Genomic DNA, 57,671 nt, shown 5'->3' on the forward strand with positions numbered 1-57,671 from the left:
GGCTGTTCCATGCCCAACTCGGACTGGGCCGCAAAAAAACCCCGCCAAGGCGGGGTTTGTCGTTTGCTGCCGCGGATCAAGACTTGGCCGGTGTTTCCCAGCCGCCGCCCAGTGCCTTGTACAGGCCCACCACCGCGTTGAGTTGGTCCAGCTTGGCGCTGACCAGGCCCAGTTCCGCCTGGAAGCTGTTGCGTTGCGCGTCCAGCACGTCCAGATAGCTGGCGTAGCCGTTGTCGTAACGCAGGTTCGCCAGACGCAGCGATTTGTTCAAGGCCTGGAACTGCGTGGTCTGCGCCGCCTGGATGTCCCGCGCCGCGCTGTAGCCGGACAAGGCGTCCAGCGCGTCCTTGAACGCGCTCTGCACCGTCTTTTGGTACTGCGCCAGCGCCTGCTTCTGCCGCGCATTGGCCGCGTCCACCGCGTAGCCGGTCTGGCCAAAGTTGAACACCGGCGCCGCCAGGTTGCCGACGAAGCTCCAGGTCCGCGTCGGGCCGGTGAACAGCGTGTCCAGCGACAGGCTTTGCGAACCCAGCGCCCCGCTCAGGCTGATGCTGGGGAAGTAAGCCGCGCGCGCCACGCCGATGCGGGCGTTGGCGGCGATCAGCTGCTGCTCGCTGGCGGCGATGTCCGGCCGACGCTCCAGCAAGCTGGAGGACAGGCCCGCCGGCACTTCCGGCGGCGCGGACAGCGCATCCAGGCTTTGGCCGCGCTGGATGCCGCCGGCCACCAGCTGCTTGGGCGAGTAGCCGAGCAGCACGCCCAGCGCGCTTTCGGTCTGCGCCAGCGCGCTGGCGATCTGCGGCACCTTGGCGCGGGCGGAAGCCGCTTCGGCCTCGGCCTGCTGCTGGTCCAGCTCGGAGATCAAACCGCCCTTGAAACGCTTGGTTTGCAGCTTCAGCGATTCCTCGCGGCTTTGCAGCGTGCGCTTGGCGATGTCCAGCTGGGCGTCGTAGGCGCGCAGTTGGAAATAGGTCTGCGCGGTTTGCGCGGCGATCGCCAGCTTCGAACTGTCGCGGGCGAAGCGGCTGGCGGCGAAGTCCGCGCGCGCCGCCTCGTTGCCGCGGCGCAGCTTGCCCCACAGGTCCAGTTCCCAGGACGCGGTGAGGTTGGCGTTGCGCACGTCGCTGACCAGCGGCGCGCCCGGCGTGGTTGTCGCCGTGGAGGTGCGGCCGCGCTGATAGCCGGCGTTGGCGTTCAACGCCGGCAGCAACTGGGCGCGGGCGATGCCGGCCTGGGCCGCGGCTTCGTCGACGCGGGCGGCGGCGGCGGCCAGGTCCTGGTTGTGTTTCAGGGCCTCTGCGATCAGCTGGTCCAGCACCGGATCATTGAACTGTTTCCACCAGTCCATGGCGATGGCCGGACTCTGGGCCTGGGCGCTGTCCGGCAGCTCCAGTTTGGGGCGGCTATAGTCGGGGCCGACCGCGCAAGCGGTCAGCATCAGCGCCACCAATGAGGGAATCAGGGCGCGTTTAAACATGGTCGGCCTCCTCCGCCGCAACCGGCTTTTTGCGCCGCTCGGACGCCTGCATGATCAGCCGGAAGAACATCGGCACAAAGAATGTGGCGATGAAAGTAGCGGCCAGCATGCCGCCCACCACCGGGGTGCCCAACGCGCGACGGCTGGCGGAACCGGCTCCGCTGGATATCACCAACGGCACGCAGCCCAGGATGAAAGCCATCGAAGTCATCACGATGGGGCGGAAACGCAGCCGCGCCGCTTCCAGCGCGGCATCCATCAACGGCAAGCCCTGCTGACGCTGCTGCACGGCGAACTCCACGATCAAGATAGCGTTCTTGGCCGCCAGGCCCACCAGCGTGACCACGCCGATCTGGAAGTAGACGTTGTTGTCCTGATGGCCGATGACGGCGGCGAGCAAAGCGCCGAACAGCGCGAAGGGCACCGAGGTCACCACCGCCAGCGGCAGGCTCCAGCGTTCATACTGCGCCGCCAGGATCAGGAACACCATCAGGATGCCGAACAGGAAAGCCGTGGCGGCGGTGCCGCCGGCCAGTTTTTCCTGATAGGCGCTGCCGCTCCAGGCCAGCGCATAGTCGTTGCCCAACACTTGCCGGGTCACCTCTTCCAGCGCCTGGATGGCCTGGCCGGAACTGACGCCGGGCGCCGGCTGGGCCAGTATCTTGGCGGCATTGAAAATGTTGAAGCGGTCCACCAGCTCCGGCCCGTAGCTGGATTTGACTTCCACCAGGCTGGACAGCGGCACCATCACCCCCTCGGTGGAACGCACATAGATATTGGCGATGTCCTCCGGCCGCGCGCGGAAATCCGCCTCGGACTGCAACTGCACCTTGTAGGTGCGGCCGAACTTGTTGAAGTCGTTGACGTAAAGCTGGCCGAAGGTGGCTTGCAGGGTGTCGAACACCTGGTTGATGTCCACACCCAGCGCCTTGGTTTTTTCACGGTCCAGATCCAGGTATTTCTGCGGCACGTTGGCGCGGAAGGTGGTGGTCACGCTGGCGAACTCCGGCCGCTGCCGCGCGGCGGCCAGCAGTTTCTCCGCGGCCTGGCTGAGCTTTTGCGCGCCATGGTCGCCGCGGTCCTGCAGATAAGCCTCCAGGCCGCCGGTAGTGGACATGCCGATGATGGGCGCAGGGTTGAAAGCGCTCATCACGCCGGTCTGCACGGTGCGGCCCAGGCGATTGAACTCGGCGGACACGGAGAAAGAGTCCTCGCCCTTGGCCTTGCGCTGGTCCCAATCTTTGAGGGTAACAAAGCTGGTGCCGCGGTTGGTCTGCTTGGAACCGGACAGGATGTCGAAACCGGTGAAGGTGGTGACGCTTTCCACATTGGGGTTGGCCATCATCAGCCGGTCGAATTCCGCCGTGGCCTTGGCGGTGCGAGTCAACGCGGCCGCGTCCGGCAGCGCGGTGCTGGCGAACAAGGTGCCCATATCCTCATTGGGCACCAACGAACCCGGCACTTTCTGGTACAAACCGACCGTGGCCGCCAGAATAACGGCAATCAGGCCGAAAGCGACGCCGACGCGGCGGTTGAGAAACAGCACGCCCAACACATAGCGGCCGGTCAAGCGTTCAAAAGCGCGGTTGAACCATTGGAAAAAACGCGGCGGCTGATGATGGCCGGGCTTGAGCAACAAAGCGCACAATGCCGGGGTCAGCGTCAGCGCGACAATGCCGGAGATGATCACCGACATGGCGATGGTGACGGCGAACTGCTTGTACATCACGCCGGTCATGCCGCCCATGAAGGCCACCGGCAGGAAGACCGCGCACAAGACCAGCACGATGGCCACCAAGGCGCCGGACACCTCCCCCATCGCCAGCACCGCGGCCTCCTTGGCGCTGCAGCGCCGCTCGCTCATGATGCGTTCGACGTTTTCCAGCACCACGATGGCGTCATCCACCACAATGCCGATGGCCAGCACCATGCCGAACAGGGTCAACAGATTGATGGAAAAGCCCAACAGCAGCATGCCGGCGAAGGTGCCGATCAGCGACACCGGCACCGCGATGCAGGGAATCAGCGTGGCGCGGAAATTCTGCAGGAACAAATAAACCACTAGGAACACCAGCACCGTGGCTTCCAGCAGGGTTTCCACCACGCCGTGGATGGAGACCTTGACGAACTTGGTGGTGTCGAAGGGAATGGTGTAGTCCACCCCGGCCGGGAAGCGGGCCTTGAGCTCCTCCATCTTGGCGGCGATGGCGGCGGATACCTTGAGCGCGTTGGCGCTGGGTTGCAGATAAGTGGTGATGCCGACGCTGGGCTTGCCGTTGCGGGTGCCGAGCACATCGTAGTCGTTGCCGCCCATTTCCACCCGCGCCACATCCTTGACGCGGATCTTGGAGCCGTCCGGCATCGAGCGCACGATGATGTTCTCAAATTCCTTGGGTTCGCTGAGCCGGCCCTTGGCGTTGACCGTATAAGTAAAGCTGATGGGCGCGCTGGTGGGCTGAGCGCCGATCTTGCCGGCGGCGAACTGAGCGTTCTGCTCTCGCACCGCCTTGGCCACGTCGGACGGGGTCAGGCCCAGCTGGGCCATGCGGTCCGGCCGCAGCCACAGCCGCATCGCGTAATCCGTGCCGCCCATCATCGCCACATCGCCCACGCCGGGAATGCGCTTGAGCTCATCCATTACGTTGAGCAGAGCGAAATTGGACAGGTAGTTGCGGTCGTACTGGCCCGTGGGCGAGCCGATGGAGATCACGCTGAGCACCGAGGTGGACTTCTTGCGCACCGTGACACCCTGGCGCTGCACCTCGTCCGGCAGCTGCTTCATCGCCGCCTGCACCCGGTTATTGACGTCGATGGTGGCCTGGTCCGGATCGGTACCCACGGCAAAATAGACATTGAGGCTGAGCTGGCCGTTGGAAGCGGCGCTGGATTGCATGTAGAGCATGTTTTCCACGCCGTTGAGCTGCTGCTCCAGCGGCGCGGCCACGGTTTGGGCGATGGTTTCCGGCGTGGCGCCCGGGTAATTGGCCGACACCGACACCACGGCCGGAACGATCTGCGGATACTGCTCCACCGGCAGCGCGCGCATCGCAGCCAGGCCGGCCAGCACGACGACGATGGACAACACGCTGGCGAAGATGGGGCGATTGATGAAGAAACGCGAGAACATAAGCCTCTCCTTACGCCTTGGCCGGCGCGGCGGTCACCGGCTTGACCACCGTGCCGGGACGGGCTTGCATCAGGCCATCGACAATCACCCGCTCGCCGGCCTTGAGGCCGGATTCGATCACCACCCGGCCGCCCACCTGAGCGCCCAGCTTGACCATCCTGGCCTGCACTTTGTTGTCCGCGCCCACCACCATCAGTTGATTGTCCGCTTGAGCCTGAACCACAGCCTGCTCCGGCACGGTCAGCACATTCTTGCGCACGCCCAGATCCAGCAGCACGCGCACGAACTGGCCCGGCAGCAAACGCTCGTCCTCATTGGGAAATTGCGCCCGAGCGCTGATGGTGCCGGTTTTGGGATCCACGCGGTTGTCGCGGAAATCCAGCTTGCCGCTTTGCGCGTAGACCCGGCCGTCCGCCAGGCGGATGCGAACCGGGTGGAGGGTGCCGTCATCCGCGCTCACTTTGCCGGTGGACAGGCTGTGCTCGTAATTGAGGCTGTCCTGCTCGGAAATGGAGAAATTGACGTAGATGGGATTGAGCTGAGAAATGGTGGTCAGCGGCTCGGCGGCGTCCACGCGGATCAGGCTGCCTTCGGATTGCACCTGCTTGCTAGTCAAGCCGGGAATCGGCGCGGCGACGCGGGTGTAGTCCAGGTTGAGCTGGGCTTCCTTGACCTTGGCGTCAGCGGATTGTTTAGCCGCCTTGGCTGAGTTCAGAGCCGCCACCGCGTTGTCGTAGTCCATTTTGGAAACCGCCTGTTCTTGGTACAGCGGACGGATGCGCTCCAGATCGGCTTCGGCTTTTTGCAGCGCGGCCAACTGCACCGCCTGCGCGCCCTTCGCCTGTCCCAGCTGCGCTTGGTAAGGCGCGGGATCGATCTGGAACAGCGTCTGGCCCTGCTTCACCGGCTGGCCTTCCACATAGGTGCGCTTGAGCAAAATGCCGCCCACGCGGGCGCGCACCTCGATATCACGGTAACCGGCGGTTTCGCCCACCAGTTCCATGGTCATGGGCACGTCGCCGGGCACAGCGGTTTCCACGGTGACTTGCGGTACGGCGGCAGCCTGTTGCTGCGGCGAGCCGCAGGCGGCAAGCCAAACGGGCGAGGACAATAGCAGGGCAAACGACAATAGCTGTCGCGGCGAATAGCGCATTATTATTTCTCCATATGAGCGGGTATTCAGGATGGGCGGGCCAACCCAGGCGCAAGCGGAAACCTTGTAGGGTCAAGCGGACTGCTCTGAACCAGAGGCGCGGCAGTCCTGTTTGGAAGCGGCTGAAGACCCGCTAACCCCTCACGTTGAGCCTGCTTGCACTGCCTGCGTCGGCGTGCTTTGGCTCAGGTTCTCTACGAGGGCTTGTTAGCGGCTCTAAACCGCCTCCCATTAGAACAGCCTGTTATGAAGTGTTTTTTTTGAAAACAGCCGTTTTTGTAAATTGCGGGTAAATTCACGGGAAAACGGTGTAAAAAGTTGTGAATGCGAATCAAATCTATAATGACGATCGCGACGCGCTGTTTTTGCGGTTTCAAGCCGCGCCGCCAACTGTCACCATCGCTAAGAGCCTGTTCTAAAGTCTCGCGAGCCAGGGCGAGACAAGGCAAAACGAGCGAAAAAGCGGAGTTTACGAGGGGCACGTGAGCATTTTGAGCTTGTACTCACCGTGCGACGCTTCACGAAGCGCTGCAGACTTTGAACAAGCTCTATGGCAGAGGCTGAAAGGCTTTCAATAGACGCTCATAGCTGCCGTCCCGACGCATTGCGCTCAGGCCGGCCTCGAATTTCGCCGCGTTCTCACGGCCCTTGGGCCGCGCCTTGGAGAAAGCTAGCCAAAAGCCATCCTGGCTGATGCTCCCCACCTTGCGAATGCGGCCCGCCGCGGCGGGGTTGCCGCGGATGCGCAACTGGCCGGGACGCGTGTTCATCAAGACATAATCCACGCGGCGGGCCAAAAGCATGCGAATCAGGTCGTCATCCGAATGCGCCACGGATTTTATGATTTTGGAATCTCTCATGAAAGCGCTGGGATAGGTGTAGTCCTGAGTAATGCCCACTCTTCGTCCGGCCAAGTCCCGCAGACTCAGCCCGGCATCAGCGGCTGCAAGCGAAAAGATGGCCAGCTCCTCGGTGAACATCGGCGTTGGATGCCACCAGAACTGTCCGCGATTATCGTCGGTAATGGTGGCGCTGAGACACCCGGCAACGCGGCCAACCCGCGCCAACATCAAACAACGCGCAAACGGCACCAGTACGAAGCTGACCAAAACGCCCTGGCGGCGGAAGGCCTCCCGCGCCAGTTGCGGCGCCAGCCCCTGCGGCGCGCCATCGGCGCCGCGCTCCGAATACGGCGGCCAGTCATCCTCCATGGCGATAAGCAGAGACGGAGGCGATGCGTCCGCTTGCGCCGCCACGGCGAGCAGGACCGCACACAAGATTCGTCGAAACCACGCTTGCATCTGTATCCCCTTCTCCCCCGCAACGACACGGCCCGACAATGGACAAGCGCCGCTCGCCAACAATCGCCCACTGCCAACGTGCAGTTCCCTAGCCACGCTTAATATCGACAGCTTTTCCAGTCAAGACGCCCTCATCAGCACCGCGGCCTCTCCTTTCCGCGAAACCACGTATGAAAATCGCGAGTCCGCCGATCGAATCGCCCTGGAACCTTATGTGCTGCTGGATGCCGTCCATCTTCTATCTCACAGGGAACAACGGCCTTCCTGCGCCGCCGCCTAAGCTGAAGCAGGCGACGGTAAAGCGCTTGACCCCCGCGCGCGGGCAATGCCAAGATCATGAATCGCCCCGCCTTCATGCTAACCGCTGCCGCTTGAGGAGATTGGTTTGGAACCGTTTTGCCATCCGCTGGAAGTGCGCTGGTCCGACTGCGACGCCAACCAGCACGTCCGCCATACCGCCTACGCCGATTTCTGCACTCATGCCCGCATCGAATGGCTGCGCGGCCAGGGCTTCGGCTTTGAACAATTTCAGGCGCTGGGCTTTGGCCCGGTCATTTTCAAGGAGTGGACCGAGTATTTCAAGGAACTGCGGCTGAGCGAGCGCATTCATGTGCGCCTGGCCATCGCCGGCCTCAGCCAGAATGGCAAACGCTTTTGCATCCGCCACGAAATCTACAAAGAGGACGGCCGGCTGGCCGCGCGTCACGAAGTCAGCGGTTCATGGATAGACCTGACCCTGCGCAAGCTGACCACGCCGCCGCCGGAACTGAGCGCCATCTTCGCCTGGGCGGAGCGCACCGAGGATTTTCAGGCGCTGGATTGAGAAACGCCGAACGCAAAAAAGCCCTGACTGAAACAGTCAGGGCTTTTTGCTTGCTTTGGCGGAGAGGGGGGGATTCGAACCCCCGTTAGGGTATTACCCTAAACACGCTTTCCAGGCGTGCGACTTAAACCACTCATCCACCTCTCCGGAGGTGTCTTGCTTGTCTGCGCCGGCTGGACCGGAGCAATAAAAAAACCGCCAGGGCAGTTTTTATTGATTCTGGCGGAGAGGGGGGGATTCGAACCCCCGTTAGGGTATTACCCTAAACACGCTTTCCAGGCGTGCGACTTAAACCACTCATCCACCTCTCCAGAATCTCTGCGAAACAAGGCGCTTGGCGTTTCGTTCACAGAGGCTGCGCAGTATATAAGCCCTATCCATCCGGCGCAAGTGTTTTGTAAGCGGAATGAGAAAAAAGCGCGTCGACATACTCGCCCACCCCTTCTCGTTCGCGCCGCAGCCAGCCGGCGATCGCCGCGCGGAAACGCGGGTCGGCGATGTAATGGGAGGACCATGTCCGCTCCGGTTCAAAACCGCGCGCCAGTTTGTGCTCGCCCTGGGCGCCTCCTTCGAAGCACTGCAGGCCGGCGCGGATCGCGTATTCCAGGCCTTGGTAGTAGCACAGTTCGAAATGCAGGCAAGGAATATCGACCAACGCGCCCCAGTAGCGTCCGTACAGTACGCCGTCCTGCTCCAGACACAGGCTGGCCGCCAGCGGCGCGCCGTCCCGCTCGGCGACGAACATCAGGCAATGCGAACCCAGCCGCTCCGCCAGCAGCGCGAAGAAAGCCGGGTTCAAATAGGGCGCGGAGCGATGCTCCAGATAAGTCTGGCGGTAGCAGCGGTAGAAAAACGCCCAATCCTCGGCATGGATGGCCTCGCCGCGCAGGGCCCGCACATTGACGCCCGCCTCCGCCACCTTGCGCCGCTCCTGGCGGATTTTCTTGCGCTTGTCCCGGCTCAACGTGGCCAGGAAGGCGTCGAAGTCGGCGTAGCCGCGGTTTCGCCAATGGAACTGCACGCCCTCGCGCAACAGCCAGCCGGCCTCGCCCAGCGCTTGCGCCTCCTCCCGCGTGGGAAACAGCACATGGGCCGACGACAAGCCGTGCTCGTCCACAACCTGCTCCAGGCCGGCGATCAATTGCGGCCAGGCCTCCGGAGCGCCCAGCAACCGGCGGCCGCTCACCGGGCTGAACGGCGACGCCACCACCAGCTTGGGATAGTATTGCAGCCCGGCGCGCGCATAGGCTTCGGCCCAGGCCCAGTCAAACACGTATTCGCCGCGCGAATGGCGCTTCAAATAAGCCGGCGCCAGCGCCTGCAAGCGGCCCTCCCGCTCCACTGCCAGCGGCAAGGGCTGCCAGCCGCTGGCCTCGCCCACGCAAGCGGCCCTCTCTAGCGCTTCCAACCATGGGCGGCCCATGAACAGGTTGCCGCTCTCCCCCAGCCCGGCCCATTGTTCCACGCTCCAGGCGCCCACTCTCTCATGCAATTGCAGCGACACCATGATTCCTCTCGGGCGTTTGCGCCGTCTATCAGGTAAAATTCCATCTATCTCGAAACATTCGGTTCCCTATCAAGATGCGTATCGCGCTCGCCCAGTTCAACCCCGTTGTCGGCGATATCGCCGGCAACACCCGCAAAATCCTCGACCTCGCCCACGCCGCCATCGCCCAGGGCTCGGACGTGCTGGTCACGCCGGAGCTGGCCTTGACCGGCTACAGCCCGGAAGATCTGCTGCTGCGCGACAGCTTCTACCGCGCCTGCAGCCAGGCGCTGGACGAGTTGCTGGAGCTGGACGGCATCACTCTGGTGGTGGGACACCCTGCCCGGATGGGCGCGGAGCGCTTCAACGCCGCCACCGTGCTGCGCGACGGCAACCGCCTGGGCCAGTATCACAAAATGCTGCTGCCCAACGACGAAGTGTTCGACGAATGCCGCTACTTCACCCCCGGCGCGGCGCCTCTGGTGTTCCAACAGGGCGACGCCAAGGTGGGCGTGCTGATCTGCGAGGACGTGTGGTCCGTCGACCCGGCCGCCGAAGCCGCGGACGCGGGCGCGGACGTGGTGGTGGTGCTCAACGCCTCCCCCTTCCATCGCAACAAGATTGAAACCCGCCACGACGTGCTGCGCTTCCGCGCCGAGGAAACCGGCCTGCCCTTCGCCTACGTCAACCTCACCGGCGGCCAGGACGAACTGGTGTTCGACGGCGCCTCCTTCGCAGTCAACCGCGCCGGCGAGGTGGTGGCCCAGGCCGCCGCCTACGACGACGAGCTGCTGATCGTCGACTTCGACAACGGCGACCTGCTGCCCGGCGCCAAAGCGGCACTGCCCGGCCCGCTGGAAAGCGTCTACCGGACGCTGGTGACCGGCGTGCGCGACTACATCGGCAAAAACGGCTTCCCCGGCGCGCTGCTGGGCCTGTCCGGCGGCATAGACTCCGCGCTGACGCTGGCGGTGGCGGTGGACGCGCTGGGCGCGGACAAGGTGCACGCGGTGATGATGCCCTCGCGCTACACCGCGGACATCTCGGTGACCGACTCCCGCGACATGGTGAACCGCCTGGGCGTGAAGTACGACGAAATCGAAATCTGGCCGATGTACGAAAGCTTCGTTCAGGCGCTGGCGCCCAGCTTCGCCGGCCTGGCCGAGGACACCACCGAGGAAAACCTGCAGGCGCGCATCCGCGGCACCCTGCTGATGGCGCTGTCCAACAAGAGCGGCAAGCTGGTGCTCACCACCGGCAACAAATCGGAAATGACCACCGGCTACTGCACCCTGTACGGCGATATGGCCGGCGGTTTCGCCGTGCTCAAGGACGTGGCCAAGACCCTGGTGTTCGAACTGTGCCGCTGGCGCAACCTGCAAGGCGAGATCATCCCGGAGCGCATCATCACCCGCCCGCCGTCGGCGGAATTGCGCCCGGACCAGACCGACCAGGACAGCCTGCCGCCCTATGAGGTGCTGGACGCCATCATGGCGCGCTACGTGGAGGAAAACCTGTCCGCCGACGCCATCATCGCCGAAGGCTACGCCGAAGCCGATGTGCGCCGCGTGGTGCGGCTGCTGAAGATCAACGAGTACAAACGCCGCCAGGCGCCAGTGGGCCCGCGCGTCACCCACCGCGGCTTCGGCAAGGACTGGCGCTACCCGATCACCAATAAATTCAGCTGACGCACGCGGCCGGGGCCGCCGCGCCCCGGCGCCGCATGACATAGGCGATGCCGGATGCGTTAAAATGTCCGGCTCGCGCCGGATCGTCCCCGCCCGCCCCGCGCCGAATCTCGCTCAAGGAAACTCATGCGTCTGAAGAAATCGGGACTATGCGCCGCGCTGTGCGGCATCGCCCTGCTGACTGGCTGTGTCTCGCCCCTCGCCAACAAGAGCGCCGACCAGGCCGTCCGCAAGATCATGCTGCAAAACTGGAACAGCAAGGGCTACAACATCGACGCCGACATCGGCTTCGACGAACTGAAGGTCGCCGACGTCGACAAGGCCAAGGAAGACGGCGGCCAGCTGGAGCAGGCGGCCGCCTCCGCCGCCGATCAAATCGCCCGCAGCATGCGCCTCAACGTCAAGGCCGCCCTGGACGTGCCCGGCGGCAAGCTGGAACTGATTCCGGCGCTGCGCCTAGAACGCCGCAACTTGCTGACCAGCGTGCAATTGCCGCTGCAATTCCACGCCAAGGACCTGTCCTTGCTGGTGGACCCATCCGCCGCCTACCTGTTTGTACCGGAGATGCAAGCCTACGAGGGCAAGTTCCTGCGCGTGCGGCTGCCGCAGCGCGTGGCCGACAACTTCCCGCTCCAGGCCATGTACCAGGCCATGCCCAAACTGCTGGACGAAGCCTACGCCAAAGTGGACAAACAGGCGTTCAGCTTCCAGCCGCTGGACCCGCACGCGGCGGAACTGGGCGCGCGTTACAGGCTACGCATCGCCATGAGCCGCGCCCAGGAAAACCAGCTGGCTTCCCAGATTATCGCCGGCCTGATCCAGGTGGCGCGCCAGGAAGCCGCGCGCAAGCCGCAGATCAAGCCCGGCCCGCTGGGCAGCGAAAGCTTGCTGCAACTGATTGATAGCCTGATCAAAGCCTCCGACGCCAACCCGCTGAACAGCAATACCGTCAGCGATCTGTACGTCAGCCGGGGCGGCGACCTGCTGTCCATCCGCCAGACCATACGCTTCGACAGCCCGCGCGTCCGCGGCCAGGCCCATGCCGACATCCGCTACAGCCATCTGGGCAAGCCCGTGTTCGCCTTCCAGCCCGCCGAAGCGGACATCCTGGACTTGGAGCGCCTGGACAAGCCGGAATGGCTGAAATCGCTGGGTCTGGCCTTGCACGCGCTCAACCAGCCGCCGGCGGCCGGCGACGAAGCCGCGGCAGTGGAAAACGCCGCCCCGCAATAATCGCTAACAAACCAGCAACGCCGCCGGCGCGCTCGAAGAAACCCCGCGCCGCGCCGGCGGTCCCATCTTGGTCACGCGGCCCGGGCCGCCCACCGCAAGGATTTCCCCGCATGCAGATGAAACCGATCTCAGCCACACTCATCCTCGCCGCCCTGACGCTGCCAGCGGCCGTCAACGCCGCCGCCATCGCTCAGCTCAAGGCCTTCGTCGCCGGCAACAAAACCCTGAGCGCCGACTTCAAACAAGTGGTCAGCAACAAGAACAAGCGCGAGGAAGCCAGCGGCCGGCTGGAAATCGCCCGTCCCGGCAAATTCCGCTGGGAGTACAACAAGCCCTACGAACAATTGATCGTCGGCGACGGCAAGACGCTGTGGGTCTACGACAAAGACCTGGCGCAAGTCACTCGCAAGGCGCAGGGCGCGGCCCTGGGCTCCAGTCCTGCGGCGCTGCTGGCCGGCAACAACGCCATCGAACAGAACTATCAACTGAAGGAAGCCGGCAAAACCGGCGAGGTGGAGTGGCTGTCCGCCAGCCCCAAGCAGGCCGACAACAGCTTCAGCGCCATCCGCATGGGCTTCAAGGCCAATATGCTGGTGGAAATGGAGTTGACCGACAGCTTCGGCAACCACACCAAGGTCAGCTTCAGCGCGCCGCGGCAGAACCCGCCGCTGACCGCCTCCCGCTTCGCCTTCGTTCCGCCCAAGGGCGTGGACGTGGTCAGCGGCGATTAAAGCCCGCCAACAAAACCCCCGATCCTGCGTTACGCCTCCTTGTCGCGCCACTTTACTGCCTGCGTCGGCGCGCCTTGGCTCAGATTCTCTACGTGGTTTTGTTAGCGACGCTAAACCGCCCCTCTTTAATAGCCGCCTCTGGGCGGCTTTTCTTTGTAAACCGCCCCTGCCTTGCGCCAAAAACACCACAATCCAACACCGTTCCCGCAGCGTGAACTTGACTTTTATATATCTAAAAACATATCTTAAGATATATTTTCCATAGGAGAGCCGCCATGCCTCACCGCCTCGACACCCTTCTCCGCCACTTTGGCGGACGCCTTGCGCGTCATCGCCCCCACGCGACGGCCAGACACGGCCACGGCGGCTTCGGCGGCGGTGACGACGAAAGCATGACCCGCGGCCGCAAATTCAGCTCCGACGAACTGCAACTGCTCTTGCTGGCGATGCTGGAAGAACGGCCCAGCCACGGCTACGAACTGATCAAGGCGCTGCAAAGCCGCAGCAACGGCTTTTACAGCCCCAGCCCAGGCATGGTCTACCCGGCGCTGACTTATCTGGAAGAATTGGGCCACGTCACCGTGAGCCAGGAAGGCAACCGCAAATGTTATGCGCTGGCGGAGGCCGGCCGCGTGTCCCTGGAACAGAACCGCGAGCAAGTGGAATGGATGATGGCGCGGCTGCAGCACATCGCCCGCAAGATGAACTCCATCCGCCGCGCGCTGACCGGAGAAATGCCGCCGCCGGACGACGCCGCCGGAAGCTGGATTCCGGAGCTGACCCGCGCCCGCGGCGAATTGAAGCAAGCGCTGATGCGAACCGCCAACGTAGACGAGGATGAACAGCGCCGCATCGCCGCTATTCTGCGGCAGGCCTGTGAGCAAATTGTGGGCGACACCGGCTAAGACCCGCCAACAAAACCCCTGATCCTGCGTTGCGCCTCCTTGTCGTACCACTTGTACTGCCTGCGTCGGCGCGCCTTGACTCAGGTACGCTGCGCGGTTTTGTTAGCGGCTCTAACCCCACGCGCCCAGCCACGACATCAAGACAGGACACCCGATGACCACACCCAATCTGACCGTGCAACGCCTGCGCCACCCGCTGCGCTTCCGCCTGCTGCAAGTGCGCGCCACCCGCCAGCTCGGACCTAAACTACTCCGCGTCACCCTGGGCGGCGAAGACCTGGCCGGTTTTACCACCGCCTCCTTCGACGACCACCTTAAAGTGTTCTTTCCAGAACACCCGGACGGCAAGCCCGCGCTGCCGACGCTGGTGGACGAAACCCTGATTTACCCCGAGGGCCAGCCCCGCCCGACCGCGCGCGACTACACCCCCTGCCGCTTCGATCCTGAGCGGCAGGAGCTGGACCTGGAGTTCGTGCTGCATGAAGCCGGCCCGGCCACCAGCTGGGCGGCTCAGGCCAAGCCCGGCCAATATCTGGGCATCGGCGGCCCGCGCGGCTCCTTCGTCATCCCGGCGGACTTCGACTGGCACCTGTTGATCGGCGACGAATCCGCGCTGCCGGCTATCCGCCGCCGCCTGGCCGAACTGCCGCCCACGGCCAAGGTTATGGCTCTGCTGCAAACCAGCGAGGCGGACGAGCGCTGCGAACTGCCGCCCCACCCCAACGCCGACATCCGCTGGGTACATCAGGACGTCGCCGACTCGGAACCGGCTCTGCTCTCCGCGCTCAAGCAACTGGCGCTGCCGGCGGGCGAAGGCTTTGTCTGGGCCGCCGGCGAATACCACGCCATCCGCGCGGTGCGCCTGCACCTGCGCGAGGAGCGCGGCATCGACAAGAGCCGCATCCGCGCCGCCAGCTACTGGCGCGAGGGCAAGGCCGCCAGCCACGAAACCCTGGAAGACTGAGCCGCGGCTCAAACGACAAAGCCCCCGAACGGGGGCTTTGCTCAACTGGAGGCAAGAGACCAAGCAAGCCCCGCCTCTCCGGCAAGGCTTGCCCAAACGGGCTCAGTTGCGCGTCACCGCGTCGCCGGGCGCGTAAGCCGCGGCGTCGATGGGCGAATGCGCGGCGATGTACTCGCGCAGCATCTCGGCGTCGACGAAGCCGGTGTTGACGTAACCCGGATGCTTGTTCATCAGCGGGTAGCCGTCGCCGCCCGCGGCGATGAAGCTGTTGATCGCCATCCGGTAAGTCTTGGCCGGATTGATGGGCTGACCGCCGATCAGCGCCTGCTGCAGCTGGCCGCCGACGATGCGCAGCTTGACGCCGGCAAACTGGCCGAAGGCGCCCGCGCCGGGCGTCATGCTCGCGGCGGCTTTCAAGTAGTCCAGCACCTCCTGGCCGTTCAGGTCCACATAGGCCAGGGTGCTGCCGAAGGGGAACACCTTCAACACGTCGCGGTAGTTGATCGCGCCGGCCGGCAACGAATCACGGATGCCGCCGGAATTGGATACGGCGAAGTCCGCCTTGACCTTGTCCATCATCACCTTGCCGACGAACACACCCAGATTGGTGGGCTGACTGCGCACCACGCCGCGGTCGCCGTCCAGCTTGGCGCTGGTCCGGCCCACCGGCACATCCAGCGCCGCCTGACCTTTGTTCTGATAGTTTTGCAGGAAGTTGCGCAACTTGCCGTCTTCCTCGATCAACTGGGTATACGGCACCTTCCGTTCCTTGCCGTCCTCGCCCTTGACGGTTTTTTTCAGATTCACCGGCATCAACTGATATTTGGAGAGCTTGAGCTTGCCGTTCCGGAACTCGAAATCGGCGCGGCCCACGTATTTACCCCACTCGTGCGCCTGCACAATCCAGGCGCCATTCTGGCGATCCGGCGCGCAGGGAGCGCCCGGCACGTAGGCGTCGTCGCGCTGATTCTCCGCCTTCATGCACACCGGGTTCTGGCTGTGGCCGCCCACGATCAGGTCCAGCCCCTTCACCGCGCGCGCCATTTCCACATCGCCCGGCGCGTTCACGCCGTGCTGGCCATCGGTGTAATGGCCCATATGGGTGGCGGCAATGACGATGTCGGCCTTCTGGCGCAGTTCAGGCACCAGTTTACCGGCCTCGGCGATCGGGCTGCGGAACTCGATGCCCTTGACCTGCTCCGGGTTCACCATCTTGGCGGTATCGTCGGTGGTCAGGCCCAGCACCGCCACTTTCACCCCGCCCAGATTGAACATCGCGTAGGGATCGAACATGCGCTTGCCATCCTGGTAGATATTGGCGGACAGCATGGGGAAGTTGATCCACTGGCGCTGCTTCATCAGCACCGGCACCGGCTTGTCGAACTCGTGGTTGCCCACCGCCATCGCGTCGTAGCCGATGCGGCTCATGCCGCGGAAGTCCGGCTCCGCGTCCTGCAGATCGGATTCCGGCACCCCGGTGTTGATGTCGCCGCCGGACAGCAGCAGCATGTAGCCGCCGTCGGCCTTGACCTCGGCGCGCACCTGATCCACCAGCGTCTTTTGCGCGGCCAGCCCGTATTCGCCGTCGCTATTGGGCCAGAAACGACCGTGGTGGTCGTTGGTGTGCAGAATTGTGATTTTGTAAGTCTTGTCTTCGACGTAATTGCCTTTGCCCGGCGTGGCGGCGCAGGCGGAGAGCAGGCCGGCGGCCAACAGGGACAGGGCAATCGGTTTCACGGATAGCTTCATCGTTAATCCTCGTTCTTATGCAGGCGGCGGCTTGCGCAAGCCGCAAAAATGGCGGACCCGCGGGCCCGCCATTGCTGGAAGTGATTCACCAGCCGGACGCGCAAAACATCCAGCCAGGCGCCGGCGCTTACTTGCTCCAGCTATCCTTCAGGCCCACGGTGCGGTTGAACACCGCCTTGCTGCCGGCCTGGTGGTCGTGGCGGTCGGTGACGAAGTAGCCCAGGCGTTCGAACTGGAAGCGGGACTCCGGTTCGGCCTTCAACACGGCGTCTTCGACATAGGCGGTGACGGTGCTCAGCGATTCGCCGTTCAGGAACTGGCGGAAATCGACATACTCGCCGTCTTCGCCGCGCACCGCGTCCGGGCGCGGCTCGGTGAACAGACGCTCATACCAGCGCACTTCGGCCTGGATCGCGTGTTCGGCGGACACCCAGTGAATCACGCCCTTGACCTTGCGGCCTTCCGGGTTCTTGCCCAGGGTGTCGTGGTCAATGCTGCACTTGAGTTCCACCACATTGCCGGCCGCGTCCTTGACCACTTCCTCGCACTTGATCACGTAGGAATAGCGCAGGCGCACTTCGCCGCCGGCGGTCAGGCGCTGCCACTTGGGCGGCGGCACTTCGGCAAAATCGTCCTGTTCAATCCAGATCTCGCGGGCAATCGGCACTTCGCGCTCGCCAAACTCCGGATGATGCGGATGGAAGGGCGCGCTGCGGCTGGCGGTAACGGCGGCGTCGTAGTTGGTCAACGTCACTTTCAATGGTTTCACCACCGCCATCACGCGCGGAGAGTCGTTTTCCAGCGTCTCCCGCACCGCGCCTTCCAGCACGCTCATGTCAATGATGTTCTCGCCCTTGGACACGCCGATGCGCTGAGCGAACAGGCGGATGCCGGCCGGGCTGAAACCGCGGCGGCGCATGCCTTCCACCGTGGGCATGCGCGGGTCGTCCCAGCCGCTCACCAGGCCGTCGTTGACCAGCGCCTGCAGCTTGCGCTTGGAAGTCAGCGCGTACAGCAGCTCCAGCCGCGAGAACTCGTACTGGCGCGGGTGGCAGCCGATGCTGATATTGTCCAGCACCCAGTCGTACAACGGGCGGTGGTCTTCAAACTCCAGCGTGCACAAGGAGTGGGTAATGCCCTCGATGGCGTCGGAAATGCAGTGGGTGTAGTCGTACATCGGATAGATGCACCACGCGTCGCCGGTGCGGTGATGATGCGCGCGGCGGATGCGGTAGATCACCGGGTCGCGCAGATTCACATTGCCGGAAGACATGTCTATTTTCAGACGCAGCGTCTTGCTGCCGTCCGGGAACTCGCCGGCCCGCATGCGGGCGAACAGGTCCAGGTTTTCTTCCACGCTGCGATCGCGGAACGGGCTGTTCTTGCCCGGCTCCGTCAGGCTGCCGCGGTACTGGCGCATTTCTTCGGCGTTCAGATCGCAGACGAAGGCCTTGCCGTTCTGGATCAGCTCCACCGCGTAACCGTAAAGCTGCTCGAAATAATCAGAAGCGAAACGGACGTTGCCGTCCCAGTGGAAACCCAGCCACTCCACGCTGTCCTTGATCGACTGCACGAACTCGTCGGACTCTTTCTCCGGATTGGTGTCGTCCATGCGCAGATTGCACTTGCCCTTGTAATCATCGGCCAGGCCGAAGTTCAGGCAAATGGATTTGGCGTGACCGATGTGCAGGTAGCCGTTGGGCTCCGGCGGGAAGCGAGTGACGATGCCGCTGTGCTTGCCGGAAGCCAGGTCCTCGTCAATGATGTTGCGGATGAAATTGCTGACAACCGGCGCGTTGTTTTCCGTGCTCATTGTTTTGTGCAGTGCGATTATGACTAATCGAAGATTGTAACCGATTTCGCCCCGACTGGGAGCGGACCGGCCACGCCCGCCTCCCGTTTGATCGCCTTACACCAAGACCTTGCCCGTCAACTGTTCCAACAGCGCCAGCGGCGACTGTTGCGGCTGCGCCATCTCCGCCGCCGGCAGCCAGAAAGTCTGCTCCAGCATGAACTGGCCGGACATCACCGCGTGAGACGCGTGATCGGAGAAACAGACCCAAGCGCAGCCGGGCGGAAACGGCATGGTTTCCTGCGGGCATTGGCGCTGGTAATCCAAATCCGCCTTCATCGCGTCGTGCAGATGCAACATGATGTGGTCGTAAGCGCTGCGCTTGCGCTTGGTGATTTTCAAGGCCGCCAGCAAGGCCGCCGAACCCGGCCATTGCCGCGGCACCCGCGGCAACATGCGCCGCGCCATGTCGACGAAGGGCTCGCCCACCCGCCACACTCTGGGCTCGCCATGCGGGTTGATATTGCAGAACACTCGCAAAATGCGTTCGCCGTAATTGGGGCGGGACGGAAACGCGTCCACGTGCAGCCGGCTGTCGTCCTTGCGCCAGGAAGTCCGGCGCTCCTCTACCCGCATCAGCCGCAGGCTGGTGGGCGCGGCGCGCAGCTTGCCTTGGTACTCCGGCAGCAGCCTCGAGGCCAGATCGGCGGCGGCCCGCTGGTAACGCGAGATCAAGCCGCGCGCCTCCGCCTCCCGCTCCGCTCCGCCCACCACGCCGTGCAAGGCGCCGTTGCCCGGCTCCAGGCTGATGTTCTTGCGCTTGGGGTCGGCGATGGCCGGGTCCAGCAAGCGCCCCTCCTCGGCCAGCAGCTGGAAGTCGAAACGGGGCAGATACAAAACCTTGCCCCGCTCCAATTCATCCACATAGCGGCCTTGCGCCGCTTCATCCACCAATACGATCTGGCTCGTCATATTGAGCTCCTGCCTAAAACAATCATTTCCTTCACGGAGGGAATGGCGGAAACAACGGAGCTGACGCCGAGGCCTGCCCGGTTTTACCCGCCCCCTCCTCCTCCGGCCGCGCCATGGCGGCTGCTCGGCAAGCCGTTTCCGGTCTGGCGAATGGGCCGCTAGGATACGCCCGCGGCAGGAGAATGTCATGCCGAAACCGTCGCCTCCCGTTCCTGCGGCCAGGACGCGCAGCGCCTTGATTTTGATGAGCAAAACCGCCCCTTCGGCAAAACCCTACTGCAACCAAGGCAATTCCCAATAAAAAACAAGCGCTTATTCCACAAGCAAGGCGCAACTATGGCATAATGTCGGGTTGCTCGAACTTCAGTCCATTGCCAGCATGACGACCGCACACGCCGCCAAACCGATCACCTCTTACCGCAAGTACTGGGCCAGCCGCTTCGGCCCCGCCCCGTTCCTGCCGATGACCCGCGCCGAGATGGACCAGCTGGGCTGGGATTCCTGCGACATCATCCTGGTCACCGGCGACGGTTATATCGATCACCCCAGCTTCGGCATGGCGCTGGTGGGCCGGCTGCTGGAAGACCAAGGCTTCCGCGTGGGCATCATCTCCCAGCCGGATTGGCACTCCGCGGACGCTTTCCGCGAGCTGGGCAAGCCCAATCTGTTCTTCGGCGTCACCGCCGGCAATATGGATTCGATGATCAACCGCTACACCGCGGACCGCCGTCCGCGCTCGGACGACGCCTACACCCCGCACGCCGCGGCCAACAAGCGCCCGGACCGCGCCGTCACCGTCTACGCTCAACGCTGCCGCGAGGCCTACCCCGGCGTGGGCGTGATGGTGGGCAGCATTGAGGCCAGCCTGCGCCGCATCGCCCACTACGACTACTGGAGCGAGAAAGTGCGCCCGTCGGTGCTGATCAACTCCAAGGCCGACCTGCTGCTGTACGGCAACGCCGAGCGCGCGTTGGTGGAAGTGGCGCATCGCGCCGCCAGGGGCGAAAAGCTCAGCGAGATCCGCGACGTGCGCGGCACCGCCTTCATCGTGCCGCACGGCTGGCGTCCGGACGAAGAATGGCAGGAGATGGATTCCAGCGTGGTGGATCTGCCGGGCAAGGTGGACGCCCACCTCAACCCTTACCAGGAAATCCCGGAACAGGCGGCCGAAGCCACCAAGGACCAGGACCCGTCCAAACCGCAAGTCATCCGCATCGAATCGCGCGAAGAGCGCCTGGCCAAGCGCCGCGCCGAACGCGCCAAGACCGTGATCCGCATTCCGGCCTACGAGGCCGTGGCCCACGACCCGGTGCTGTACGCCCACGCCAGCCGCACCCTGCACCTGGAATCCAACCCCGGCAACGCCCGCGCTCTGGTGCAGATGCACGGCGAGCGCGACGTGTGGCTGACGCCGCCGCCCATTCCGCTCACCACCGAGGAAATGGACCACGTCTACGGCCTGCCCTACGCCCGCAATCCGCACCCCAGCTACGGCGACGCCAACATTCCGGCCTGGGAAATGATCAAGTACTCGGTCAACATCATGCGCGGCTGTTTCGGCGGCTGTACCTTCTGTTCCATCACCGAGCACGAAGGCCGCATCATCCAGAGCCGTTCCGAGGAATCCATCCTCAAGGAAATCGAGGAAATCCGGGACAAAACCCCGGGCTTCACCGGCCACATCTCGGACCTGGGCGGCCCCACGGCCAATATGTACCGCCTCTCCTGCAAGGACCCGAAGATCGAGCGCTCCTGTAGGAAGCTGTCCTGCGTGTTCCCGGACATCTGCGAAAACCTGAACACCGACCACAGCCACCTGATCCAGCTCTACCGCAAGGCGCGCGCGCTGCCGGGGGTGAAGAAGATCAATATCCAGTCCGGCTTGCGCTACGACCTGGCCGTGCGCTCACCCGAATACATCAAGGAACTGGTGCAGCACCATGTGGGCGGCTATCTGAAGATCGCCCCAGAGCACACCGAGGACGGCCCGCTGTCCATGATGATGAAACCGGGCATGGGCGCTTACGACAAGTTCAAGGAACTGTTCGAGCGCTTCAGCCGTCAGGCTGGCAAGGAGCAATATCTGATCCCCTACTTCATCGCCGCCCACCCCGGCACCAGCGACGAAGACATGATGAACCTGGCGCTATGGCTGAAGAAGAACAACTTCCGCCTGGATCAGGTGCAAACCTTCACCCCCACGCCGATGGCGATGGCCACCACCATGTGGCATACCCGCCGCAACCCGCTCAAACGCTTGAGCCGCAGCTCGGAAAAAGTGGATGTGGTGCGCGACGGCTACCGCCGCAAGCTGCACAAGGCCTTCTTGCGCTATCACCATCCGGACAACTGGCAGATCCTCCACGACGCGCTGATCCAGATGGGCCGCGCGGACCTGATCGGCCACAGCAAGCACTGTCTGATTCCGCCAACGCCGCCGGGCGACAAGGCCGCCGCCGTGCGCCACCGCATGGGCGCGCCGCTGTCGCGCAACAAGGCGCCCGGCCAGCGCGCCGCGGCTCCCGCCGGACACGGTCAGCGCGGCAAACCCGCGCAGACCAAAACCGCGGCCAAGCCCCACGCCGGCCAAACGCCGGCCGGACGCGGCAAGCCCACGAAACCGGGCAGCAAACCGGCAGCCGCAGGCAAGGGCCGCAGCCGTTGAATCCAGCCGCCCACGGGCGGCTTTTTGCCGACCGGCGGCCGGGCACTTTACCCCGCCGCCGACGTCTCAGAACCTAATATACGATCTCGCGAGCCAAGGCGAAAACAAGCGGAAAAGCGGCATGCACAAGGGTACATGAGCATTGTGAGCTTGTTTTTAACGCCGCATCGCCGACACGTAGCAGATCGTAAATAGCTTCTCAACCCCATACCACGCCCAGCGAGCCCGCCATGATCCACATCGACTTCGACCACAGCTACGCCCGCGACCTGCCCGACGCCTGCATGCCGGTCAAGCCCGACGCCCCGCCCGCGCCGGCTCTGCTGTACTGGAACGCCGCGCTGGCGGAGGAACTGGGCCTGGACAGCAGCCAGGCCGACACCGCGAAGCTGGCCGCCGCCTTCTCCGGCGCCGCGCTGCCGGCCGGGGCCAGGCCGGTGGCCCAAGCCTATGCCGGCCACCAGTTCGGCGGACTGTCCCCCTCGCTGGGCGACGGCCGCGCGCTGCTGCTGGGCGAAGTCATGGACCGCAACGGCCAGCGCCGCGACATCGCCTTCAAAGGCAGCGGCCGCACCCCGTTCTCGCGCCGCGGCGACGGTAAAGCCGCGGTGGGGCCAATGCTGCGCGAACTGATCATAGGCGAAGCCATGCACGCTCTCGCCATCCCCAGCACCCGCGCGCTGGCCGTCACCGCCACCGGCGAAACCGTCTACCGCGAACAGGCGCTGCCCGGCGCGGTACTGACCCGCGTCGCCGCCAGCCACCTGCGCGTCGGCACCTTCCAGTTCTTCGCTCTCCGCGGCGAACGGGACATGCTGCGCCGGCTGGCCGACTACACCCTGGCGCGCCACTACCCCCAACTGGCCGGCGCCGAGCAGCCCTATCTGGCGCTGCTGCAAGCGGTGGCGGAACGCCAGGCGGAGCTGATCGCCCGCTGGATGCACGCCGGCTTCATCCACGGCGTGATGAACACCGACAATATGGCGCTCAGCGGCGAAACCATAGACTACGGCCCCTGCGCCTTCATGGACGTCCACCACCCGTCCACCGTGTTCAGCTCCATAGACAGCGGCGGCCGCTACGCCTACGGCAACCAGCCGGCCATCGCCCAATGGAACCTGGCCCGGCTGGCGGAAACCCTGCTGCCGCTGCTGGACCCGGACGAACCCAAGAACGCGGTGCCGACGGCCACCGCCGTCATCGAAGACTTCGCCGAGCGCTACCAGGCCCACTGGCTGCAACAGGCGCGCCGCAAGCTGGGCCTGAGCCAGGCCCAGGACATCGACCAGGAGCTGGCAGAAGACTGGCTGGCGCTGCTGGCGCGCCAGGACGCCGACCACACCCTGGCCTGGCGCCGGCTGGCCGACGCCGCCGAAGGCCGCGACCAGGCGCTGACCCAGCTCTTCAACGACCCCGCCGCCGCCGAACCGTGGCTGGCCCGCTGGCGCCAACGGCTGGACGCCGAGCCGCAAGCCGCCGCCGAGCGCGCTGCCGCGCTGCGCCAGGCCAACCCCCTCTATATCCCGCGCAACCACTTGGTGGAAGAAGCGCTGGCCGCCGCCAGCGATCATGGCGATATGGGGCCGACACTGACGCTGCTGGACGTATTGCGACAGCCCTTCACCGAACGCGCCGGCCTGGAGCGCTACACGCTGCCGGCCGCGCCGGAAGTGGCGCAGGGGTATCGGACCTTCTGCGGCACCTGACACGCATCAACAAGCCACACACGGCCAACCAAGCAAAAAGCGCAAGGCTCCCCGCCTTGCGCTTTCTTCATGGCGCGGCTCCCCACGCCTCAAACCAGCCGCTTCTCCATCACATAATCGTCCATCACAAAGCCGTTGCCGATATCAAACACCGCCTCCTCACGCACCAGGAAGCCGCGGCGCTGATACACCGCGATCGAACCGGCATTGTGTTTGTTCACCGTCAGCACCAGGGTATGGCAACCGCGCTGCCGCGCCGCCCGTTCCACCGCATCCAACATATAAGCGCCTAGGCCGCGACCGCGCATTTCCGCCAATAAATACAGCTGCTCCAGCTTCATCTCCCCCGGCGTCGCCGTCAGCGCGTAACTGCAATAGCCCACCGCCCGGCCATCCAGCTTCAGCAGGCAGAACCAGCGGTCCGGCGCGTCCAGATAGGCCGACAGCTTCTCCGGAACATAACGGCTGGCCAGCATGTATTCGATCTGCTCGCGGCTGATCATGCTGATGAAATGCTGATGCCAGATCTCGCCGGCCAGCGTGGCCAAGACGGGGAAATCGGCGGAGGTCAACGGCTCCAGACAAACGCTTTGGCTCATGCGCGGCACTCTCCAAGTGAACGGTCATACACGGGAAATGTGGGCGACACCTCTCGCTGACAAGTCCAAGGGCATTCGATTTAACCCGGCGGCTTCACCCGAACGGGCAAGACAGTTAGAATACAAACATCATAAAACGGCGCTAAAAACCAGCCGTCGCCACCTTCCCGCAGCGAGACCCCATGCACTTCATTTTCGATATCGACGGCACCATTTGCTTCAACGGTAGAACCATCAGTCCAACCATTCAGGGCGCGCTGGACGGCTTGCGCCGACACGGCCACCAGCTAGGCTTCGCTTCCGCCCGCCCCTACCGCGACATCCTGCCGCTGCTGGATGCCCGCTTCCACGACGCGCTGATCATCGGCGCCAACGGCGCAATGAGCCATCAGCAAGGCGAGCTGCGGCGGCTGACCCCTATCCCGGACCCGGTGTTCGCTGACATCACCCAACTGGCGCAACGCTTTGCCGCGTCCTATCTGGTGGACCTCAGCTGGGACTACCATTACAGCGGCGACGCCGGCCATCCCTTCCTGGCCAAAGTGGACCCAGGCAAGCTGGCCAGCCATGTCGGCGCGGAAGACATCCGCCAGCCGGCCAAGCTGCTGATCACCGCCTGCGCCGATGTCCCCGGCCTGCGCCGGGAGTTGGACGCTCACGCCGGCGTGGAACTGCACCACCATTCCGACGAACAGATCTTCGACATCACCGCCGCCGGCGTCAGCAAGATGGCCGCCCTGCGCCAATGCGGCATCGACGCCGATGAGCTGATCTGCTTCGGCAACGACAGCAACGACGTCAGCATGTTTCTGGAGGCCGGTCACTCGGTGCAGGTGGGCGCCCACCCGCGGCTGGCGGAACTGGCCAGCGAACGGCTGCCGCTGGATCAGGACATTGAAGCGCGGCTGGTGGACACCATCGCGCGGCTGAGCCGCGCCTCCTCGCCCGCGCGGCGGGATTGAAAAAGCAGGCTTCGCCAAGGATAAATAAGGTAGCGCCGCTCACAAAGAGGCTGCGTTGCGCCGGCTTGCCATACTCAATGAACCGCCTGCGTCAACCCGCCTTGCTCCAGATTATCTGCGAGCGGCTCCGCCATAACCCCTCCCGCTCGCCTCAACCCCATGGAGCGCTCATGCCCGCCACCCTGAAGCTGTCCGAACTGATCAGCTCGCTAAGCTATGCGCTGGACATCACCGAAGGCCAGCCGGAAGGCCATTGCATCCGCAGTTGCTGGATTGGCATGCATATCGGCCAAAGCATAGGCCTAGCCCCGCAGCCGCTATGGGATTTGTACTACGCCATCCTGCTCAAGGACCTGGGCTGCAGCAGCAATGCGGCGCGCATCAGCGAGTTGTACCAAACCGACGACCGCAGCTTCAAACAGGACTTCAAGCAAGTGGGGGCCAGCCTGCCGCAAATGCTGGGTTTTGTGTTCAAGAACACCGGCACCCACAGCGCGGGCTGGGCGCGGCGCGCGGCCTCCATCCTCAACGTGCTGCGCCACGGCAAAGCAATGGCGGACGAGTTGATCAACACCCGCTGCCACCGCGGCGCCGACATCGCCCGCCAACTGCGCTTCAATGAAAACGTGGCGCGCGGCATCCAATCGCTGGACGAACACTGGGACGGCTCCGGCAGGCCGCTGGGCCTGCGCGGCGACGCCATCCCGCTGAACTCCCGCATCGCCCTGCTGGCTCAGGTGATAGATGTGTTCCACATCACCCATGGCCGCCAAGCCGCGCTGGACCAAGCGCTGCGCCGCGCCGGCGGATGGTTCGACCCGGAACTGGTGGCCGCCTTTCGCCGGGTCAGCGCCAGGCCGGATTTCTGGCGGCAGCTGGAGGCCGACGACATCGATCAGGCGGTGCTGAGGCTGGAGCCGGCCCAATGCACGGTGCCGCTGGACGAGGATTATCTGGATGAAATCGCCGAAGGCTTCGGCCAGGTGGTGGACTCCAAAAGCCCCTTCACCGCCGGCCACAGCCAGCGAGTGGGCCATTACGCCGACCAGATCGCCGCGGAGCTGGAACTGGGCCAGGCGCGGCGGCGCTGGCTGAAACGCGGCGCGCTCTTGCACGACGTGGGCAAACTGGGCGTCAGCAACACCATACTGGACAAGCCCGGCAAGCTGGAGGCGGACGAATGGGAGGCGGTCAAACGCCACGCCGGCTACACCGAGGCCATTCTGGGCCGCATCGAACACTTCGCCGAACTGGCCTGGGTGGCCGGCGCCCATCACGAGCGCCCGGACGGCGGCGGCTACCCGCGCGGCCTGTCCGGCGACGCCATCGCGCTGGAAACCCGCATCATCACCGCCGCGGACATCTTCGACGCCATCAACGCGGAACGCCCCTACCACCCGGCTACCCCGGCGCCGCAAACGCTGGACATCATGCGCCGGCACCTGGGCAGCGCCATCGACCCGGCCTGTTTCGCCGCGCTGGAACAGGTGCTGCGCCAGGAAGGCGCCTTGTCTTGAGCGCATAAAAAACCGCCGGCGCAAAGCCGGCGGTTTTAATGGCGATCAGCGGTTTTCACTCCAGCTGTTCGTTCAGTTTGAGCTTGCCCACCAGCCAGGTGTGATCATAGCTGACGATCTCGAACGGGTTGCCGAAGGGGTCGACGAAGGACAGCGAGCAGAAAAAGCGATGGTCGCGCACGGAATCCCGAGCGATGGTCTGGCCGTCGCGATTAGTGACGCGTTCGCCGGCCAGCTGGTCTATCCACTCCAGAAAATCCTGGCCGCTCACCACAAAGGCGATATCGCCCTGATGGTTGGCCGCCCCGCTCTTGTCCTCGCTCATCGCCAGGCGCACCGCCCCGTTGGCGTTGGCCAGCATTACCGCTCCGTGCGGGCCTTCGCGCATATGCTTGTAGCGCGGGTCCGGGGCCATGGCCAGCACGCGCTGATACCATTTCAGGGCCTTGGGCACGTCAGTCACACGAATGTGGATGTGATCGATCTTGCCTAAAGTCAGCATGACTTCCTCATATTGTTTTTGATGCGATGGCCCTTGGGCAAGGCGCCGTCCACGGGGCGGCGACGCTGCTCTCCCCTTGCCGCCGCCGGTATTTCTTTATAACAGCAAGCTGTCTATCCGCGCATTGTACTTGATTGCCATCAGGCTTGCTCGCGCTGCAACAAGGGCTGCAGATAGCGCCCGGTATGGCTGACCGGATTGGCCGCCACTTGTTCCGGCGTGCCGGTGGCGATGATCTGGCCGCCGCCGGCGCCGCCTTCCGGCCCCAAATCTATCAGCCAGTCCGCGGTCTTGACCACGTCCAGATTGTGTTCGATCACCGCCACGGTGTTGCCGCTTTCGCGCAGGCGGTGCAGCACCTGCAGCAACAGATCGATGTCATGGAAATGCAGGCCGGTGGTGGGTTCGTCCAAGATATACAAGGTGCGGCCGGTGTCGCGCTTGGACAACTCCAGCCCCAGCTTGACGCGCTGGGCCTCGCCGCCGGACAGGGTGGTGGCGCTCTGCCCCAGCCGGATGTAGCCCAGGCCCACTTCCATCAGAGTGCGCAGCTTGCGCGCCACGGTGGGCACCACGCTGAAGAAATCCAGCGCCTGCTCCACCGTCATTTCCAGCACCTCGTGAATGTTCTTGCCCTTGTATTGCACTTCCAGGGTTTCGCGGTTGTAGCGCTTGCCGTGGCAAACGTCGCAGGGCACGTAGACATCGGGCAGAAAGTGCATTTCCACCTTGATCATGCCGTCGCCCTGGCAGGCTTCGCAGCGGCCGCCCTTGACGTTGAAGGAGAAGCGGCCCGGGCCGTAGCCGCGCTCACGCGACAGCGGCACGCCGGCAAACAGCTCGCGGATGGGGGTGAACAGGCCGGTGTAGGTGGCCGGGTTGGAGCGCGGGGTGCGGCCGATCGGGCTTTGGTCGACATTGATCACCTTGTCCAGCTGCTTCAGGCCCTGGATGTCCTGATAGGCCGCGGGCTCTTCGCTGGCGCCATTCAGTTCCCGCGCGGTGATCTTGTACAAGGTGTCGTTGATCAGCGTGGATTTGCCGGAGCCGGACACGCCGGTAATGCACACCAGCATGCCCAGCGGCAGTTCAAGGGTGACGTTCTTGAGGTTGTTGCCGCTGGCGCCGACCAGACGCAGCATGCGCTCCGGGTCCACCTTGCGGCGCTCCCCGCCCAGCGCGATGCGGCGGCGGCCGGACAGGTAGTCGCCGGTGATGGAATGGCCGCAGGCGGCCACTTCGGCCGGGGTGCCGGCCACCAGCACTTCGCCGCCGTGCTCGCCGGCGCCCGGCCCCATATCCACCAGATAGTCCGCGGCGCGGATGGCGTCTTCGTCGTGCTCGACCACGATTACGCTGTTGCCCAGATCCCGCAGCCGCATCAAGGTGGCCAGCAGGCGGTCGTTGTCCCGCTGGTGCAGGCCGATGGACGGCTCGTCCAGCACATACATCACGCCGGTGAGGCCGGAGCCGATCTGGCTGGCCAGGCGGATGCGCTGCGCCTCGCCGCCGGACAGGGTGTCCGCGGAGCGGGACAGGTTGAGGTAATCCAGGCCCACATTGTTGAGGAAGGACACCCGCTCGCTGATTTCCTTGACGATTTTTTCCGCCACCGCCTGCTTCTGACCGCTGAACGCCAGTTGGGCGAAGAAAAGCGCGGTCTCCTTCAAGGGCATCTGGTTGATCTCGTACAGGGTTTTTTCACCGACAAAGACGTGGCGCGCCTCCAGGCGCAGCCGCGAGCCCTGGCAATGCGGGCAGGGCTGGTTGTTCTGATACTTGGCCAGTTCTTCGCGCACGGCCGCGGAGTCGGTTTCGCGGTAGCGACGCTCCAGGTTGGGGATGATGCCTTCAAAGGGGTGCGCGCGGCTGAACTTGGTGCCCTTCTCCGACATATAGCTGAATTCGATGCTGTCTCGGCCAGAGCCATGCAACACCACATTGCGCACTTTTTCCGGCAGGTCTTCAAAGGCGAGCTCGGCCACGGAGAAGCCGTAATGCTCGCCCAGCGACATCAGCATCTGAAAATAGAACTGATTGCGCTTGTCCCAACCCTTGATCGCGCCGGCGGCCAGGCTCAATTCCGGATGCGCCACCACGCGGCGCGGATCGAAGAAAGTGATTTCGCCCAGGCCGTCGCACTTGGGGCAGGCGCCCATCGGGTTGTTGAAGGAGAACAGCCGCGGCTCCAGTTCCGGCAGGCTGTAGGAACACACCGGGCAGGCGAACTTGGCGGAGAACCAGTGCTCTTCGCCCTTATCCATTTCCACGGCGATGGCGCGGCCTTCGGCATGGCGCAGCGCGGTTTCGAAGCTTTCCGCCAGCCGCTGCTTCATGTCCTCGCGCACTTTCAGACGGTCTATCACCACCTCGATGGTGTGCTTCTTGTTCTTGTCCAGCTTGGGCACGGCGTCGATTTCAAACACTTCGCCGTCCACGCGCACCCGCACAAAGCCCTGGGCGCGCAGGTCTTCGAACAGGTCAAGATTCTCCCCCTTGCGGCCAACGATAACCGGGGCCAGGATCATCACCCGGCTTTCCTCCGGCAGCGCCAGCACATGATCCACCATCTGACTGACGGTTTGCGAGGACAACGGCACGCCGTGCTCCGGGCAATGCGGCTCGCCCACCCGCGCGTACAACAGACGCAGGTAGTCGTGGATTTCGGTGACGGTGCCGACGGTGGAGCGCGGATTGTGGCTGGTGGCCTTCTGCTCGATGGAGATCGCCGGGGACAGGCCTTCAATCAGGTCCACGTCCGGCTTTTCCATCAATTGCAGGAACTGGCGCGCATAGGCGGACAGGCTTTCCACATAGCGGCGCTGACCTTCCGCGTACAGGGTGTCGAAGGCCAGCGAGGATTTGCCGGAGCCGGACAGGCCGGTAATCACGATCAATTGGTGGCGGGGCAAATCCAGGTTGATGTTCTTCAGATTGTGCGTGCGTGCGCCGCGAATGCGAATGCTGTCCATATTGGAGCGTAACTCACCGTCGGTCAGGGAACCTGTTAATATACCTGACTTGGCAAGTCTGACTCCACCAGATCTTTAACGCGCGGCGTCATCCGGAACGGCGCCGGACCGTTACTAGAACCATGGGGCGCGGCCCTCAGGCCGCAGCCCGCCAGCAACACAAACGACGCACACAAGAATGAACGCAACAGAACTCCGGGCCAGCCTTGGCCTCGCCGGCATCTACGCCCTGCGCATGCTGGGCATGTTCCTGATCCTGCCGGTATTCGCCCTGTACGCCCAAACCCTGGAAGGCGCGGACAACCACACGCTGATCGGCATCGCGCTGGGCAGTTACGGCCTGACCCAGGCCCTGCTGCAACTGCCGCTGGGCATGCTGTCCGACAAGATAGGCCGCAAAAAAGTGATTTACGGCGGCTTGCTGCTGTTTGCGCTGGGCAGCTTCGTCGCCGCCGGCGCGCACGACATCACCACCCTGACCGTGGGCCGGGTCATCCAGGGCGCCGGGGCCATTTCCGCCGCCATCACCGCGCTGCTGGCGGACCTGACCCGCGAGGAAAACCGCACCAAGGCGATGGCGATGATAGGCATGTCCATCGGCACCACCTTCGCCGCCAGCCTGGTGCTGGGGCCTCTGCTGGCCAAGTACATCGGCGTCAACGGCATTTTCGCGCTCACCGGCGCGCTGTCTCTGGCGGCGTTGATCGGCGTGTGGCTGATCATTCCGGACCCGGTCAGCTCGCGTTTTCACTCGGACACCGAAGCCAACGCCAAGCGGCTGCCCGCGGTCTTGAAAGACCCGCAACTACTGCAGCTGAACTACGGCATCTTCGCGCTGCACGCGGCGCAGATGGCCATGTTCGTCACCATTCCCTTCGCGCTGATCAAGACCGCTCACCTGGACAAGACCCAACACTGGCAGGTGTACCTGCCTGTTACGGTAATCGGCTTCCTGTTGATGGTCCCGGCCATTATCTACGGCGAGAAAAAAGCCAGGCTCAAGCAAGTGTTTGTCGGCGCCATCGCACTGATGGCCGCCGCACAGATGGGCATGGCGATGGCGCTGGACAGCTTCTGGCAGATCGTGATCTGGCTGGGTTTGTATTTCATCGCCTTCAATATCCTGGAAGCCACGCTCCCCTCATTGATTTCCAAGATCGCTCCGGCCGATGCCAAGGGAACCGCGATTGGCGTGTATAATACCGCCCAATCCCTTGGCCTGTTCCTGGGCGCGGCGGCCGGCGGCTGGTTGTACACCCGCTTCGGCCCGGCCGGCGTGTTCGGCTTCACCAGCCTGCTGATGCTGACTTGGCTGTTGTGGTCGCTGGCCATGCGGCCGCCCAAGCCGGTGCGCTCGGTGATGTTCCACATCGGCGAGGACTGGCGGGGCGATGCCGGCGACCTGTCCCGCCAATTGGCCGGCGTGGCCGGCGTGCATGAAGCCGTGGTCGTGTTGGAAGACCACGTGGCCTATCTGAAGGTATCGCAGCAACAGTGGGATGAAGCGACGGTGCAGCGCCTGATCGGAGCCACCTTCTGAGCCGCGGCGACAGGCCAAATATTTAGATTTTTATTCGGAGACATCGATGAACAGCATCACCTTTGACGGCCGTCTGGCCGCCGACGCCGAACTGCGCTACACCCCCAGCGGTGAGCCGGTACTGTCGTTCCGCGTAGCCAGCGACATCGGCTTTGGCGAGCGCAAGAGCACCAACTGGTTCAGCTGCCAGGTATGGGGCAAGCGCGGTGAATCGCTGAAGAATTACCTGGCCAAAGGCCAGCAGGTAACCGTTTACGGCCAACTGACCCTGCGCGAATGGCAGGACAAGGAGGGCAACAAGCGCCTGTCCCCGGACGTGCGCGTCAACGAGCTGAGCCTGCAAGGCGGCCGCAATGAGATGGGCGGCTCCGGCGGCGGCATGAGCGGAGGCGGCATGGACGATGGCTACGGCTACAACGCCCCGGCCCCGCGCCAGGAGGCCCCGGCCGCGCCCCGTCGCCAAGAGCCGCGTCCGGCGCCCAAACAGCTTGATGATATGGACGACGACATTCCGTTCTGACCGGAACCATATATTAGAGTGTTAAGTTAGACCGAAAAAACTCAGTGTAATCAGTAGATTGTGCTTTGTTTTCTCGGTCTTTTTCTTTACTATCAAAATTTGCATCACCGGAACCATGGCACTGCCGTAAAGTCCTGTCATCTGATGAGTCAGGAGAAGTGCAGTGACCACGTTTTCCATTCGAGAAGTACGGATGCAGTCCGGTGAGCGCATTCCCCTGCTCGTGTCCGGAGGCCCTCTCGGACTACCGGTTCCCCTCGCAACCCGTTATGTCCTGACCAAGTTCCGGCCAAAGGGCCTGAAAGTCAGCAGCATCCGCCAACGGCTCTCCGCCTTAGCCCTTGCTTACACTTTCTTTGCTAAGCATGGTATCCAACTTGACGAACGGGCAGCCAAGCGTCAGTTCCTAAGCCAAGAGGAGTTGGTAGCCCTATCCGATTATTGTCGCCGGGCGCAGAAGAATGGGACACAACGCGTAGTCGGCCCTGGCTATGCAGCGCTACGGTTTCGGGTAGCTACCGATTACATTCGCTGGATATCCGAACCCATCATTTCGCGGATCGTTGACGACTCACGCCGAGATGCCGCATTGGGAGCCTTGCAGAGTTTTCTCCAGCGCGCACGCACCGTCGCACCGGCACCAGGACGGCGAGATGCTTCAGTCGCCCCCGGAGAGCGCCTAGGCTTCACCCCAGAGCAACGTGCATTGTTCTTACGGGTCATCGAGCCTGGATGTTGTGACAACCCATTCAGGCCACAGCTCCAATTTCGCAATTACGTCATGCTGCAACTCGAGTTTGAGCTTGGTCCACGTGGTGGTGAAGTACTCGGGCTCAAGACAAGGGATGTGGACTTCAGTGTCGAGCCAGCATCTCTCATCATTCATCGCCGTCACGATGATCCGGAAGAGCCCCGCACCCCCGCACCTGCAACCAAGACTTTCGGACGCCTGCTACTCCTTGATACCAAGCTGCGTGATTTGCTTGATGAATGGATCACGCGCCACCGGGCAAATCGGCAGCAGTTTCCTGCGGCAGCCAAGCATCCATACCTCTTTGTCAATAATCGTGGTGAGCCGCTAGGCAGCCGCGGTTTCCGTAAAGTCGTTGAGAAGCTACGTCGCCATTATCCGATCCTGGCCGGTCTGTGCCATCACCTTTTGCGTCACGACTGGAACGATCGCTGGGTCGAATTGAGTGAAGAAGAAGGCAGTGATCCGGAAATAAGTCTGCGCGATCAAAAATATGCGATGGGTTGGAGCCCCACTTCAACGATGCCATTCCGCTATGCTAGACGCGCCATCCAGAATGCCGCCAACAAGAAACTATTGCGAATGCAGCAGAAGGATTGGAAGAAATGAATCACCCCACGCAATCGATATTTAATTTCACCGATACCTCATGGGAGATAAATGACGAGACTATGATCATTTCCCTTGCAGGTGCAAACATTGACACCTCAGGCACCAAGTGGCGGCTGAGTTCATCAGAGGTATTGAACTGGGATTTAATGCCATTAAAGCAAGGCCCAATATTAATATCCACAGAGGCGTACTTCCGAAACTTCATTCGTCGAGGTAGCCCGCGCTATATTTTTGGACAATTCCACTTGTTAAAGGCATGCTTCATCGCCATAAATAATGCCATCACCAATATCAACGATATAAAAAAATATGATATAAAATTATTTAAAACCCTTCATATGCATCTGGGAGAAACCATTTCTGAAAGTATCATTCCTAGTTATCTAGACGCTTACCGGCGTTGGTATTTATGGTGCACTGATGCTCAATGCGAAGGATTTGATGAAGAAATTGCTGCAGAACTAGAAAGTTGCACTATCGGTGGCAATCTGAAAGGTGCGGCCGTATTACGCGACGATCCCAATGAGGGCCCCCTACGCCAAATTGAAATAGAAGCCCTGATAGCACAACTCCACCGTGCAGGTGAAACCACCACACTAGGTGTTGATTTGCTAGCAGCAGCATGGTTGTTTCTTGCCTTTGGTACAAACCCCAAAAATCTCAGCCTCCTGAATGAGGAGGACTTACTCAGAACAGAGCAGGCTGACGGTAGCTTCATTTATGAACTCCGTCTACCACGAATCAAAAAAGGCCACGTCAATGAGCGCAGTGGCTTCAAAACTCGCTCACTGCAGCCTGAAATTGGTCGGCTACTAGAGCAATTGATCGAGCAAAATACCCGCGCTAGACGACTGGCTATGCTAGAACACAATCCAACCCGCTTTGCTCGGCCGCTATTTAGACGGGAAGCCCCAAAAGCAGCTCTCCTTGGCACCGACTTCGAATCCGAAGCATATCGCAAAGGTACGCTGTGGTTCAATTACGCCCTTTACCATATCGTAACTACCCTAGAGCTTAAAGCGGAAGCTGGTGGACCACTCCACCTGATACCTCGCCGCTTACGCTATACCTTCGCAACTCGCCTGGTACAAGAAGGAGCCTCCCCCATAGAGCTGGCTGAGGCTCTGGATCATACGGACCTCCAGCACGTCATGGTGTATTTCAATACACGTTCGGATGTTGTCGTACGACTAGACAAGGCCTTGGCGCTACGGCTTGCACCTGTGGCACAGGCATTCATGGGCATGCTGATCCCCTCGGAAAGCGAAGCGACCCGCGGCAATGACCCAGCAAGTCGTATCAAATTCTTGGACCGCCATGGTCTTCAACTGAAAAACATCGGCAACTGCGGCAGTTTTGGTTTCTGTGGCTTATCGGCACCCATCGCTTGCTATACGTGTTTCAAATTTCAAGCCTGGCTCGATGCTCCGCACGAAGCAGTATTGGATTGGCTTATTGCTGATCGAGAAGTGCATCTTTCACGTGGAGCTGATCCAAAAATGACTCAAATGCATGACACCACCATTCGCGCTGTCGCTCAGGTAGTTCTGCAATGCCAAATGTCCCGCAACATGGAGGATGATCGATGAAATTTCAAACCGCGGCGTATAAGGCGGCCGAGCTCAACTTGGTAAAGTTTATCGACACTTCCCGCTCCAATATTCCTTTTGGCCCAATCCATTGGGATGCCATGTACTGGGAAGTGCCAAAAAAATCACGAGCCAGTAGTGGTCGCAAGATTGAACGAATTTGGTTCAATGCCAATTTCGCCACAAAAACTACAGCAAAAAACGTGGAACCATTTCCAGAGCCTTTTTCTTCATTCGTGAAATCTTTTATTTGCTACCGGGAGAGCCATGCGAAAAAAGGATTGGCGACATTGGATCATATGGTCGCAATACGTGCCCAGCGCTACCTGTTCGAGGCACTAAGGGATAGAGGAAATACACCGACGGCATTGGTTCCTGCGGACTTTGATAACGCCATCAACCGTTGCTTGCAGTCGGAGCAGCACTCCTCAGCTTATCGCATTGGCATCAAACTTTCGGAAATAGCCAAGCTACTAGACAAGCATCGCCTGGTCCCTATACGGATTGATTGGAAAAATCCGGTGCCACGCAATAGCGACGCTAGCGGCGCCATCGGGGCTCGAGTGGGCAAGGAATTTAACGAACACCGCAACCGCAAACTACCATCTGAAGAAGTAATGAATGCCCTGGCGGACATCTCCAATAGAAAGGATTTGGAAGATCGTGATCTGTTGCGTCAACGAGCAATCGATCTGCTTGTCTGTGGAGGATTTCGCATCAACGAATTGTTGACCATACCCCGTGAATGCTGGCGGGAAGAACAACTGAAGGATACGAATAACGTCCCGCTGCTTGACCAGAACGGAAAACCTGCAGTGCGTTGTGGGATACGCTACATCCCAGAAAAAGGGGGGCACACCGAGACGCAAACTAAATGGCTTCCAACCGTCATGGTGGATGTGGCCAAGCGGGCAATTAATGACATTCAACGCATTACCGAACCATTTTGGGCCATCGCTCAGTTTATCGCGAGAAATCCGAATAAAACTTTGCTACCTGAACCATGGCATTCTATGCCTCCAGACTCTCTGTTTAGTATGGAAGAAGTTGCACAAATCGTTGGCCTCGCGAACTACAGATCAGCCAAACAGTTTGTCAAAGCAGCCAATCTACCATTAGCTAAAAAGCATGGAAAAAAGCGTTCAACTCAAGCTATCGTTAAAAGCGACTTGGAATTTTATCTCGCCTTGCAGTCCGAGCAGCAAGACATTTTCCCGCAAGGACAAGGGCACTATGGTCTGTCTGAGTGTCTATTTGTGGTGGGCATTAATTTCCTGGGATCACAAAGAGGAACATTGAATGGTACGGCAACATTGCTGACTGATGGGCAGATAAGTGACTACATCGTGGGTCGCAGTATGGGTTTATCAATTTTTGACCGGCTAGGTTATTACGCAAAAAATGGCCAATCGCTCACAATCACCTCACACCAGTTCCGCCACTGGCTGAATACCTTGGCTAACGAGGGGGGGCTCTCTCAGCTAGAAATCGCACGCTGGATGGGCCGTAAGGATGTCAGGCAAAATACAGCCTACAACCACATGACCGGGGTACAACTCGCAGCCAGCATTCACAAAAAACTACAAAATATTGAAATAAAAGGATTAATGCAGGACACCACCATTCGCATTAAAGACCCGGTAAGACGTGAAGAATTTATCAGCTCATTGACAACTACAGCACACGTAACCGATCTAGGAATTTGCCTACACGATTGGTCAGCCCTCCCCTGCCCGAAGCATCGGTCTTGCATGACATGTGATGAACACTTAGTTGACAAAGGAAATGAAGATCAGAAGGCTCGCGCCCTTGTCCTGAAACAGGATACAGAAGTACTGCTAAATCTGGCAGAGTCTGCAGAGGAAGAACAGGCCTACGGAGTAAATAATTGGCTTGAGCATCAAAAAATTGCACTTAGCCGACTGGACACAATTATTACCTTGCACAACGATCAAAACATACCGGACGGTACGCTAATTCATTTAGGCGATTCAAAACCTTATATTTCAGCAGAAACGGAATAAAAATGCCGCCTCGCAAACCTAACCAGCGACGACACTTGACCGAACGACAAATTCTGCATATTGCAGCCCTGATTAAAGAGTGGGCAAATTCAGCGCCACCAACATGGGAAAGAATTGTCACCCTAGTCGCGCAGGAGTTACATCATCAATGGAGCCGGCAAACTCTTCAGTCACATCCACAGATTAAGCAGGCTTACGAAAATAAGATCGCGGCCTGTCGCTATCAACTCAAAACCGGGAAACAACCTCCACAGCGCCTACCAGAACACATTGTGCTTGAGCAGAAGCTGGAGCAATTGGAGAGTGGAAACGAGGAGCTAAAAGCCAGGTTACATGAATACGATGAGCTACTATTGCGTTATTTAGGCAACGCTATTCGTTATGGCGTTACTCAAGAGCAATTGGAACAGCCTCTCATTCCCCCATCTCGTCAACAGACGGACCCGCTTTTGAAGAACTATCCGCATAAGCATAAGAAAGATAAAAGCAACTGAGGCTGATTCCAATTTACACTGGCACTTCCTCAACAGTAGTGACGACAAGCAGCATTGCCCTACCCACTAAGCTTTGATGCCCAAGGCAAGCCCTCCTGATATGCGAGTTCCTTCAAGAGCAGAACAGTATCACGGTGGACACAGTGACCCGCGAGATCCTGCAGAATTGAGAGCCGGATGTTACGAAGAAGCACGAGTAAATTTCTGACGCCTTCATGTAGATCTGGCTTTTGACACGTGGATACCAGTTCGAAAACAGCTCTTTCAGTACTCGATACGAGAACCTCAGGGTGCCGACCAGGAGCACTACCAAGACAAGTTGAATACTCTAGCTGATCATCAAAAATAATTTCATTTCTGTAGGTGATTGGAAATAAACGCGTAGCCCAGCTTGGGATTTCCAGTGTCCCAATCCCCCACAGAAATATTGGTTCTCTGAAATAAACATTGTGCCGAACCCCTCGCCAATAAAGTGCCGTTCTCTCTGCAACGTGCAATCCATCGACAAGGGTCGCCAAATAGCAAATCGTTCCATCAAGTGACGGGCTATCGCCACGCATCAAATAGACCCGCGGCTGCAACTCAGTCAGCCACCCTTTATCCGCAAGGGATGAGGATATGTCGACATTAATGCCAAGGTCAGCGAGCAGAGCCGTATCCAAGGGGCGTCCTCGTGGAGCGGTTGACATAAGCTGCTGAACAATCGATCTCTCGTCATGCATGTTTTCTGAACAATCTACTTGGTATATACCACCAAAGCTGCTCCGTCTCGACAGCCGGGACCAGTCGCAAAACTCTAGTTATTGTGCTAGGGCCCACTGCCCATGCTCTTTCCAACGATAGGAGCATGTTATCTCTGCGACACCGTGAATCGACCGGGTACTCAATGTGCGGTGTTCGGTCGAATACTCCTGGAATACTCCGCGCTGATCAGTTTTCTCTACTATCGACATCAGCCGCTCACAGATCCACTGACCAGTACTAGACTCCTGTGGCGGGAGCATAACCATGACATCTTCGACCTCTACTTGAGCTGATGCCATCAGCTGCACTAGCACTTCTGGTCGTGCCACCAGCAACCAATTCGCATCAATGCCCCCAGCTGTGTCGTTTTGGCTCACTCTGACCACAAAAGTGGCTTGCACCAGTCCAAAAAAGACCGCATCCCATGCCGTATCGGGATGTGCTATGGCTTGCACTACAGGGTTGTTTGTACGCCAACCTTCCTTCGTCAGAAACATAAGTCACCAGCAAAAATGAACACTATAGATTGTAGCCCTATAGTGTTCATTATGGCGAGATGCTGGGTTTTGAACAGATCACAAAACCCATGTCTCTACGTGACGGATTGGCACACGCACTGCGCACTGCACGGCGCGCTAAGGGAGTTTCGCAGGAAGCCCTCGACACAGTCTCAAGCCGGACCTACGTCAGCGCGCTCGAGCGAGGTTTGAAAAACCCAACAATTGAGAAGTTAGACGAGATAGCCTCGGCGATCGATATGCACCCACTGGCAATACTCACCTTCGCGTATGTTCGGTCAGGTAAGCATGCAAGCGTATCTACTCTGCTGAAGGAAATTGAAGAGCAAGTACAACTGCTCATAGAAAATGAAGAATCATTATCATCCCACAAGGCCACCCCATCCCTGAAGAAGTGAGCCCCCCCCCTCTAGCCAGCATTCGATACCGCAAGCCAGCCCGCCCGGTGTGCATAAGCGTCGTACAAGGCGTGATGCCACGGCAGACCCGTCATTGTATGGTATGCAGCCGCGGCACGATCAAATGCGGGGTTGGCTTGGTATTCCCACAGATCAAGCCAGCCGGATACATTTGCTGGCCAAGTACCATCAAGCACATCAGCCAGCAGGTCCCGGTCATGCTGAGAGTCACAGGCCAACACCACGTCATGCGGCAGCGAATCGAACCATTGGCGCAACCTGCCGGCTAGAGCAGTCTTGCTTATGCTCGCACCATCTACCTTGCCAAGCTGAGACCACACAGCAGCTTGCACAAAGGCTTTGCACTTCAAGCGGTCAAAGTCCTGCACTTCTAGATAGAGCACATGCAGGCCATCCTCACTAACCATGCCAATACTGATCAATTCGCAGTCGATGAAGTCCGTGAACTCAGTATCCAAGAAGATCAACACACTCGCCCCTCAAAATCGGTTAGATCGCACACTAGACTAGTGGCATAAAAGATATGCAGCAATCAGCTACTGGCAGCCTGCATGTTAGTAGCCTGAGCCACGAGAGTTGTGGCCGCAAAGCACAGCCCGGGCAAACCATACAGATCCAGGATCAACAGCCAACGCTGAACTAATCTACGCACACTTGGCGATGTCCACCCTCTTCTCGGCAATTGGTATCTACGGCACCTCCGTTCAGGAGGCGATGAGCAATAATGTGCTGAACGATCCCCAACACCTTTCTCAGGCTGCAACCGCAAGCTTCGACGCCGAGCATCCGATATGCGATATGGCTTTCGCTCTCGACCTGGAACGGATAAGAAGATCCTATTCGCCCAGGCAATTCGGCATTACCCGTGTTATGTCTTAGAATAGCCAGTTGCCGAAAGAACCGTCATGGCGATAGCCATGAAGGGCTTTCATTCTTTACAGACAAGTGTGGTGAAGATGAACAAGCCTTTCATTTCGCTGTGCCCTGAAATTACTCGGGCACACGCGCTGAAGCTCATGGACTGGTTGGAGGACGAGTCCGTCACCTGCTACCTGAGCGACTCGCGTCATACCTCACGCTTCATCGGGCAAGCCATCGATCAGGCTCCATTACCGATCCTGACCCATCTATTCAACCGGGACGGCAGATTCTTCATGGCCAATGACCGGCATGACGCCCCAGTAGGCTTTGTCCGTCTCATCAAGAGCGGCGCAAATTGCGAAATGGTTCTGGTCATCGGGGACCGCAACAAATGGGGCCGCAACCTTGGCGCCAGCACAATCCGCGAAGGCATGAAGCTGGCCTTCCTCGACATGCGGGCCGAGAAGCTTATCGCCAAGATCCACCCGGACAACGCGCGCTCGCTGAGAGCCTTTCAGCGCAACGGCTTTCTGCTTGAGAGCGAAACGCCGGCATTGAAGTCATTTTCCATGACGGCAGGACGCTATCGCCAGCTCTTGCGCGAAGGCGCAGTTGACGACTCCACAGGGATCTACATCACTGAGATCGACAAGGCCAGGCTCGAGAGCCTGATCGTACTCGAACAAGGCCCGGTCATTGTTGAGCTCGAACATGAGCTTGAGCGAGCCATTGTCGTCAAGCCGCAGCAGGTGGCATGTAATGTCGTCACGATGAACTCTAGGGCCTTGCTGCTGCTAGACGACGAGGAGATCGAAGTTGCCTTGGCCTACCCTGAAGACGCTGACAGCAAGGCTGGAAAGCATTCCGTGTGTTCCGATATCGGCGCCGCCATCCTGGGCTATCAGGAGGGAGACACCATCGACTGGCGAGTGTCTGATCGGACTCGCCGGATCGAGATCAGAAAAGTGCTCTACCAGCCGGAGGCAGCGGGCGATTTCCATCTGTAATTGCGCCTTTGGCTCAGTATGCGTCCATCAGGCGTGAGGGTGCCCCCAAAAGAAGGGGCATCGTTTTCCAAGCTTGATGCGGACTGCCCGCAAAAGGCCACACCATTCACTACCTACGACCGGACTACTGCCAACGGCTAGCTGGACATTACATGCTCAGCAGCGCCAAGACTTTGCACAGGCCACAGCAGTGTCTAGTTCGGTGACCTCCTCCCGCAAAAACGTAGCGGCGAAAAGTAGAGATTTCTGGCAAATTTAAGCCCATCCGGGCAGGAGGTTTGTCATGAAAAAATCGAAGTTCACCGAAGAACAGATCGCCTTCGCATTGCGCCAGGCGGAATCCGGCACCACCGTCGCCGAGGTCTGCCGCAAGATGGGTGTCTCTGAAGCCACCTTCTACAACTGGAAGAAGAAATACGGCGGCCTGGGTGTCAGCGAGCTGCGCCGCCTGAAACAACTGGAAGAAGAGAACGCCCGCCTCAAGCGCATGGTCGCTGACCTGAGCCTGGACAAGCAGATGCTGCAGGAAGTCATCCAAAAAAAGCTGTGAGGCAGGCCCGCAAGCGCGAGTTGGCCAACTTCCTGATTGACGCGTACCGCGTCAGCATCCGTCGCGCCACCGCAGTCATTCAACTACGGCAAGCTAGCTATTTTTATCGCCCTCATCCTCGAGACGATCGCGCGGAGCGGCTGCGGATCCGCGAGATCGCCGCCACGCGTATTCGTTATGGCGCGCGCCGCATCCACGTCCTGCTACGACGTGAGAGCTGGCAGATCAATCACAAGAAGACCTACCGGATCTACTGCGAGGAAGGTCTGAACCTGCGGCGCAAACGGCCCAAGCGGCGAGTGGCGGCCGCGCACCGGCAAGCCCGGCCGGCGGTCTCCAGTTTGAATGCCTGCTGGAGCATGGATTTCGTCGCCGATCAGCTGTTCAACGGCCAGAAAATCTGGGCCTTAACTGTAGTGGATAATTTTAGCCGGGAGAGCCTGGCGATCACGGTGGATTTCGCGCTGAAAGCCGCGGACGTGGTGGCTACGATGCGGCATGTTCAAGTCTTGCGCGGGACACCCCAACGGATTCAGGTCGACAATGGCAGCGAGTTTATATCGATGGCGCTGGATCAATGGGCATACCAACAAGGTGTCACGCTGGACTTCTCGCGGCCAGGAAAACCGACGGATAATGCTTTTATCGAGTCGTTTAATGGCAGTCTGCGGGATGAGTGCCTGAATGTGCATTGGTTTCTGTCGCTGGATGACGCACGTGACAAAATCGAGCGTTGGCGACAGGATTACAACGAATTCAGGCCTCACAGTTCGCTGGGCGACCAGACCCCAAGCGAGTTCCGACTTACTCATCTTTAAGCCGGAAATCTCCAGCTTAGACCGCTCGGTTAGTCGGGAGGAGGTCAATGACATTGTTTGGGTTGGTCAATATCTGGCTGGCGCGAAAGACCTTGCTGGCTGGAGGCGTAAGGGGTGGATGACCGGAGAGACCGGTCATCCTGATGACGGGCAGCCTGAAATCGGCGGGCCTACTGCCGAAGCGCCTGCGAGAAATTGCATTTCTGCTTATGCAGTCGGTTGTTCAGACCCTCCTTTAGCTTAATTAACTAAATCATATTTCGGACTTGGGCCATATTGATTCGCTCCTGCTTCCGAATCAAAAAAAGCAAAAACAAGGGGGGCTATAGGCACCCACACCCACCAACCACTACGGCCTACATCGTGAAGTCTACGAATAAAAACACTGAATGCGGCAAAATTCAAAGGAAGGCAAATAAAAAGCGTAACAACCCCACCAATTTCCTGTGAACCTAGAACAGACAATGCAATCGCCTGTGAAACGAAAGAAATCAACATGGTTGCCACACCTGAAAACAACATATAATACCAAAACTCTTTCCGCCTGGCTCGCCCGTTAAAATTTGCAATATTTTTTAGTGCAAAAACAAACCAGCCGAATGAGCTCAAATCACGACCTTGGTTTTGACTTACAACAACTTTATTTGTCACGACACACTCCATCTATTACGCAAACAATACACTCCTGATCGGCAAAAACAATCTAAAATACGCCTTCCAGTATGATGCATATCAAAAAGTCTTCACCACATCAAGAAACTAAGGGCACAATATAATCAGTTGTGAAAAACATTTCCATAAATTATTTTCGAAAAAGTACAGACTATGTTTCACATATCATTCCGTTACGCCAAGCTGAAGGCGGCTCGCTTACAGATAATCCATGCTAGCAATAAAAAATCTAAAGGCCAACACATAAATAACAATTGTATAGGCAGAGGATGCATAGACCACCCCTATTTTAGCCAGCCAACCCAATGGTTTATTTTTTGCTATTGAAATGGCTGCCAAGATTAAGCCAACTATGGAAAAAAGCAACGACACTCCAAAATGAGAACTTTCAAAGCTAGCATAAAAACCAAGAGTGGTTACAGGATAAACAACAGAAAAAAAACATATTAAAAATGAAACAATTGCATACCACATATCAAAAAATCCTTTTCATCTATTTTCAAACATCGCTAAAAAAAAGCGCGCATATAAATATGCGCGCAAAGCCGTGGAGGAGAAACAAAGATCACGCACTACTTTTCACTACAATAACTTATTACTGCACGAACCTCCTTGAAGTAAATATTACAAAAACCCCATGATTTAATATGCCAAAGTTGAAAGAACTTGCTTGCCCATCTCGGCATATTTTTTCTTCATATCTTCGGTCACATTAAACGTTGATATTAATAGCTTTCCATCGAGACTAGATATCTGCATGACATTAAAAATATTAATATCATCGCCCGCAGGTGTAGTCATTTCAAGGCGCATCATTTTCTTGCCATTCACTTCTACATCTTTTACAACTGGAGAATATGCGCTCATTTGATTTTGCAATGCTTCTGCCAGCATGGGCAACTGCTCCTCTTTGGCCGATGTATTGGTCAAATTAAAAGCAAACGAGACTTTACCGTCTACCTCAGCATCAAACCACGCTTCTTGAGGTCTATTACTCGTTGCTGGGTATTTAACGTCTAAAATGGACTGGGGCATCTTTGTAAATTCTTTAGGCATGGCTACTTCTGCCTTGCCGTTTAAAATAGCAACCCCCTTTTGGTTGTTTTCAGCACCAGCATTGCTAGCATTTATTTTTTTGGTATCGTTTTTACTTACATCACCACTACAAGCAGCAAGCGTAAAAGCAGATACCATACCCACTAAAGCCAAGACAAAGCGCAAACTCATTTATTGACCCTATTCACAGTTATATTTAAAAAGGCATGACCTCAAAAAAGAACCGCTGACGATAATAAATAATCACACTGTCTGGCTCAATAGAAAATTTTAGAAAGTGCTATAAAAAATTCCTCCCAAGCACACACACCCATCAAGCTTCTATCGGACTATCTCTACGACTCTGACAACCCATTTCTGTATCGACACTTTGGCAGCCCATTAATCGCCAACCCTATTGCCACACATAAAACCACTGTTGAATTAATACAAAAAAGCCCACTTATTAGGTGGGCAAAGATGCTACGGGCGTGCACTATCAACCGACGTGCATAATAAAACAACATTCAAAAAAACTGATATTCAAGAGAGTTAGCGGCCCCATCATGTCGATATCTGAGTTGCGTTATATCTGCCGCCTAATGCACACCACAATAAAAATTATTAGATAGTTCCGGTTAATTAAATATGTAGAACTATACCCTGCGCTTCTTGGGTGGCACTGTTGTGCAGATTCTGAGAAGGCTTTCTTCCCTCTCTCCAAACAGAGCGGCATTAAGTCCTCTTTCAATCCCTAGCTCTCCTGCACAAAGAGATTTTCATCAAAAAACTATTTCATATATTTGTCAACATCTACTCCATTCATATGCATGACGGTGACAAACGCCGAAGCAAGCAATATATACAGAACCCCCGTCATAAAACACCCTCCTAGCGCAGCGATATACTTGCCCACTCCTTTCATACCACTTCGCATAATCCACCTATTAACGTAAAACCCCCCTCCCCCAGCAAGGCCACCCAAAGCCCCCCCTGCTACAATAAAAACAAATGGAATCATTATAAAAAACACCTGATACCACTTCAACTTTGGCACTACAGTTATACTCTCTCCATCTACTCTTACGCTGGGAATAAGGTCATAGAAAGAAGAGGTTACAAGTTCAATAACAACTATTTCTCCGTCGCCTCCTACTACGTGGTATTTATATTTATGTTTTGCAAAAAATTTCTTGCCTGACGTTTCTTTTCCTACAAAATTCCCATCTTGAAAAACCTGAACCTGAGCAAACATATTTTTAAAACACAATGACACATTAGTGCCATTCAGCTTGCCGTGTTTTAAATCGACTTGTATCGACATTGCAAAACCTTCAACATACGAGTGAGATTTATTTCGGCCACCAATTCTAGCCGCCTGAATATTTTAAGGAACTTCACATCGCACAAGCGCGACGCTTTGTGAGCATAACTTAAACGAGATATTTAAATAAAACCATAGTCTTTTTTAGATATTTCTAACATAAACGACTACCCAATAAAAAACCCGGGGCGAACCCCGGGTTGATTTGGCAAACTACCTTACCAGTTGTATTTCACACCGCCCTGCAGGCTGCCCTTCGTGAACGAAGACATGTCCGTCTTCACCCCCGCGCTGCCCCAGACTTCCAGCCGCTTCGACAGGTTGCCCTGCAAGCCCACCTTGAATTCGCCGTATTGCGATGGCAGATCCAGGCTCACCTGCTGAGCATCGAAATTCATCCCTTGCGAGCCACGGTTGTTGTACCACCAGTTCAGCTCCGCAAACGGACGCATCCGCGTTTGCTTCGCCTCATTCTGGAAGTCTCCTTGCAACCTCACACCCAGCCGCGCCAGAACCGTGCCCATCGATTGGCCAGAAATCATCGTGCCGGTCGATTCTTTATGATCATCCGCCCGGTAATCCGAGTAGATCAGTTGTACCTGCGGCTGCAGATAAACCTGCGCCCCCGGGCGCTCGTCGATCTTGAAGGAGTAACCCCCTTCCACCGAACCGGTGAACACCTGCGAGTGGTAGCTTTCCCCGCTCAGACCCTGGCCCTGAACCTGGTTATTGAACCGGCCATACATCAGCCAGGTGTCAATGTACGGACCCGAGAGCTCGTCTTGATGACCATACCACGTGCCATAGACGCCGCCGCTGACGCCATCCGCCTTGTGGCTGGCGCTCAACCAGCCATTGTCCACCGAGCCGGTATGACGCGAGTACTGACCCATCACACCCAGGTGGACTTTGCCATTCGCGCCAGCGCTGAAACGGGCAACATCGCTGCCAAAGTGCACCACTTGCTCCGTGCCATTGCCCGTCAGACCATTGGCATCCCAATCGGTTTGCGAGCCCGCTATGCGGAACCAGCTGTTATTGCTCGGCTCGCCACCGTTACCGCCCACACCCGGCGCTTGCGCCTGGCGTTCGCGCAGCGTATGCACTTGCATGTTCAGTGCAGCCTGGCGGTTGGCCAGATAGCCGCCCACTTCTGGACGATAGACCGGTTCGCTCACGCTAGGCGGCTGCCGCGGCGCAGGCGGAGCGATCTCCTCTTCCGGCGGCCCAGGCTGCTCTTCCGGCGGATTAGCCGGTGCTATGGCCGACACCAGATACCAATCCTCGGTCTCTCCACCATTGCCGCCACGCGCCAGCGTGTAGTCATACGCGCCGTGCGCCAGCGTGCCCACGCCTTGGCGGTAACCATCCGAACGCGCGTCCAGCACAAAAGCCTCCGCGGTCGTCGTCGCGCCGTTTTGCGTTTCCACCACGCGGATGCCTTGTTGCGTTTGTGCGCCATCGCCGCCCGCATGCTTGAACACCAAGTTGGTGTTACCCGTAACCGCGCCACCATCAAAGATCAGTTTGTCTGTTGCCGAGCTGTCGTCGCCCATATAGGTGTTCAGCACCACCGTGCCGTTCTGGCCCACGTAGTCGCTCTTTACCGTCAGCGTTTTGAAATCACCGCTAGTCGGCGCTGCAAACACCGCGGTGCCTTGCAGGTTCAACGCCGCCACATCGGACGAGCCGGTGATGTTCCAAACACTATCCTCCGACACGCTAAGCGCACCCAGGCCGCTTGCTTTGCCCTGCCAGTTCGATTGCTTGGCGAGGTTGATTTCCGCTTGGGAAGCCGCATCGACCCATGCGTCGCCACTCAACTGACTATTCGAGGCATCCAGGACAAAGCGCTGATCAACACCACTTTCGTTTACCAACAGCAGCGAACCGGACGCGCTGGCCAGCGTGCTGTTGGCCAGCTCCAGACGCGACACGCCATCACCATGTGCAGAGATGGCAGTGCCTACGGCGGCCACCTGAGTACCGTCCAGGCGAATCACATCTTCCAGCCCTTGCTGCGACGAGAACTCAATGGCGCGGCCCATGGCATGGTTAGCAACAATCGAGCCGCCCTCCATATCAATGCGGCTGCCCTGCTTTGCATACAAGCTGGCGCTAGCGCCATTCGTCCGCACCGTGCTGTCATTCAACTGGACGGCAGAGTTCTCAATAGCTGCAACGCCATACGCCTGATCGCCGGCCGTTTGCAGCTGGCTGCCATTAACCGATGCCTTGCCGCCTTCGGTGGCATGAATGCCATACGAACCTTGTCCCTCTGTGTTGAGGGTAGATCCAGCAACTAGCACAGAAGCCGTATCGCCCCTGGACACCACGCCGCGTGCGTTTTGGCCGCTCGTGTTGATGACAACCTGATCCAGATTAGCGCTGGCGTTCCATACCGCCACGCCCGTGCTCAAATCGCCATGGGTGGTTATGCTGGAATTAATCAGAGTGGCATTTGAACCAGACAAAACATCCACTCCCATTCCCTTATCTTTCAGTGTTTCGATGCTGCTATTACTAAGCAACAAGCTTGCGCCATTAAATAGCGATGCCCCCGTGGAAGCCGTGCTTTTACCCGGCTCACCATAGGTCTTGATCGTGACATCATCGGCATTGATTTGAGCATTATCTACCCAAAGACCGGATGCAGCCTGGCCGGTAGTTACTATTTCAACGCTGTTAAGATCAATTTTCGAGCCAGTTGTTGCCGCAGCCCCCGCAGAAGAGACACCGCTGGTAGTAATGGTCGCTTGCGCCACATTAATATAAGCACCACTACTTGCGTACAGGCCATTGCTATTTTCACCTGTGGTTGTGATGCTACTTTTTTTAACCTCTTCCGAACCGTCCTCTTTTACGACAGTAAGACCTATCACTTCAACCATCGCATCGCTGTTCAGAGCGCGCACAGCATGAGCTCCCACCCCTGTCGTGACAACCTCTGCTTGTGCCGCACTAATAACAGCAGCATCTCCTTTTTTATTCCCCAGTGCATACAAGCCATACGCATTATCGCCCGTAGTTTTTATAGAGTCGCCATTTAGTTTAATTCGACTACTCAGCGCATAAGCACCGTGAGAGCCAACGCCTGAAGTTAAAATTTCAGTTTTCTTTTCGCTCGACAAATCGATGAAGCTATTATCTGGATTGTTAGCATACAAACCATAGGCATAGTTACCATTGGTTTCAAAAGAGCCACCATTGATAGTAATCGTCGAGCCGCTATTTGCCAGGGCACCCACCCCCTGGCTGACAACCGTTACATCGTTCAATGTTAGCTGGGCCCCAGACTGGGCATATGCTCCATATCCTCCAGAATCAATACTGCCACCATTCATGACAAGCTCGCCGGATTTTGAAGTGGATCTTACACCAGGGCCCAGAGCTGTTTTAATTTTAGTGTCTGTTAACTCAACACTTCCTCCTTCTGTGCTTGCCCCAGCCCCGTTCTGACCATAAGTATTGATTTCGGCATTTTTGATGACTACCTTGCCATCTGAGCCCGCAACAACAGCGTGAGAATCTCGCAGACGATTGCTTTCTCCTGTTACCAACTTACCGCCATTAATTTCTACTCTGCCGCCATTCAGGGCGTACACGGCACTCACCGCCTGCCCATCGGCAGTGATGGTCGTATCATTGGTAATAATGATCGCATCCACACCTCTCGCCTGTACCGTAGAATCTGCACGAATGCTCCCCCCCTCAGAAGATACAACTGTCTCTCCCAGTTCAACTGCTTCTCCAGGTTTGGCTATTACCACTGGCATCGCATTAGAGGTAAAAGAGGCGCCGATACCCAGGGTCAGCGCAACAACTGAAGCACACACTGCCGAGCGACTCTTGCCACGCGCGGGAGCGAGTTCCGAAACAGTCACCCACTGCTGGGTGACTGCACTCCAAATAACACGGTAAATCTTGTTCATCTGATTGTCCAAAATGAATATTGGTGACTAAAAACCGTGCGATAGCTGCTTGGCCACTACGTCAGAAATATCCCGCCAACCCAGACACACTGGACTTCTACAACGGAACCACTGCTCATGCTCAGCCTGTAAGAATGAGAGCAACACCGAGCCCTACCACTTAAACGGCAACCAGGATTTTCTTTAAAATTCAAAAGATTAGAAATAGAAAGAATTCGATTTTAAACATGCCGAACTGAATCGCCCCCGCTTTCCTAGATAGTTCGTGAGCCTCACACTAGGCCCTACAAGGAGGTGTCATGAGCAGGCAGCGTTTCCCCGAAGAGTTCAAGATCGAAGCCGTCAAACAGGTCACTGAGCGGGCTACCCCGTCGCTGAAGTTGCCAACCGTCTCGGCGCATCTGCCCACAGCCTGTATCAATGGCTGAAACGCTACGACCCCAAGCGTGCCACGTCGGCCGAATCAGCGGACCAGCAAGCCGAAATCCGTCGTCTTAAGGCAGAGCTGAAACGGGTCAGCAGCGCGACATCCTAAAAAAGGCCGTCGCATACTTTGCCAAGGAGTCCGGGTAAGGTATGCCTTCATCCGGGCCTACGAGCAGCGGTTTCCAATCCGACGCCTGTGTCGTGTCATGTCTGTTCATCCCAGTGGCTACTACGCCTGGAGAGCGTCTCCGCATTCACTCCGCGCCCGCGAAGACCAGCGTTTGCTGGGGCAAATCAAACAAGCCTGGCTAGAAGTGGCGGTGTCTATGGCTACCACAAGGTGTATGACGACCTGCAGGCTCAAGGAGAGCACTGCGGTAAACATCGTGAGGCACGGCTAATGAAGCAGGAGGGCTTGCGTTCGCAGACGGGCTACCACCGACGCTCTGTACATTACAGTGGCCGTCCGGCGGTGGTAGCGCCGAACCATCTGCAGCGCCAGTTCACCGTGGATGCGCCGAATAAAGCCTGGGTGACCGACATCAGTGTGCCGCAGCAAGCGGCGTAAGAGATGAGGGTATGGCCCCTCGCCATCGGCTTGCAGGAGCGGGTGGCAAACCACCATGAGCGGCTTGGGTCAAAAGCTCCGGTCGTGAGCGTCATGGAAAAGGCGTCGTAAAGATGTCAGGTATGGATTATGGAAGACGAACAACCGTGAACTGCCGTTCAAGTGTCGAAAGTACTCAGATGACATCAAAACCGGGGAGTGATGTTGCCCCGCGATCAGTCGGGACGATACCTGCTTACGGTCCCGTCGGTGTCCGGCATAGAGGCAGCGTCAGCCTGATTCGGGCTCTTACGTTGAACTGCGGGAACCTTCGATGGCGATGCCAAGCGAAAGGTGCAAGCCCGAAAGGCAAGGCCGATAATAGCGATGCGCCATCAAGGGGCGGAGCAGCTCGTAGTAGTGTTGAGGCCGCTGTAATGGCGGTGGAGCGAAGGGGCTGCGTCATCCTGGTCAGCGGTGGTGTCAACTGCACAAGCAGGAGGAGCACGATCTCATGACCAAACCGTTTGACATTCCGAAAGCGTTAATCTGGAAAGCATTTCAATGTGTTAAGGCGAACGGCGGCGCCGCAGGCGTCGACCGCGAGTCGATTGAGCAATTCGAGAGCCGCTTGGGCGACAACCTGTACAAACTCTGGAATCGACTCTGCTCCGGCAGCTATTTCCCGCTGCCAGTCAAAGGGGTTCCGATTCCAAAGAAGTCAGGTGGTGTGCGCATGTTGGGAGTTCCCACCGTAGCTGATCGGGTGGCACAGACTGCGGTTAAGCTCCTACTGGAGCCAAAAATCGATCCGATGTTCCATCCGAATTCCTATGGCTATCGTCCTGGGCGCTCTGCCCACGATGCGATTGCCTTGGTGAGGCGGCGCTGCTGGGACTACGACTGGGTTGTGGAATTTGATATCAAAGGTCTCTTTGACAACATTGATCATGATCTACTCCTGCGCGCGCTCAAGAAGCACTGCCAGACCTCGTGGGTGCTCCTGTATGTGGAGCGTTGGCTGAAAGCGCCAATGCAGACTGCAGCCGGAGAACTCCTGGAACGGACGCGCGGCACGCCACAAGGCGGTGTCGTGAGCCCGTTGCTGGCCAACCTGTTCCTACACTACGCCTTCGATGTCTGGGTCACCCGGAATCTCAAGAGCGTGCGGTTCTGCCGCTACGCCGATGATGGGGTGATTCACTGCAAGAGCTTGGCGCAAGCCAAACTGGCGTTAGACAGGATAGGTGCGCGGTTCCGCGAGTGCGGGCTTGAATTGCATCCGGGCAAGACAAGGATCGTCTACTGCAAGGACGTCAATCGACCGGCAGCCCATCCGGACGTGGAGTTCACTTTCCTCGGATATACCTTCAGACCGCGTAAAGCGGTAGACAAGTATCAGCGGGTCTACGTGAACTTTGCGCCGGCAGTCTGCCGCGATGCCCTCAAGGCAATGCGGCAGACTATCCGGGGTTGGCACCTGCAACTGATGTGTCACCGAGAGGTACACGACCTAGCGGCGATGTTCAATCCGGTCCTGAGGGGATGGCAGCAGTACTACGGTCGCTTCCATGGATCGGCGATGTCGGTGATCTGGAAACACATGAACGACTATCTGGTGCGCTTGATGATGCGAAAGTACAAGACGCTTGCTCGCCATAAAACGCGAGCGAGACATGCCCTTGGACGACTTGCGCGTCGTTTCCCCAAAGCCTTTGTGCACTGGGAAATGGGATGTTTACCTACGGTTGGATGATGGGAGCCGGATGAGTCGAGAGGCTCACGTCCGGTTCTGCGAGGGGCTGGGGGCGAAATTCCCCCGGTCTACTCACCCGTATATCCGCGCGCATGAAGGGTGGCTGTACTTGGCGGTGGTGCTCGACCTGTTCTCGCGGCAGGTTATTGGCTGGTCGATGCATAGGGAGCTGGTGCTGAATGCCTTGTTGATGGCGGTATGGCGACGCCAGCCAAAGCAGGAGGTACTGGTGCATTCCGACCAGGGGAGTCAGTTCAGTAGTTACGACTGGCAGGACTTTCTGAAGGCCCATCGCTTGGTACTCAGCATGAGTCGGCGTGGGAACTGCCACGACAATGCAGTGGCGGAGAGTTTCTGCCAGTTGATGAAGCGGGAACGTATCAAGCGAACAACCTATCACGACAGGGAGGGAGCCCGACGAGACATCTTCGATTACATCGAGATGTTCTACAACCCGAAGTGCCGGCATGGTTCCGCAAATGGACTATCGCCGGTCGAGTTTGAGAAGCAATATTTCCAACGGCTCAAGAGTGTCTAGAGAAGCCGGGGTGATTCACCTGCGCTTGCGCGCTGTTTTGATGAAAATTCGCACCTTTATCAAAACCGGTAACCCCACCTTCCGGCAAGGCCTGACGGTCATATCAAGTCTGAATTTCTACAGATCGGTCTCTACAACAACCGGCGTCTCCGTCTAGCATTGGGATCAAAACACCAATCAGGATTTACCTGACCTGTGCGGAAAAATGTTAGGGGCATCAGACGCAAAAAAAGTTATTTATTATTACCTAAGAGAGTGGCGGAGGTTCAAATTCTGATATTTTAATTAGCTCCTCTATTATTGAGCTCAGCTCAATATCAGTATTAGCATCCCAGTGTGGACGGCTTTTTATTTCGTCATAAAATTTTGATAACTTTTCACTCAAATCGGACTGGCCAAGAACCTTAAACCCACCCAATAGCTTGTGAGTCCACTTAGCAAGCAATGTCATGTCTTTTTTATGGATAATTCCGTCAATTTTCTCCAGCTCAGATTTTATTTCGATGCGTAAAATGCGTAAATATTTTTCCGGGATATTGGGCGTGAGCTCCTCGTTATTCCTATATGGGTGGTTGCTCTTTTTTTTATCATGCAAGAAATGATTCTCAATTATATTATGCAAGTCCTCTAGCTCAACTGGCTTCATGAGGTAATCCGTAAATTCGGCGCCCTCATTTCTAGCAGTTTTATCAGGTTTTGCACTCGCACTAATTGCAAAAACTGGCATTGTAGGCCTAATGGTTTTTATTTTTCTTGTTAATTCATATCCATCCATAACAGGCATATCAATGTCTGTAAAAACGGCATTGTAATAACCTTTTTTCAGCTCAATTAAAGCCTCTTTCCCATTTTCTACGCCTATGGAGTGGATGCCCAAGTGTTTTAGCTGATCTATCAATAACTCTCTATTCAGTTTGTTATCTTCGGCGATAAGTATATTTATGTTGGAGTGCAGATTTTCACTGGGCACATCTTCCTGTTTTATGTTTGAAGTTTCATTTTTCAAGTTCTCTATGGCTTGCTTGATTGATCTAGGATCATACAAATTAGCTTCTGAGATATTGTCTTGTATTTTTCTAGATTTGAGTGCGCCATCTTTTTTTATGTATATAATTTTTGCACATTGATCTATAAGATGCTGAATGTCCTGCAGTTCAAATTCATCGGTGACAAAGATGTAGTCAAACTGAGATATGTTTCTTATCTCATTCAGTTCACTTGAAACGACAATGGAATGATCCGTTGAAATAATTAAATTCATCAACCATTCTTTATTTTCTCTTGCCCTGCAAATAATAAGTGGGCGTTCTAGATGGATTCCCCATTTTTCACCTGATACTGCATTGCCTTTTTGCTCTAAAGGAATCTTTATTTCTACGCGAGTGCCTACACCTTCAGTGCTATCTATCTTGATTTGTGCATCCATAAGCAAACATAGTCGATGACATATCGACAAGCCTAACCCAGTTCCTTGAGTGCTGCTTAAGTTATTGGCCTGAGTAAATGGTTTGAATAAATTGCCTTTGATTGATTCTGGCATTCCCATGCCCGAATCTGTAATGGATATGCAAAGAATTGAGTTTTCCCAACTCGCGTTCATGGCTACTTTCCCTGAACTGGTAAACTTGAATGAGTTGCTGAGAATGTTATTTATGATTTGAGAAAGACGAATCGGATCAAAAAGCGTTAATTCTGGAATATTTCTATCGATAAATATATAAAAATTTACCCCCTTCTGGATTGCCATTGCGGAATAAATTAATGCGGTTTGCTTAAAAATTCTAGTGAGAGAGGTCCATTCCTTATGGATTTTCATCTCGCCAAGATCCATTTTTGAGAAATCTAATACGTCATTGACTATTCTTAACAGATTTTGCGCTGACGAATGCATGGCATGTATTCTATTTTCTTGTTTCCCTACATAGCCTTCTTTTGTAATTAATTCTATGTTTCCAACGAGTGAAGCCAAAGGAGTCCGGATCTCATGGCTCATTGCAGCAAAAAAATTAATCTTTGCTTTTGCGGCTTGTTCACTTGTTTTACGCGCTTCTTCTAATATGCTTTTTGCTTCATAGTGTTGGGTGACATCGTTAATTGCACAAAAATATACATCGTTTTGCTCTAAAATTGCAGGCGAGTATATTACCTCCAAATAAATCATTTTATGAGATAGCGGGTCATTAAATGAGTACTGAAAGTGTCCTATTTGCTCGATGGGGCTTCCACCTTGGTGCTGCATTTGAGATTGCTCGAATAGCTCTCGAAATTTAATTGGCAGTATGTGGCCTGTCTCATTTTTAAGAACGAGACTACTTGCCACTTGATTAGAAAATATTAAGTTTAGTGATGGTCTTTCTAATACACATAGGCCAACAGGAATGGTATGAACCAAAAAGTGATTTAACATGTCCATTTCAAGGGCTTGCGCCGCTCTTGTATATGCTGGCTTTAAGTAGTTCTTGCTCCAGTACTTGAATACACAAAGCAGGAATATTACTAAGCTAAGTGTTATTAGAAAAATAATTGCTACGTCGCGCCATATTTTATCAAAGAGTTCCCAATATGAAATAGAAACAATAAATCGGCCAAACCCCGGAACGACTTGTGAGCTTAAGGATGCCCATCCATAGTCCCTTATCCAGTAGTATCTATTTGGTCTTAATGGAGCCAGATTTTCTTGTAATCTAGCAGCGGTGGCTAAAGAGAGGTCGCTATCCACAATTTTGCCCGTATAGTCTGTCAGCGCTATGCTGATGTTGCGAGGCAATGGAGAGGCGACATTATGAATTTCGTTAATTGAAATGGACGTTATCGCTAATACTTTAGGAACCTTTTTTTCTTTAATTATGGCAATCCCTAAAATAGTTTTTCGGTTTATTCCAGTAATAGAAGGAGGGGAAATCCATGCAATTTTTCCTCCTGTCTGCATGGTTGTGTCAGAATTCTTTGCGTATGCATATAAATTCTGAGCTAGCAGCTTGGTCGGAATTTTGGAAGTGATTTCATTTATATTATTGTTTTTTTGAAAGGAAGAGTTTATGTAGGCTGACTTGCCATCTAAAGACAGAATAAGAAGTGGTAATTGTGCATTGGGTAGAGAAATTCTCTCTATTATCTCATTGCAAACATTTTCCAATCTTTCATTTTGCGACAAAGATGGCGATAGGAGTTGACATTTTGACCCAGCGTACCTGCTTGATAAGTTTAATGTGGTATCCGGAGCGGTAGCTTGAAATAGGAGATCAAACGCCACCATCGACATTTGTCTATACTCAATAAACTCCTTAATGCCCGAATAGGCAATTCTAAGTGAGTTATTTTCCCACTCTAGTTGCTTATTTATCCTGCCGGCAATAGTAATGGATGCGGTAATGATTGCAGTGGCAATCATTAAAAGAACAATGATTCCAAAAGTTCTTTTTTCACGCTGAAAGCTAGAATTTAACTCTTTTATTGTCTGGTGTGACGGTGGGTTGTCGTACTTCATTGGATTAATCCGCTTTCCTTAGCGTAAGCAATTAGCTCTACGTTATTATCTATTTGAAGTTTATGCATGGCCGATTGCTTTTGTGTACCTATCGTCCCAACTGCTCGATTTAACATTCTAGCGATTTCTACCAAAGAAATGCCTTGACAATAAAGCCTTACAACTTCTAATTCTTTCGCGCTTAACTTATTTTTCTGGTTCAAAACTTTGCTATTCCTTGCTTGCTTTCTAACTAATTCATTAAGTTTGGGAGATAGAACTGTTTTTTTAGAAGAAATAGCGGTCTTGCATACATTTATTAAGGTATCTAGCTCTTCAGATTTTCCAACAACGCCCGCAACCTGAGTTTTTGTTAAATAATTAATTATTCCGTTGCTATTTATCATGGTAAAAATAACAATTGGAGTGGTTGGGAATTTTCTTTTTATGCGATCGATTAATCGCAACCCATCTTCGCTGCCATCTTCAGATGGCATGGAAAAATCAGTGATGATCATATTGCAATTGATGCTTTCAAGACCTTTTAATAGTTCGTTGCCCGAATTTGCGGTTAAGCAGACTTCAAACTCTTGTGTGGAATTGAACGCATCTATCATTGCGGATAATACTACAGGGTGATCATCCGCCACCGCCAACTTCCATTTAGTATTATTCGCTTTCATGAGCAAGCTCGCTTCCATAGCTTTAAAATTGTATTTAATTTTTTATTGAATCAAGAGCTAGTCATAGCTGTATACGGCTGACCAGGATCGATACAGTGAGTATTGCAAAGTATAACCATAGTTAGTTTCATTTTAGCTGCTCACTCAGTATGTTTCCCTTTTTTGATCATAGACAAAATTATTAATTGTGACAAAGTACGTGTATTTTAAATTGTTCATATGGTGGTTCAGGCTGGCTTAGATGGATGCGTTTGGTATTAGGTGGGTGTCTTCCCTTCGCGCATGGCTTGCGTACCAAGGTGTACTAATGCGATGAAACACAAGTGGCACACAAGCGTGGGAAAAGAATCCTGGAGGGCACATCCGGGCGTCATACATTCATGCTTATTATGTATTGCAAATGGCATAAGTTTCTTCATTCACATCCCGATCAATCCTGCAAGACTTGATTTTGCAATCAGGTTCTGCCGCCAGCACCTACGTTTACTCTTTTTACATTTTTGGAATAATCATATTCCATG

The 57,671-nt window shown here is 57.4% G+C and carries 41 protein-coding genes, 2 tRNA genes and 2 pseudogenes (1 of these 45 cut by a window edge); 22 read left to right on the forward strand and 23 right to left on the reverse strand.

From position 1 onward, the window contains the following. Window positions 1-76: 76 nt before the first annotated feature. From DXT74_RS17950 to DXT74_RS17965, 4 genes are all read right to left on the reverse strand, one after another. Window positions 77-1,477 (reverse strand): efflux transporter outer membrane subunit, encoded by a 1,401-nt coding sequence (locus DXT74_RS17950; protein WP_194426656.1) that lies wholly within the window; start codon window positions 1,475-1,477, stop codon window positions 77-79. Beyond that, a complete protein-coding gene (locus DXT74_RS17955) occupies window positions 1,470-4,604 on the reverse strand; it encodes an efflux RND transporter permease subunit (RefSeq protein ID WP_043640741.1) in 3,135 nt (1,044 codons plus the stop codon). The genes DXT74_RS17950 and DXT74_RS17955 overlap by 8 nt, the downstream gene beginning before the upstream one ends. Window positions 4,605-4,614: 10 nt before the next feature. After that, on the reverse strand, window positions 4,615-5,757 hold the full coding sequence (locus DXT74_RS17960) for an efflux RND transporter periplasmic adaptor subunit (protein WP_081556873.1): 1,143 nt from the start codon (window positions 5,755-5,757) through the stop codon (window positions 4,615-4,617). 548 nt (window positions 5,758-6,305) lie between these two features. Further along, window positions 6,306-7,058 (reverse strand): ABC transporter substrate-binding protein, encoded by a 753-nt coding sequence (locus DXT74_RS17965; protein ID WP_194426657.1) that lies wholly within the window; start codon window positions 7,056-7,058, stop codon window positions 6,306-6,308. 385 nt (window positions 7,059-7,443) lie between these two features. Between DXT74_RS17965 and DXT74_RS17970 the strand changes: the two genes are divergently transcribed. After that, window positions 7,444-7,881, forward strand: coding sequence for a thioesterase family protein (locus DXT74_RS17970; RefSeq protein ID WP_194426658.1), 438 nt, complete (start codon window positions 7,444-7,446; stop codon window positions 7,879-7,881). Window positions 7,882-7,937: 56 nt separating this feature from the next. Here the strand turns inward: DXT74_RS17970 and DXT74_RS17975 are convergent. The 3 genes from DXT74_RS17975 to DXT74_RS17985 form a co-directional block, all read right to left on the reverse strand. Continuing rightward, window positions 7,938-8,028: transfer RNA gene (locus DXT74_RS17975), tRNA-Ser, on the reverse strand. A gap of 73 nt (window positions 8,029-8,101) precedes the next feature. After that, window positions 8,102-8,192, reverse strand: a tRNA-Ser gene (locus DXT74_RS17980). 62 nt (window positions 8,193-8,254) lie between these two features. Beyond that, the gene (locus tag DXT74_RS17985) at window positions 8,255-9,388 is read right to left on the reverse strand and encodes a GNAT family N-acetyltransferase (protein WP_194426659.1); all 1,134 of its coding nucleotides are present in this window, start codon (window positions 9,386-9,388) and stop codon (window positions 8,255-8,257) included. A gap of 74 nt (window positions 9,389-9,462) precedes the next feature. Here DXT74_RS17985 and DXT74_RS17990 point away from each other — a divergent pair, with 74 nt between their 5' ends. The 5 genes from DXT74_RS17990 (at window position 9,463) to DXT74_RS18010 (ending at window position 14,888) form a co-directional block, all read left to right on the forward strand. Next, complete coding sequence (locus tag DXT74_RS17990) at window positions 9,463-11,055, forward strand: NAD+ synthase (protein WP_194426660.1); 1,593 nt, start codon at window positions 9,463-9,465, stop codon at window positions 11,053-11,055. Window positions 11,056-11,181: 126 nt separating this feature from the next. After that, a complete protein-coding gene (locus DXT74_RS17995; RefSeq protein WP_194426661.1) occupies window positions 11,182-12,288 on the forward strand; it encodes a hypothetical protein in 1,107 nt (368 codons plus the stop codon). A gap of 110 nt (window positions 12,289-12,398) precedes the next feature. After that, window positions 12,399-13,019, forward strand: a complete 621-nt coding sequence (gene lolA, locus DXT74_RS18000; RefSeq protein ID WP_231138217.1) for an outer membrane lipoprotein chaperone LolA — start codon at window positions 12,399-12,401, stop codon at window positions 13,017-13,019. A 275-nt stretch (window positions 13,020-13,294) separates the two neighbouring features. Beyond that, window positions 13,295-13,924, forward strand: a complete 630-nt coding sequence (locus DXT74_RS18005; protein ID WP_194426662.1) for a PadR family transcriptional regulator — start codon at window positions 13,295-13,297, stop codon at window positions 13,922-13,924. A gap of 154 nt (window positions 13,925-14,078) precedes the next feature. Then, window positions 14,079-14,888 carry a siderophore-interacting protein gene (locus DXT74_RS18010; RefSeq protein WP_194426663.1) on the forward strand — a complete coding sequence of 270 codons (810 nt, stop codon included), beginning with the start codon at window positions 14,079-14,081 and terminating at the stop codon, window positions 14,886-14,888. Between the two features lie 102 nt (window positions 14,889-14,990). Here DXT74_RS18010 and ushA read toward each other — a convergent pair whose 3' ends face one another. From ushA to DXT74_RS18025, 3 genes are all read right to left on the reverse strand, one after another. After that, window positions 14,991-16,637: a bifunctional UDP-sugar hydrolase/5'-nucleotidase UshA gene (gene ushA / locus DXT74_RS18015; RefSeq protein WP_194426664.1), complete on the reverse strand. Its 1,647-nt coding sequence runs from the start codon at window positions 16,635-16,637 to the stop codon at window positions 14,991-14,993. A 127-nt stretch (window positions 16,638-16,764) separates the two neighbouring features. Further along, window positions 16,765-18,450 (reverse strand): glutamine--tRNA ligase/YqeY domain fusion protein, encoded by a 1,686-nt coding sequence (locus DXT74_RS18020; RefSeq protein ID WP_043640723.1) that lies wholly within the window; start codon window positions 18,448-18,450, stop codon window positions 16,765-16,767. Between the two features lie 96 nt (window positions 18,451-18,546). After that, window positions 18,547-19,401, reverse strand: a complete 855-nt coding sequence (locus DXT74_RS18025) for a Kdo hydroxylase family protein (RefSeq protein ID WP_043591554.1) — start codon at window positions 19,399-19,401, stop codon at window positions 18,547-18,549. 379 nt (window positions 19,402-19,780) lie between these two features. Between DXT74_RS18025 and DXT74_RS18030 the strand changes: the two genes are divergently transcribed. Continuing rightward, window positions 19,781-22,066 (forward strand): YgiQ family radical SAM protein, encoded by a 2,286-nt coding sequence (locus tag DXT74_RS18030; RefSeq protein ID WP_194426665.1) that lies wholly within the window; start codon window positions 19,781-19,783, stop codon window positions 22,064-22,066. Between the two features lie 230 nt (window positions 22,067-22,296). Continuing rightward, the gene (locus tag DXT74_RS18035) at window positions 22,297-23,772 is read left to right on the forward strand and encodes a YdiU family protein (RefSeq protein ID WP_194426666.1); all 1,476 of its coding nucleotides are present in this window, start codon (window positions 22,297-22,299) and stop codon (window positions 23,770-23,772) included. Window positions 23,773-23,861: 89 nt separating this feature from the next. Here DXT74_RS18035 and DXT74_RS18040 read toward each other — a convergent pair whose 3' ends face one another. Further along, the gene (locus DXT74_RS18040; RefSeq protein ID WP_194426667.1) at window positions 23,862-24,371 is read right to left on the reverse strand and encodes a GNAT family N-acetyltransferase; all 510 of its coding nucleotides are present in this window, start codon (window positions 24,369-24,371) and stop codon (window positions 23,862-23,864) included. A 182-nt stretch (window positions 24,372-24,553) separates the two neighbouring features. Between DXT74_RS18040 and DXT74_RS18045 the strand changes: the two genes are divergently transcribed. Then, on the forward strand, window positions 24,554-25,333 hold the full coding sequence (locus DXT74_RS18045; protein WP_194426668.1) for an HAD family hydrolase: 780 nt from the start codon (window positions 24,554-24,556) through the stop codon (window positions 25,331-25,333). A gap of 170 nt (window positions 25,334-25,503) precedes the next feature. Continuing rightward, window positions 25,504-26,850 (forward strand): HD-GYP domain-containing protein, encoded by a 1,347-nt coding sequence (locus DXT74_RS18050; protein ID WP_194426669.1) that lies wholly within the window; start codon window positions 25,504-25,506, stop codon window positions 26,848-26,850. A 55-nt stretch (window positions 26,851-26,905) separates the two neighbouring features. Here DXT74_RS18050 and DXT74_RS18055 read toward each other — a convergent pair whose 3' ends face one another. Further along, window positions 26,906-27,352: a VOC family protein gene (locus DXT74_RS18055; protein ID WP_043591565.1), complete on the reverse strand. Its 447-nt coding sequence runs from the start codon at window positions 27,350-27,352 to the stop codon at window positions 26,906-26,908. A gap of 140 nt (window positions 27,353-27,492) precedes the next feature. Beyond that, a complete protein-coding gene (gene uvrA, locus DXT74_RS18060) occupies window positions 27,493-30,324 on the reverse strand; it encodes an excinuclease ABC subunit UvrA (protein WP_194426670.1) in 2,832 nt (943 codons plus the stop codon). Between the two features lie 178 nt (window positions 30,325-30,502). Here uvrA and DXT74_RS18065 point away from each other — a divergent pair, with 178 nt between their 5' ends. The 6 genes from DXT74_RS18065 (at window position 30,503) to DXT74_RS18090 (ending at window position 37,854) form a co-directional block, all read left to right on the forward strand. Then, window positions 30,503-31,864, forward strand: a complete 1,362-nt coding sequence (locus DXT74_RS18065) for an MFS transporter (protein WP_194426671.1) — start codon at window positions 30,503-30,505, stop codon at window positions 31,862-31,864. A gap of 46 nt (window positions 31,865-31,910) precedes the next feature. Beyond that, window positions 31,911-32,384: a single-stranded DNA-binding protein gene (locus tag DXT74_RS18070; protein WP_019102147.1), complete on the forward strand. Its 474-nt coding sequence runs from the start codon at window positions 31,911-31,913 to the stop codon at window positions 32,382-32,384. A 163-nt stretch (window positions 32,385-32,547) separates the two neighbouring features. Continuing rightward, window positions 32,548-33,744: a site-specific integrase gene (locus tag DXT74_RS18075; RefSeq protein ID WP_194426672.1), complete on the forward strand. Its 1,197-nt coding sequence runs from the start codon at window positions 32,548-32,550 to the stop codon at window positions 33,742-33,744. Beyond that, window positions 33,741-35,336 carry a tyrosine-type recombinase/integrase gene (locus DXT74_RS18080; protein WP_194426673.1) on the forward strand — a complete coding sequence of 532 codons (1,596 nt, stop codon included), beginning with the start codon at window positions 33,741-33,743 and terminating at the stop codon, window positions 35,334-35,336. Before DXT74_RS18075 ends, DXT74_RS18080 begins: the two co-directional genes overlap by 4 nt. After that, a complete protein-coding gene (locus tag DXT74_RS18085; protein WP_194426674.1) occupies window positions 35,333-37,360 on the forward strand; it encodes a hypothetical protein in 2,028 nt (675 codons plus the stop codon). Before DXT74_RS18080 ends, DXT74_RS18085 begins: the two co-directional genes overlap by 4 nt. A 35-nt stretch (window positions 37,361-37,395) precedes the next feature. Beyond that, window positions 37,396-37,854, forward strand: coding sequence for a hypothetical protein (locus tag DXT74_RS18090; RefSeq protein WP_194426675.1), 459 nt, complete (start codon window positions 37,396-37,398; stop codon window positions 37,852-37,854). Window positions 37,855-37,913: 59 nt separating this feature from the next. Here DXT74_RS18090 and DXT74_RS23235 read toward each other — a convergent pair whose 3' ends face one another. After that, window positions 37,914-38,576: an AbiEi antitoxin N-terminal domain-containing protein gene (locus DXT74_RS23235; protein WP_161523470.1), complete on the reverse strand. Its 663-nt coding sequence runs from the start codon at window positions 38,574-38,576 to the stop codon at window positions 37,914-37,916. 578 nt (window positions 38,577-39,154) lie between these two features. Between DXT74_RS23235 and DXT74_RS18100 the strand changes: the two genes are divergently transcribed. Then, window positions 39,155-39,514, forward strand: a complete 360-nt coding sequence (locus tag DXT74_RS18100; protein WP_194426676.1) for a helix-turn-helix domain-containing protein — start codon at window positions 39,155-39,157, stop codon at window positions 39,512-39,514. Window positions 39,515-39,525: 11 nt separating this feature from the next. On the opposite strand, the gene DXT74_RS18105 is transcribed toward DXT74_RS18100, so the two are convergent. Continuing rightward, window positions 39,526-40,005 (reverse strand): 3'-5' exoribonuclease, encoded by a 480-nt coding sequence (locus DXT74_RS18105; protein WP_194426677.1) that lies wholly within the window; start codon window positions 40,003-40,005, stop codon window positions 39,526-39,528. 435 nt (window positions 40,006-40,440) lie between these two features. Here DXT74_RS18105 and DXT74_RS18110 point away from each other — a divergent pair, with 435 nt between their 5' ends. Together DXT74_RS18110 and DXT74_RS18115 are read left to right on the forward strand one after the other, a co-directional pair. Beyond that, window positions 40,441-41,403, forward strand: coding sequence for a bifunctional GNAT family N-acetyltransferase/nucleoside diphosphate kinase regulator (locus tag DXT74_RS18110; RefSeq protein WP_161523466.1), 963 nt, complete (start codon window positions 40,441-40,443; stop codon window positions 41,401-41,403). A gap of 283 nt (window positions 41,404-41,686) precedes the next feature. Beyond that, window positions 41,687-42,771, forward strand: a protein-coding gene (locus tag DXT74_RS18115; protein ID WP_370551730.1) for an IS3 family transposase whose coding sequence is annotated in 2 segments (ribosomal slippage) — window positions 41,687-41,942 and window positions 41,942-42,771 — 1,086 coding nt in all. Because the reading frame shifts where the segments join, the coding sequence is not laid out codon by codon here. Between the two features lie 240 nt (window positions 42,772-43,011). On the opposite strand, the gene DXT74_RS18120 is transcribed toward DXT74_RS18115, so the two are convergent. The 5 genes from DXT74_RS18120 to DXT74_RS18140 all read right to left on the reverse strand — a co-directional run bounded on the left by DXT74_RS18120 (window position 43,012) and on the right by DXT74_RS18140 (window position 49,734). Next, window positions 43,012-43,422: a DUF805 domain-containing protein gene (locus tag DXT74_RS18120; protein WP_196783787.1), complete on the reverse strand. Its 411-nt coding sequence runs from the start codon at window positions 43,420-43,422 to the stop codon at window positions 43,012-43,014. A 219-nt stretch (window positions 43,423-43,641) separates the two neighbouring features. Then, complete coding sequence (locus DXT74_RS18125; protein WP_194426678.1) at window positions 43,642-43,917, reverse strand: hypothetical protein; 276 nt, start codon at window positions 43,915-43,917, stop codon at window positions 43,642-43,644. A gap of 168 nt (window positions 43,918-44,085) precedes the next feature. After that, window positions 44,086-44,670: a hypothetical protein gene (locus tag DXT74_RS18130; RefSeq protein WP_161523462.1), complete on the reverse strand. Its 585-nt coding sequence runs from the start codon at window positions 44,668-44,670 to the stop codon at window positions 44,086-44,088. A gap of 598 nt (window positions 44,671-45,268) precedes the next feature. Next, on the reverse strand, window positions 45,269-45,802 hold the full coding sequence (locus DXT74_RS18135; protein ID WP_194426679.1) for a hypothetical protein: 534 nt from the start codon (window positions 45,800-45,802) through the stop codon (window positions 45,269-45,271). Window positions 45,803-46,020: 218 nt separating this feature from the next. Then, window positions 46,021-49,734: an autotransporter outer membrane beta-barrel domain-containing protein gene (locus DXT74_RS18140; protein ID WP_194428128.1), complete on the reverse strand. Its 3,714-nt coding sequence runs from the start codon at window positions 49,732-49,734 to the stop codon at window positions 46,021-46,023. 299 nt (window positions 49,735-50,033) lie between these two features. Here DXT74_RS18140 and DXT74_RS22930 point away from each other — a divergent pair. From DXT74_RS22930 to DXT74_RS18160, 3 genes and pseudogenes are all read left to right on the forward strand, one after another. Then, window positions 50,034-50,707: pseudogene (locus DXT74_RS22930) on the forward strand (IS3 family transposase); the annotation flags it as partial. Window positions 50,708-51,221: 514 nt separating this feature from the next. Next, window positions 51,222-52,463: a group II intron reverse transcriptase/maturase gene (ltrA, locus tag DXT74_RS18155; RefSeq protein WP_194426681.1), complete on the forward strand. Its 1,242-nt coding sequence runs from the start codon at window positions 51,222-51,224 to the stop codon at window positions 52,461-52,463. 79 nt (window positions 52,464-52,542) lie between these two features. Then, window positions 52,543-53,001, forward strand: a pseudogene (locus DXT74_RS18160) (IS3 family transposase); the annotation flags it as partial. Between the two features lie 247 nt (window positions 53,002-53,248). On the opposite strand, the gene DXT74_RS18165 reads toward DXT74_RS18160, so the two are convergent. The 3 genes from DXT74_RS18165 to DXT74_RS18175 all read right to left on the reverse strand — a co-directional run. Further along, window positions 53,249-56,488 carry an ATP-binding protein gene (locus tag DXT74_RS18165; protein ID WP_194426682.1) on the reverse strand — a complete coding sequence of 1,080 codons (3,240 nt, stop codon included), beginning with the start codon at window positions 56,486-56,488 and terminating at the stop codon, window positions 53,249-53,251. Then, on the reverse strand, window positions 56,485-57,150 hold the full coding sequence (locus DXT74_RS18170) for a response regulator transcription factor (RefSeq protein WP_194426683.1): 666 nt from the start codon (window positions 57,148-57,150) through the stop codon (window positions 56,485-56,487). The genes DXT74_RS18165 and DXT74_RS18170 overlap by 4 nt, the downstream gene beginning before the upstream one ends. A 457-nt stretch (window positions 57,151-57,607) precedes the next feature. Then, window positions 57,608-57,671, reverse strand: the final stretch of a protein-coding gene (locus tag DXT74_RS18175; protein WP_114155265.1) for a hypothetical protein. The gene runs 323 nt beyond the window's last position; 64 of the gene's 387 nt are visible here — the last part of the coding sequence; the start codon falls outside the window, past its right edge — the gene reads right to left on this strand; the stop codon is at window positions 57,608-57,610.

Source organism: Chromobacterium sp. Rain0013 (genome assembly GCF_015291765.1).
Taxonomy (GTDB): Bacteria; Pseudomonadota; Gammaproteobacteria; order Burkholderiales; family Chromobacteriaceae; genus Chromobacterium; species Chromobacterium haemolyticum.

What these genes read in the sequence shown, in the direction of transcription:
- DXT74_RS17950 (WP_194426656.1), bottom strand. Translation starts at nt 1,477, where the DNA reads ATGTTTAAACGCGCCCTGATTCCCTCATTGGTGGCGCTGATGCTGACC.
- DXT74_RS17955 (WP_043640741.1), bottom strand. Translation starts at nt 4,604, where the DNA reads ATGTTCTCGCGTTTCTTCATCAATCGCCCCATCTTCGCCAGCGTGTTG.
- DXT74_RS17960 (WP_081556873.1), bottom strand. Translation starts at nt 5,757, where the DNA reads ATGCGCTATTCGCCGCGACAGCTATTGTCGTTTGCCCTGCTATTGTCC.
- DXT74_RS17965 (WP_194426657.1), bottom strand. Translation starts at nt 7,058, where the DNA reads ATGCAAGCGTGGTTTCGACGAATCTTGTGTGCGGTCCTGCTCGCCGTG.
- DXT74_RS17985 (WP_194426659.1), bottom strand. Translation starts at nt 9,388, where the DNA reads ATGGTGTCGCTGCAATTGCATGAGAGAGTGGGCGCCTGGAGCGTGGAA.
- DXT74_RS17990 (WP_194426660.1), top strand. Translation starts at nt 9,463, where the DNA reads ATGCGTATCGCGCTCGCCCAGTTCAACCCCGTTGTCGGCGATATCGCC.
- DXT74_RS17995 (WP_194426661.1), top strand. Translation starts at nt 11,182, where the DNA reads ATGCGTCTGAAGAAATCGGGACTATGCGCCGCGCTGTGCGGCATCGCC.
- lolA (WP_231138217.1), top strand. Translation starts at nt 12,399, where the DNA reads ATGCAGATGAAACCGATCTCAGCCACACTCATCCTCGCCGCCCTGACG.
- DXT74_RS18005 (WP_194426662.1), top strand. Translation starts at nt 13,295, where the DNA reads ATGCCTCACCGCCTCGACACCCTTCTCCGCCACTTTGGCGGACGCCTT.
- DXT74_RS18010 (WP_194426663.1), top strand. Translation starts at nt 14,079, where the DNA reads ATGACCACACCCAATCTGACCGTGCAACGCCTGCGCCACCCGCTGCGC.
- ushA (WP_194426664.1), bottom strand. Translation starts at nt 16,637, where the DNA reads ATGAAGCTATCCGTGAAACCGATTGCCCTGTCCCTGTTGGCCGCCGGC.
- DXT74_RS18020 (WP_043640723.1), bottom strand. Translation starts at nt 18,450, where the DNA reads ATGAGCACGGAAAACAACGCGCCGGTTGTCAGCAATTTCATCCGCAAC.
- DXT74_RS18025 (WP_043591554.1), bottom strand. Translation starts at nt 19,401, where the DNA reads ATGACGAGCCAGATCGTATTGGTGGATGAAGCGGCGCAAGGCCGCTAT.
- DXT74_RS18030 (WP_194426665.1), top strand. Translation starts at nt 19,781, where the DNA reads ATGACGACCGCACACGCCGCCAAACCGATCACCTCTTACCGCAAGTAC.
- DXT74_RS18035 (WP_194426666.1), top strand. Translation starts at nt 22,297, where the DNA reads ATGATCCACATCGACTTCGACCACAGCTACGCCCGCGACCTGCCCGAC.
- DXT74_RS18040 (WP_194426667.1), bottom strand. Translation starts at nt 24,371, where the DNA reads ATGAGCCAAAGCGTTTGTCTGGAGCCGTTGACCTCCGCCGATTTCCCC.
- DXT74_RS18045 (WP_194426668.1), top strand. Translation starts at nt 24,554, where the DNA reads ATGCACTTCATTTTCGATATCGACGGCACCATTTGCTTCAACGGTAGA.
- DXT74_RS18050 (WP_194426669.1), top strand. Translation starts at nt 25,504, where the DNA reads ATGCCCGCCACCCTGAAGCTGTCCGAACTGATCAGCTCGCTAAGCTAT.
- DXT74_RS18055 (WP_043591565.1), bottom strand. Translation starts at nt 27,352, where the DNA reads ATGCTGACTTTAGGCAAGATCGATCACATCCACATTCGTGTGACTGAC.
- uvrA (WP_194426670.1), bottom strand. Translation starts at nt 30,324, where the DNA reads ATGGACAGCATTCGCATTCGCGGCGCACGCACGCACAATCTGAAGAAC.
- DXT74_RS18065 (WP_194426671.1), top strand. Translation starts at nt 30,503, where the DNA reads ATGAACGCAACAGAACTCCGGGCCAGCCTTGGCCTCGCCGGCATCTAC.
- DXT74_RS18070 (WP_019102147.1), top strand. Translation starts at nt 31,911, where the DNA reads ATGAACAGCATCACCTTTGACGGCCGTCTGGCCGCCGACGCCGAACTG.
- DXT74_RS18080 (WP_194426673.1), top strand. Translation starts at nt 33,741, where the DNA reads ATGAATCACCCCACGCAATCGATATTTAATTTCACCGATACCTCATGG.
- DXT74_RS18085 (WP_194426674.1), top strand. Translation starts at nt 35,333, where the DNA reads ATGAAATTTCAAACCGCGGCGTATAAGGCGGCCGAGCTCAACTTGGTA.
- DXT74_RS23235 (WP_161523470.1), bottom strand. Translation starts at nt 38,576, where the DNA reads ATGCATGACGAGAGATCGATTGTTCAGCAGCTTATGTCAACCGCTCCA.
- DXT74_RS18100 (WP_194426676.1), top strand. Translation starts at nt 39,155, where the DNA reads ATGCTGGGTTTTGAACAGATCACAAAACCCATGTCTCTACGTGACGGA.
- DXT74_RS18110 (WP_161523466.1), top strand. Translation starts at nt 40,441, where the DNA reads ATGGCGATAGCCATGAAGGGCTTTCATTCTTTACAGACAAGTGTGGTG.
- DXT74_RS18125 (WP_194426678.1), bottom strand. Translation starts at nt 43,917, where the DNA reads ATGTGGTATGCAATTGTTTCATTTTTAATATGTTTTTTTTCTGTTGTT.
- DXT74_RS18130 (WP_161523462.1), bottom strand. Translation starts at nt 44,670, where the DNA reads ATGAGTTTGCGCTTTGTCTTGGCTTTAGTGGGTATGGTATCTGCTTTT.
- DXT74_RS18135 (WP_194426679.1), bottom strand. Translation starts at nt 45,802, where the DNA reads ATGTCGATACAAGTCGATTTAAAACACGGCAAGCTGAATGGCACTAAT.
- DXT74_RS18140 (WP_194428128.1), bottom strand. Translation starts at nt 49,734, where the DNA reads ATGAACAAGATTTACCGTGTTATTTGGAGTGCAGTCACCCAGCAGTGG.
- ltrA (WP_194426681.1), top strand. Translation starts at nt 51,222, where the DNA reads ATGACCAAACCGTTTGACATTCCGAAAGCGTTAATCTGGAAAGCATTT.
- DXT74_RS18165 (WP_194426682.1), bottom strand. Translation starts at nt 56,488, where the DNA reads ATGAAGTACGACAACCCACCGTCACACCAGACAATAAAAGAGTTAAAT.
- DXT74_RS18170 (WP_194426683.1), bottom strand. Translation starts at nt 57,150, where the DNA reads ATGAAAGCGAATAATACTAAATGGAAGTTGGCGGTGGCGGATGATCAC.